This is a genomic window from Halalkalibacter oceani (genome assembly GCF_023715705.1).
Taxonomy (GTDB): domain Bacteria; phylum Bacillota; class Bacilli; order Bacillales; family Bacillaceae_D; genus Halalkalibacter; species Halalkalibacter oceani_A.
Genome location: NZ_JAMBOS010000002.1, coordinates 229892 through 287562, shown reverse-complemented (window position 1 = coordinate 287562; position 57671 = coordinate 229892). Strand labels below are relative to the sequence as shown.

At 48.2% G+C, this 57671-nt stretch carries 59 protein-coding genes and 2 other annotated features (2 of these 61 running past the window's edge); of the genes, 9 read left to right on the top strand and 50 right to left on the bottom strand.

What is annotated here, in order from left to right; genetic code table 11:
• Window positions 1–2786, bottom strand: the 5' portion of a protein-coding gene (locus tag M3212_RS03260) for a PD-(D/E)XK nuclease family protein (RefSeq protein WP_251192511.1). 94 nt of this gene lie to the left of the window's left edge; only the first 2786 of its 2880 coding nucleotides appear in the window; the start codon lies at window positions 2784–2786; the stop codon falls past the left edge of the window.
• Between the two features lie 292 nt (window positions 2787–3078).
• Window positions 3079–3450: a DUF1516 family protein gene (locus M3212_RS03255; protein ID WP_251192510.1), complete on the bottom strand. Its 372-nt coding sequence runs from the start codon at window positions 3448–3450 to the stop codon at window positions 3079–3081.
• 207 nt (window positions 3451–3657) lie between these two features.
• Between M3212_RS03255 and M3212_RS03250 the strand changes: the two genes are divergently transcribed.
• Entirely contained in the window at window positions 3658–5340 is a 1683-nt protein-coding gene (locus tag M3212_RS03250) for a methyl-accepting chemotaxis protein (RefSeq protein WP_251192509.1), read from the top strand.
• Window positions 5341–5518: 178 nt separating this feature from the next.
• On the opposite strand, the gene M3212_RS03245 is transcribed toward M3212_RS03250, so the two are convergent.
• The 12 genes from M3212_RS03245 to M3212_RS03190 all read right to left on the bottom strand — a co-directional run bounded on the left by M3212_RS03245 (window position 5519) and on the right by M3212_RS03190 (window position 16467).
• Window positions 5519–6088, bottom strand: coding sequence for a hypothetical protein (locus tag M3212_RS03245; protein ID WP_251192508.1), 570 nt, complete (start codon window positions 6086–6088; stop codon window positions 5519–5521).
• 148 nt (window positions 6089–6236) lie between these two features.
• On the bottom strand, window positions 6237–6881 hold the full coding sequence (gene phoU / locus M3212_RS03240; RefSeq protein WP_251192507.1) for a phosphate signaling complex protein PhoU: 645 nt from the start codon (window positions 6879–6881) through the stop codon (window positions 6237–6239).
• Window positions 6882–6899: 18 nt separating this feature from the next.
• The gene (gene pstB / locus M3212_RS03235; protein WP_251192506.1) at window positions 6900–7736 is read right to left on the bottom strand and encodes a phosphate ABC transporter ATP-binding protein PstB; all 837 of its coding nucleotides are present in this window, start codon (window positions 7734–7736) and stop codon (window positions 6900–6902) included.
• 18 nt (window positions 7737–7754) lie between these two features.
• A complete protein-coding gene (gene pstA / locus M3212_RS03230) occupies window positions 7755–8639 on the bottom strand; it encodes a phosphate ABC transporter permease PstA (RefSeq protein ID WP_251192505.1) in 885 nt (294 codons plus the stop codon).
• 1 nt (window position 8640) lies between these two features.
• Window positions 8641–9597: a phosphate ABC transporter permease subunit PstC gene (gene pstC, locus M3212_RS03225; protein ID WP_251192504.1), complete on the bottom strand. Its 957-nt coding sequence runs from the start codon at window positions 9595–9597 to the stop codon at window positions 8641–8643.
• A gap of 103 nt (window positions 9598–9700) precedes the next feature.
• On the bottom strand, window positions 9701–10723 hold the full coding sequence (locus M3212_RS03220; RefSeq protein ID WP_251192503.1) for a PstS family phosphate ABC transporter substrate-binding protein: 1023 nt from the start codon (window positions 10721–10723) through the stop codon (window positions 9701–9703).
• 254 nt (window positions 10724–10977) lie between these two features.
• Window positions 10978–11400 carry a universal stress protein gene (locus tag M3212_RS03215; protein ID WP_349774164.1) on the bottom strand — a complete coding sequence of 141 codons (423 nt, stop codon included), beginning with the start codon at window positions 11398–11400 and terminating at the stop codon, window positions 10978–10980.
• Between the two features lie 98 nt (window positions 11401–11498).
• Window positions 11499–12959, bottom strand: coding sequence for a SulP family inorganic anion transporter (locus M3212_RS03210; RefSeq protein WP_251192502.1), 1461 nt, complete (start codon window positions 12957–12959; stop codon window positions 11499–11501).
• Window positions 12960–13442: 483 nt separating this feature from the next.
• A complete protein-coding gene (arsC, locus tag M3212_RS03205) occupies window positions 13443–13865 on the bottom strand; it encodes an arsenate reductase (thioredoxin) (RefSeq protein ID WP_251192501.1) in 423 nt (140 codons plus the stop codon).
• 12 nt (window positions 13866–13877) lie between these two features.
• On the bottom strand, window positions 13878–15185 hold the full coding sequence (locus M3212_RS03200) for an arsenic transporter (protein WP_251192500.1): 1308 nt from the start codon (window positions 15183–15185) through the stop codon (window positions 13878–13880).
• Window positions 15186–15210: 25 nt separating this feature from the next.
• A complete protein-coding gene (locus tag M3212_RS03195; protein WP_251192499.1) occupies window positions 15211–15552 on the bottom strand; it encodes an ArsR/SmtB family transcription factor in 342 nt (113 codons plus the stop codon).
• 171 nt (window positions 15553–15723) lie between these two features.
• The gene (locus M3212_RS03190) at window positions 15724–16467 is read right to left on the bottom strand and encodes an MBL fold metallo-hydrolase (RefSeq protein WP_251192498.1); all 744 of its coding nucleotides are present in this window, start codon (window positions 16465–16467) and stop codon (window positions 15724–15726) included.
• A 170-nt stretch (window positions 16468–16637) separates the two neighbouring features.
• Here M3212_RS03190 and M3212_RS03185 point away from each other — a divergent pair, with 170 nt between their 5' ends.
• Window positions 16638–17438, top strand: a complete 801-nt coding sequence (locus M3212_RS03185; RefSeq protein WP_251192497.1) for an SDR family NAD(P)-dependent oxidoreductase — start codon at window positions 16638–16640, stop codon at window positions 17436–17438.
• A 133-nt stretch (window positions 17439–17571) separates the two neighbouring features.
• On the opposite strand, the gene M3212_RS03180 is transcribed toward M3212_RS03185, so the two are convergent.
• The 10 genes from M3212_RS03180 to M3212_RS03135 all read right to left on the bottom strand — a co-directional run bounded on the left by M3212_RS03180 (window position 17572) and on the right by M3212_RS03135 (window position 24497).
• Window positions 17572–18165 carry a dihydrofolate reductase family protein gene (locus M3212_RS03180; protein ID WP_251192496.1) on the bottom strand — a complete coding sequence of 198 codons (594 nt, stop codon included), beginning with the start codon at window positions 18163–18165 and terminating at the stop codon, window positions 17572–17574.
• Window positions 18162–18794, bottom strand: coding sequence for a dihydrofolate reductase family protein (locus M3212_RS03175; protein WP_251192495.1), 633 nt, complete (start codon window positions 18792–18794; stop codon window positions 18162–18164). The genes M3212_RS03180 and M3212_RS03175 overlap by 4 nt, the downstream gene beginning before the upstream one ends.
• A gap of 2 nt (window positions 18795–18796) precedes the next feature.
• Window positions 18797–19156, bottom strand: coding sequence for a nuclear transport factor 2 family protein (locus tag M3212_RS03170; RefSeq protein ID WP_251192494.1), 360 nt, complete (start codon window positions 19154–19156; stop codon window positions 18797–18799).
• 62 nt (window positions 19157–19218) lie between these two features.
• Window positions 19219–20016: an AraC family transcriptional regulator gene (locus M3212_RS03165; RefSeq protein WP_251192493.1), complete on the bottom strand. Its 798-nt coding sequence runs from the start codon at window positions 20014–20016 to the stop codon at window positions 19219–19221.
• A 135-nt stretch (window positions 20017–20151) separates the two neighbouring features.
• Window positions 20152–20430: a 50S ribosomal protein L27 gene (gene rpmA / locus M3212_RS03160; protein ID WP_251192492.1), complete on the bottom strand. Its 279-nt coding sequence runs from the start codon at window positions 20428–20430 to the stop codon at window positions 20152–20154.
• A 5-nt stretch (window positions 20431–20435) separates the two neighbouring features.
• On the bottom strand, window positions 20436–20777 hold the full coding sequence (locus tag M3212_RS03155; RefSeq protein ID WP_251192491.1) for a ribosomal-processing cysteine protease Prp: 342 nt from the start codon (window positions 20775–20777) through the stop codon (window positions 20436–20438).
• A 7-nt stretch (window positions 20778–20784) separates the two neighbouring features.
• Window positions 20785–21093, bottom strand: coding sequence for a 50S ribosomal protein L21 (gene rplU / locus M3212_RS03150; RefSeq protein WP_251192490.1), 309 nt, complete (start codon window positions 21091–21093; stop codon window positions 20785–20787).
• Window positions 21094–21105: 12 nt separating this feature from the next.
• Window positions 21106–21178, bottom strand: a sequence feature (ribosomal protein L21 leader region).
• Window positions 21179–21244: 66 nt separating this feature from the next.
• Entirely contained in the window at window positions 21245–22750 is a 1506-nt protein-coding gene (locus tag M3212_RS03145) for an Rne/Rng family ribonuclease (protein ID WP_251192489.1), read from the bottom strand.
• A gap of 84 nt (window positions 22751–22834) precedes the next feature.
• Window positions 22835–23734 carry a M50 family metallopeptidase gene (locus M3212_RS03140; RefSeq protein WP_251192488.1) on the bottom strand — a complete coding sequence of 300 codons (900 nt, stop codon included), beginning with the start codon at window positions 23732–23734 and terminating at the stop codon, window positions 22835–22837.
• Window positions 23703–24497 carry a M23 family metallopeptidase gene (locus tag M3212_RS03135; RefSeq protein ID WP_251192487.1) on the bottom strand — a complete coding sequence of 265 codons (795 nt, stop codon included), beginning with the start codon at window positions 24495–24497 and terminating at the stop codon, window positions 23703–23705. Before M3212_RS03135 ends, M3212_RS03140 begins: the two co-directional genes overlap by 32 nt.
• 125 nt (window positions 24498–24622) lie before the next feature.
• On the opposite strand from M3212_RS03135, the gene M3212_RS03130 reads away from it, so the two are divergent.
• Window positions 24623–25546 (top strand): aldo/keto reductase, encoded by a 924-nt coding sequence (locus M3212_RS03130; RefSeq protein ID WP_251192486.1) that lies wholly within the window; start codon window positions 24623–24625, stop codon window positions 25544–25546.
• Window positions 25547–25771: 225 nt separating this feature from the next.
• Here the strand turns inward: M3212_RS03130 and M3212_RS03125 are convergent, their stop codons facing one another.
• A complete protein-coding gene (locus tag M3212_RS03125; RefSeq protein ID WP_251192485.1) occupies window positions 25772–26290 on the bottom strand; it encodes a MogA/MoaB family molybdenum cofactor biosynthesis protein in 519 nt (172 codons plus the stop codon).
• Window positions 26291–26538: 248 nt separating this feature from the next.
• Between M3212_RS03125 and M3212_RS03120 the strand changes: the two genes are divergently transcribed.
• Window positions 26539–26904: a response regulator gene (locus M3212_RS03120; protein ID WP_251192484.1), complete on the top strand. Its 366-nt coding sequence runs from the start codon at window positions 26539–26541 to the stop codon at window positions 26902–26904.
• A gap of 63 nt (window positions 26905–26967) precedes the next feature.
• Here the strand turns inward: M3212_RS03120 and minD are convergent, their stop codons facing one another.
• The 13 genes from minD to M3212_RS03055 form a co-directional block, all read right to left on the bottom strand.
• Window positions 26968–27762 (bottom strand): septum site-determining protein MinD, encoded by a 795-nt coding sequence (minD, locus tag M3212_RS03115; RefSeq protein WP_251192483.1) that lies wholly within the window; start codon window positions 27760–27762, stop codon window positions 26968–26970.
• A 26-nt stretch (window positions 27763–27788) separates the two neighbouring features.
• Entirely contained in the window at window positions 27789–28478 is a 690-nt protein-coding gene (minC, locus tag M3212_RS03110) for a septum site-determining protein MinC (protein ID WP_251192482.1), read from the bottom strand.
• Between the two features lie 179 nt (window positions 28479–28657).
• Window positions 28658–29176, bottom strand: a complete 519-nt coding sequence (gene mreD, locus M3212_RS03105; protein WP_251192481.1) for a rod shape-determining protein MreD — start codon at window positions 29174–29176, stop codon at window positions 28658–28660.
• Window positions 29173–30048 carry a rod shape-determining protein MreC gene (gene mreC / locus M3212_RS03100; protein ID WP_251192480.1) on the bottom strand — a complete coding sequence of 292 codons (876 nt, stop codon included), beginning with the start codon at window positions 30046–30048 and terminating at the stop codon, window positions 29173–29175. The genes mreD and mreC overlap by 4 nt, the downstream gene beginning before the upstream one ends.
• A gap of 12 nt (window positions 30049–30060) precedes the next feature.
• A complete protein-coding gene (locus tag M3212_RS03095) occupies window positions 30061–31098 on the bottom strand; it encodes a rod shape-determining protein (RefSeq protein WP_251192479.1) in 1038 nt (345 codons plus the stop codon).
• A 187-nt stretch (window positions 31099–31285) separates the two neighbouring features.
• Window positions 31286–31978: a RadC family protein gene (gene radC, locus M3212_RS03090; RefSeq protein ID WP_251192478.1), complete on the bottom strand. Its 693-nt coding sequence runs from the start codon at window positions 31976–31978 to the stop codon at window positions 31286–31288.
• A gap of 148 nt (window positions 31979–32126) precedes the next feature.
• A complete protein-coding gene (locus tag M3212_RS03085) occupies window positions 32127–32705 on the bottom strand; it encodes a Maf family protein (protein WP_251192477.1) in 579 nt (192 codons plus the stop codon).
• A 277-nt stretch (window positions 32706–32982) separates the two neighbouring features.
• Window positions 32983–33999, bottom strand: a complete 1017-nt coding sequence (locus tag M3212_RS03080) for a hypothetical protein (protein ID WP_251192476.1) — start codon at window positions 33997–33999, stop codon at window positions 32983–32985.
• A gap of 152 nt (window positions 34000–34151) precedes the next feature.
• Window positions 34152–34919: a prepilin peptidase gene (locus tag M3212_RS03075; RefSeq protein ID WP_251192475.1), complete on the bottom strand. Its 768-nt coding sequence runs from the start codon at window positions 34917–34919 to the stop codon at window positions 34152–34154.
• Between the two features lie 281 nt (window positions 34920–35200).
• Window positions 35201–36523: a bifunctional folylpolyglutamate synthase/dihydrofolate synthase gene (locus M3212_RS03070; protein ID WP_251192474.1), complete on the bottom strand. Its 1323-nt coding sequence runs from the start codon at window positions 36521–36523 to the stop codon at window positions 35201–35203.
• A 144-nt stretch (window positions 36524–36667) separates the two neighbouring features.
• The gene (locus M3212_RS03065; protein WP_251192473.1) at window positions 36668–39310 is read right to left on the bottom strand and encodes a valine--tRNA ligase; all 2643 of its coding nucleotides are present in this window, start codon (window positions 39308–39310) and stop codon (window positions 36668–36670) included.
• 60 nt (window positions 39311–39370) lie between these two features.
• Window positions 39371–39609, bottom strand: a binding site (T-box leader).
• A gap of 159 nt (window positions 39610–39768) precedes the next feature.
• Window positions 39769–40485, bottom strand: a complete 717-nt coding sequence (locus M3212_RS03060) for a hypothetical protein (protein ID WP_251192472.1) — start codon at window positions 40483–40485, stop codon at window positions 39769–39771.
• Window positions 40472–41572, bottom strand: coding sequence for a molybdopterin-dependent oxidoreductase (locus tag M3212_RS03055; protein WP_251192471.1), 1101 nt, complete (start codon window positions 41570–41572; stop codon window positions 40472–40474). Before M3212_RS03055 ends, M3212_RS03060 begins: the two co-directional genes overlap by 14 nt.
• A gap of 132 nt (window positions 41573–41704) precedes the next feature.
• On the opposite strand from M3212_RS03055, the gene M3212_RS03050 reads away from it, so the two are divergent.
• Window positions 41705–41905: a hypothetical protein gene (locus M3212_RS03050; RefSeq protein WP_251192470.1), complete on the top strand. Its 201-nt coding sequence runs from the start codon at window positions 41705–41707 to the stop codon at window positions 41903–41905.
• A gap of 98 nt (window positions 41906–42003) precedes the next feature.
• Here M3212_RS03050 and ysxE read toward each other — a convergent pair whose 3' ends face one another.
• From ysxE to spoVID, 3 genes are read right to left on the bottom strand one after another with little or no spacing between them, the layout of a single operon-like run.
• The gene (gene ysxE / locus M3212_RS03045; protein WP_251192469.1) at window positions 42004–43017 is read right to left on the bottom strand and encodes a spore coat protein YsxE; all 1014 of its coding nucleotides are present in this window, start codon (window positions 43015–43017) and stop codon (window positions 42004–42006) included.
• Window positions 43014–43919: a hypothetical protein gene (locus tag M3212_RS03040; RefSeq protein ID WP_251192468.1), complete on the bottom strand. Its 906-nt coding sequence runs from the start codon at window positions 43917–43919 to the stop codon at window positions 43014–43016. The genes ysxE and M3212_RS03040 overlap by 4 nt, the downstream gene beginning before the upstream one ends.
• A gap of 14 nt (window positions 43920–43933) precedes the next feature.
• Window positions 43934–45178 carry a stage VI sporulation protein D gene (gene spoVID / locus M3212_RS03035; protein WP_251192467.1) on the bottom strand — a complete coding sequence of 415 codons (1245 nt, stop codon included), beginning with the start codon at window positions 45176–45178 and terminating at the stop codon, window positions 43934–43936.
• A 227-nt stretch (window positions 45179–45405) separates the two neighbouring features.
• Between spoVID and M3212_RS03030 the strand changes: the two genes are divergently transcribed.
• The 3 genes from M3212_RS03030 to M3212_RS03020 are packed head-to-tail and all read left to right on the top strand — an operon-like array spanning window position 45406 to window position 46815.
• Window positions 45406–45735 carry a PadR family transcriptional regulator gene (locus tag M3212_RS03030; RefSeq protein WP_251192466.1) on the top strand — a complete coding sequence of 110 codons (330 nt, stop codon included), beginning with the start codon at window positions 45406–45408 and terminating at the stop codon, window positions 45733–45735.
• Complete coding sequence (locus tag M3212_RS03025) at window positions 45732–46187, top strand: permease prefix domain 1-containing protein (RefSeq protein ID WP_251192465.1); 456 nt, start codon at window positions 45732–45734, stop codon at window positions 46185–46187. Before M3212_RS03030 ends, M3212_RS03025 begins: the two co-directional genes overlap by 4 nt.
• The gene (locus M3212_RS03020) at window positions 46180–46815 is read left to right on the top strand and encodes a hypothetical protein (protein WP_251192464.1); all 636 of its coding nucleotides are present in this window, start codon (window positions 46180–46182) and stop codon (window positions 46813–46815) included. Before M3212_RS03025 ends, M3212_RS03020 begins: the two co-directional genes overlap by 8 nt.
• 112 nt (window positions 46816–46927) lie before the next feature.
• On the opposite strand, the gene hemL is transcribed toward M3212_RS03020, so the two are convergent.
• The 6 genes from hemL to hemA form a co-directional block, all read right to left on the bottom strand.
• On the bottom strand, window positions 46928–48214 hold the full coding sequence (hemL, locus tag M3212_RS03015) for a glutamate-1-semialdehyde 2,1-aminomutase (protein ID WP_251192463.1): 1287 nt from the start codon (window positions 48212–48214) through the stop codon (window positions 46928–46930).
• Window positions 48215–48229: 15 nt separating this feature from the next.
• Entirely contained in the window at window positions 48230–49210 is a 981-nt protein-coding gene (gene hemB / locus M3212_RS03010) for a porphobilinogen synthase (RefSeq protein ID WP_251192462.1), read from the bottom strand.
• On the bottom strand, window positions 49203–49997 hold the full coding sequence (locus M3212_RS03005; RefSeq protein WP_251192461.1) for a uroporphyrinogen-III synthase: 795 nt from the start codon (window positions 49995–49997) through the stop codon (window positions 49203–49205). Before M3212_RS03005 ends, hemB begins: the two co-directional genes overlap by 8 nt.
• Window positions 49994–50929 (bottom strand): hydroxymethylbilane synthase, encoded by a 936-nt coding sequence (hemC, locus tag M3212_RS03000; RefSeq protein ID WP_251192460.1) that lies wholly within the window; start codon window positions 50927–50929, stop codon window positions 49994–49996. The genes M3212_RS03005 and hemC overlap by 4 nt, the downstream gene beginning before the upstream one ends.
• A gap of 141 nt (window positions 50930–51070) precedes the next feature.
• Entirely contained in the window at window positions 51071–51886 is an 816-nt protein-coding gene (locus M3212_RS02995) for a cytochrome C assembly family protein (RefSeq protein ID WP_251192459.1), read from the bottom strand.
• A 17-nt stretch (window positions 51887–51903) separates the two neighbouring features.
• Window positions 51904–53289 carry a glutamyl-tRNA reductase gene (gene hemA / locus M3212_RS02990; protein WP_251192458.1) on the bottom strand — a complete coding sequence of 462 codons (1386 nt, stop codon included), beginning with the start codon at window positions 53287–53289 and terminating at the stop codon, window positions 51904–51906.
• 313 nt (window positions 53290–53602) lie between these two features.
• Here hemA and M3212_RS02985 point away from each other — a divergent pair, with 313 nt between their 5' ends.
• Window positions 53603–54076 carry a LiaI-LiaF-like domain-containing protein gene (locus tag M3212_RS02985; RefSeq protein ID WP_251192457.1) on the top strand — a complete coding sequence of 158 codons (474 nt, stop codon included), beginning with the start codon at window positions 53603–53605 and terminating at the stop codon, window positions 54074–54076.
• A 104-nt stretch (window positions 54077–54180) separates the two neighbouring features.
• Here the strand turns inward: M3212_RS02985 and yihA are convergent, their stop codons facing one another.
• The 3 genes from yihA to lonB form a co-directional block, all read right to left on the bottom strand.
• Window positions 54181–54768 carry a ribosome biogenesis GTP-binding protein YihA/YsxC gene (yihA, locus tag M3212_RS02980; protein ID WP_251192456.1) on the bottom strand — a complete coding sequence of 196 codons (588 nt, stop codon included), beginning with the start codon at window positions 54766–54768 and terminating at the stop codon, window positions 54181–54183.
• Entirely contained in the window at window positions 54765–57092 is a 2328-nt protein-coding gene (gene lon, locus M3212_RS02975; protein WP_251192455.1) for an endopeptidase La, read from the bottom strand. Before lon ends, yihA begins: the two co-directional genes overlap by 4 nt.
• A gap of 141 nt (window positions 57093–57233) precedes the next feature.
• Window positions 57234–57671 carry the 3' portion of an ATP-dependent protease LonB gene (lonB, locus tag M3212_RS02970; protein ID WP_251192454.1) on the bottom strand. 1233 nt of this gene lie beyond the right edge of the window, so only the last 438 of its 1671 coding nucleotides appear in the window; the start codon falls outside the window, past its right edge — the gene reads right to left on this strand; it ends in the stop codon at window positions 57234–57236.

The window sequence follows — 57671 nt, the reverse complement described above, 5'->3', positions numbered from 1 at the left end:
GGAAACTCACTATGCATCCCTGTCCACAGCGCTTCAACCAGTTCCTTTATTTCATAGGTATCCAGATAGTGTGCTGTGCCAAAGCTTTCTTCACGATTTTTGCAAAAAGATGATACCGAATACGGCGAATTTTTTCCGACTACATCCTTTCGCCAAATTCCGTTGCCAGCCCGCTTTGCCGGCTCGCGCAATGAAATATAGCTTGCGCCGTCTGCCCGGAGCGGGCGCTTCGCCCGCCATTCAAGCTGTTCCCGGAGAGCATAAGCGTATAAAGGCAGCTGGAGCTTTAGCCCGGAACGGACTTCTGCGGCTGAGACACTCGCTTTTCCGGTCTTGTAATCGTAAATCACAATCGCTTCCTCGCTCCGGTCAACCCGGTCGACCTTTCCGGTCAGCATCAATTCTGTGCCATCCTTCACTTGAAGTGGCAGCCGGACAGTTGTCTCCATCGCCTCAATCGCCATCTCCCCGAGCGCTTCGTTATCCCAAAAATGCTTGCGTTCAGCCTGCCACCATTTGTCTAATCGCTTTTTCCACTGCTGTTTTGCCAGGGCAAGATCTAGACGCGATAGAGTTGGACTTTGTTCTTCCACGGCAAGCCACTTCTGCTCAAAACGTTCCTGAAGCAGCTCCGGGACACGCTCCAGCTGCTCAGCTCCTGCTTTCGCAAATGGTGTACCAATCAACGTAAGTTCGGTATAAACCTCCTCGATCAGTTCATGGATGAGCTGTCCAACGGCCAGCGGCGACACCTGCTCCTCGACCGCTTCCGCCTCCTTTACTTGAAAAACCCGTTCAAGCGCATAGCGGAAAGGACAGCGGGCATAGCTTTCCAGAGCAGTTACAGCAACTGTCGCTGCCTTCCGTTCAAGGGGAAGCGACTCTTTTCCGCTGGCGAGGCGCTCCAGCCTTGTCATGACCTCTCGCAATTGCTTTGGTTCATCCTCAATCCTGCAGCCCTGACCAAGGTGGAAGGCCAGCTTTTCATGTTGATCCCGCTCTGTATAGCTGTACTTTCCTTTCATCCGTGCTTCCCATGACCATTCCCGTTCCGCTCTGTGAACATCCTCGAGCAACGGGGAAGGCAGTAGCGGATGAAGCGGATCGATTCCTTTGACATAGGTAAAGGTAATCGATTCACAGATCGTATCGAGCTGCTGCAAATAAGCGAGCTGCTGTTGCCGCAGCTGTTTTTGCGTCGGCGGGCTAAAGCGAACCTGACTCTCCTGAAGATCGCGCTCCTGGACATAGCCGCTTAATTTCGACAATTGAGGGAAGATCCCTTCGTTCATGCCAACAACATAAAGCTTCTTTCCACGAAATAAGCCAATATCACGCCATGTATGAACCGCTAATCCGTGTTCCGCCCGGCGTTTCTCGGTAAACTGAAGCCGCGCACCAAGCTCCTGCAGCCAATCAGCAAAAAGGTCAAGTGACAGCACCAGCTCTCCGGCGAGTCCCCGTTCCTCAAGCAGCTCAGCTGTCGCCTCAAGCCGCTTACAAAGAAGCTCCCATGCGCGGTATTCACGGACAATTGCCTGCAACGTCTCAACCTCATTCTCCGCTTGCAGTCGCACTCTCCAGCTTGAAACAGCGGGCAGTTCGTGTAACCAGGCGAGCATTTGCCTTACATAGGAACTAAAGAGATCCTTTCTCTTCCATTTAAGAGCACAGACGGCCTGATAAAGCTCATTTTCCTCTTCTTTTAACAATGCTCCAGTTTGCAAAAAGCATTGTTTCTGCTTTGCATACTCAAGACCTGACTGCTGATAGAGTGCGAGAATATGCTCGACAAGCGGCAGCTGCTCCCATCTCGAACGGAAGGTGCCCGGCTGCCTGAGGCAGGCCACCAAAAAAGCATGAAGCGCCGACGCTGACAAAGGACGTTTCTTAGCCGTTTGCAGCGGAAGGCCGTACTCATCGGCGAGCCGCTCCAGCTCCTCCCTCCCGTGCTTTTCGTCGACGATCAGTACAGCGACATCCTCTAAGGAAGGCGCTGCGACTATTTCCTCTATCACACCGCGCCACTGTTCTTCCACTGTTGTCGCCGCCACAAGCTCCTTTTCAGCAGCGGGCGGAACTAAAGCAGACAGCTGGCGCAGATCTGTGAAGCCGATTGAGACTAGCTCCGCTGCCGTATGTTCGACAATCTGACTATGCTGATCGCCGGGCAAATATATATCGATCGGCACATCAGCCTTTTGCAACGCTTCAAGTAATAGCATTTGGAGCGGGCTAAAATCAAAGTACCCATCAATCGTGATCAAAGCGATATTCAGTGCCGTGCTTCTTTCCTCCAACAGCTGAATCGCCCGTAAAATGATATTTTCCGGATCGAGCAGCTTCCGTTCCTCTACTACCTTTTTTTCATATTGGCTAAAAAGGTTCCGGAGCGGTTCTAAAGACGATGGCAGTTGTTCAACCGTCAGCCCGAGCCGCTTTACTTGCCCGTATGTATCCGCATAGCCAAGCGCCCGGCCGCTGTCAACCTCACTCTGAATCGTTTCTTCCTCGCGGATAAACTGTTCAAAGAACAACGATCGTTCCTGCTCTGTTAGTGGAAAATACGCTTCTTTAGCCTGCATAAGCAAATAGCGGGCAATGTCATCAAATGTGATCACCGCCAGGCCGGGCTGCTGCTTTCGGGCTGTTTTAAGCCACATCGTTGAAGGCAGGACATAAAAAGCGGGACAGTTCTTTTTCTTCTGAATCGAAAAGGCGTGCCTGAGACGCTTTTGAGCAGCCACTTCCTTACTTGATGTACTATGGAGGCATTGCTCGTTCATTCAACCCCCTCCTTTCTCTCACAATAGCTGGCATTGTTTGTTTCTAGTTTACCATTTTGCCAGATTGATCGCTCTATCATTTCTAGTAAATAAGACCGCTATGCGGTTTTCTTACAGACAGCGTGCAGAGCCGTTACCATTTTTTCAGCCACCCAGGTAACGCGCGAAGCCGACGTCCTTCCTCGACTCAGCCCGTAAATTTTCATTTAAAAGGTGATCAACGAATGCGCCTTCACTAAAAAAAGCTGCCTCAAAACGCCTCGACTCAGGCTCTTTGAAACAGCTTTTTCGTTTAAAATGAAATAACTTCAAATCCAAGCAAAACGACGAGCAGTAAAGAAATCAAAAGGATGGCCCAATACAAGCCGCCTTTTTCCATCGTTCCTTTTTGTGTCCGGACCAAAATCATTTCCATCGCATAAATCATTACGATCGCAATAATTCCTTTGATGATAAATACAGCCGGAAATTCATACGCCATTAACACGCCGACGCCTGAAACAATCTGAATGACGTAAAACAACCGCAGGATCATATGGACAATCTTTCCGCCTTTGCGAATCCCGCCCTTTACCAAGAAATAACTGACGAAAAACAACAGGACTAAAATCGCCCATGAACCGATATGCGATTGATAAAAAATAGTAAAAAGTTGCTGTGACACGACTACTTCCTCCTTACCAACAATTGTTACCTTTATTCTAAATGAGTGAGCGGCAAATGTACAATCGGAACAAAAAGATAATCGGAGAAATTTAGCGATCCTTCACAGATTGTTTACATTCACTTAACGTTCGTCTGCTATTGTGTAACTAGACCTATTCCATTTGGCATACATGATCGATAACGTGATAAAGGGGTTCTGCTGTTCATGAAAAAATTGTATGTGTCATTGCTGCAAAAATTCAGCCTGCGGGCAAGACTGCTTGCGATTTTCGTCTCTCTGTTGTTCCTCTCTGTGACTACGACTGGTGTAAGCGCTTATTTGCAGGCGAAAGATGTCACGATGAATTCAATTGAAAACCGGCTGATGCGCGAAACTGAACTCATGGGTTATATCGCGACAAACCTCCAGTTCCTTTATATCAGTGATTATGATTACTTTATGCAGCAGCTTGAAACAAACATTCGTCAGCAAAGGACCAAGCTGGAGGAAGAAGGAATGACTGCTTATTTTTTAGCAATTCAGGACCATATGGCAACCCCTTTTCTTGCTCAGGATTTTCCTGACATCGTATTACCGGAGTCTTTTATCGACAAAATAGAAGAGATGGGAAACGGTTCCTTTCATGAATTTATTGATGGGGTGGAGTATACCGTCTCCTTCCAGGAGATGGCCGAGATTAACGGGATCTATGCACTGCTTGTCCCGACAGCTTCCTATATGGGTGCGATCCAACAGTTGGCGAATATGACGTATTCCATTATCGGCGCCAGCATTATCATCGCGACGATCCTACTGATGCTCTTTGTCAAAAGTTTGACAAAGCCACTGATGGTCATGCGCAACGCGATGAAAGAAGTACGCAATGGCAATTTTCAGCAGCAAATGAAGCTGAAAACAACATTACCGGAATTTATCTCCCTACATAAAAGCTATGATGCGATGATCAGTCAAATTAGCAGCCTATTGCAGGACATTAAGGAAATGACGAAGGAGCTTGATACACAGGGGCAGGAATTATCGAATTCCTCCGAGGAGGCGCTCACGACCAGTGAACAATTAATCGAAACGATCAATATCGTGAAAGAAGGTGCTGAGCAGACCGCCTCCAGCTCTGAGCTGAGCGTCATCAGCTTTAAAACAGTTAAAGAAAAAATCGAAACAATGATTGGCAATATGGACAAGGTCTACATGAGTTCGGCCGAAATGAACGACTCGGCGAAGCTTGGCGAAGGGCATATGACGCAGTTGATTGAAACGAATCACACTTTTGAAAAAGACTTCAATCATTTAACGAATACGATTAAGCATGTTAACACATACTCCGCCTCCATCGGAAATCTCGTCGGTCTGATCCAGGGGATTTCCGAGCAAACGAAACTGCTCGCCTTAAATGCGACAATTGAGGCGGCCCGCGCCGGTGAATCGGGGAAAGGCTTTGCCGTCGTCGCCAATGAAGTCCGCAAATTGGCCGAGCAGTCCACTCAGGCAACGGAGGAGATTACATCCTCGATAGCGAAAATGGAGAATGTCACCTATGAAGCGACGGAAGAATTTGAGCTAATGCTGGCGAAAACAAAGACCAATCTTGAAATCGCCAACCATTCAAAGACGGCGTTTGATGAACTGATGCAGGAGATTTCCAAGGTCAGTCAAAGGCTGCAGGACATGCAGGCTGAGCTGAAAACAGTAGAAACATTGCTGCCTGAGCTTGAGCAAACATCGCTCAGCTTCTCCTCCATCTCTCAGGAAACATCGGCCAGCGCCGAAGAAATGATTACAACAAGTCAATACCAAATGAACCATATGAAGCAAACACATGAAATCGGCTCAAAGCTTTCCCATCTATCACAATCTTTAAAAGCGTTGACCCAGCAGCTTCAGGCTTGAAAATAGCGCTTGAGCCAAAACAAGCTTTGTCTTGTTGGCAATCGCCACAATTACCAAAAGCCCGCTGTGAGAAACCCACTCACAACGGGCTTTTAAACGCTTATTGCAGAGAATTTTTTATTTCGTTTGACTAACGCCCACGGTCTTTGCGAGGAGATTTCCCTTCACCTCTCGTGCGTCATTCTTCACGCTGTTTTCTGCGGTTTTTTCTCCAAAGTAAACCGAGGACAACGAGTACACCCATCCCGCCAATTGCTCCGGTCCACCATTTGACTGGATCGCTCTGTCCGATCATCAATTCAACGTCATGTTCAGGCTGTGTCCCTTCACCAAGTTCTCGTAAATCTTCTTCCGCCGCAGCGAGAGAAGTCGTCCGGCTGCATATAATTGCTTCCAGCGGCGCAATGCTCGCATACCACGACGACTGGTTCGCATAAACAACGTATTCCTCGCCTACGATAAAGTCGATCCCGCAATCTCCCCCACCTAATCCTGTGGCAATGATGATTTCCGTCTCATTCACGCCCTTCCATGCCCGATCAACTGAAAAGTGAACAGCTTTAGCCTGAGAGCCATCGGCTCCCTTCTGCTCCTGCACGTCAAGCACTCTTCCGCTAAAAACAGCATCAGCCAGCTCCAGCGCTTCCTCCACTCCACGATTCTCTACGCACGAACAAGCGCTTGCTGACAGTGGAAATAAATTGTACATCAGCAAAACAAGCAGCCCGTACAAGCCAACCTTTTTCATAAACATTCCCCCTCCTTTTTTATGAAACGACGCGGCCACACGATTGGTTACATCAGGAAGATGAGGGGAAAACAAGTTCATGGTGGCTTGGCCATAGCTAAGAGCCATAGACAAAAGGGTAAAGAAGCAGCCTTTTGTCTATGGCTCTTTAATTCAAATCAAAATGTTTGCCGTTTACTTCATAGACGACCCATTCGGACAAATTCGTCGCGTAATCGGCAATTCGTTCGATATAGCGACCGACGAAGGCCAACTGCGTCACTTGATCGATTTCCACATCACTGCTATCAAGTTGAAACAGCTCGCGGATGATTTTTCCATATAAATCATCAACCTTGTCATCCTGCATTGCGACCTTTTGCGCCAACAGCATATCGGATGCTTCGTACGCCCTTAAAGCATCATGCATCATATCCTCCGCAATGGAAAACATCGTTTCAAGCTTTTCCTTAAAGGAAACGAGTCCCTGCTCTTTCATTCGCTGCGATTGCTTGGCGATATCGACAACTAAATCCGCGACTCTTTCCAGGTCACTTGAAACTTTTAAAGCGACGATGAGTTTACGCAGATCAGTCGCCACCGGCTGCTGCTTGGAAATCAGTAACGTCACTTTGTCGTGCATCCCGATTTCCAACTGATTAATGAGATGATCGTCCTCAATAATCCGATCCATAGCCGCATAGTTCATCGCCGCAAACGCCTGCCGCATACTATGGATTTGCTTTTCTACCTGACTGCCCATTGTAAGCAGCTCCTGCTTGACGTATTCAAGCTGTGAATGAAATGTACGCATGAATGGTTCACACTTTCTTTATCCGAAACGGCCTGTAATATAATTTTCCGTTCTTTTATCAGCCGGGTTGGAAAAAATAATATCTGTTTCATCAAACTCAACGACTTCCCCGTTCAGGAAAAAGGCCGTTTTATCAGAAATACGGGCAGCCTGCTGCATGTTATGTGTCACGATGATAATGGAGTAGTCCTGCTTCAGCTCTTGAATTAGTTCTTCTACTTTCAGCGTAGATTTCGGGTCAAGCGCGGAAGTTGGCTCATCCATTAAAATGACATCTGGCTCAATTGCCAGACAGCGGGCGATACAGAGACGCTGCTGCTGTCCGCCGGATAGGCCGTAGGCATTTTCGTTCAGTCTGTCCTTGACTTCATCCCAAATCGCCGCGCCGCGTAAGCTCCGCTCAACGATCTGATCTAAAATTTTCTTGTTGCGAATCCCGTGGATTCTTGGTCCGTAGGCGACATTATCATAAATTGATTTTGGAAAAGGATTCGGCTTTTGAAAGACCATCCCGACCCGTGTTCGTAAATCCTCGACCTTATACGACTTATCAAGAATATTTTTGCCGCGGTAGCGAATATCCCCAGAAATTCTTACGCTTGGCACGAGCTGGACCATTCGGTTCAACGTCTTGATATAGGTGGATTTTCCGCAACCTGATGGGCCGATAATCGCCGTTACTTCCTTCTCACAAATCGATAGATTAATATTTTTCAACGCTAGATCTTTGCCATACCACAAATTTAAGTTTTCTGTATCATAGACGACGTTCGATTGTTGCGTTTTTTGCTCGACCTGGTCATTTCCCTTTTGAAATTCAATTTCTTTTTTTTCCTTTACTGATACCATCCCCATGTTTATTACCCCCTGTTATTAATAGCGTCTTTGAAACTTATTGCGAATAATAATCGCAGTCGAGTTCAGAAGAAAGAGCACCAAGAGCAAGACAACAATCGTAGCGGCCGCCAAATTGGCATATTCAGCCACTAAAGCCGAATCAATCGTCCAATAATAAATTTGTACTGGCAGCACGGTAAAGCGATCCATTAATCCACCCGGAAACGGAATGAGCAAAGCCGGAATCCCGATGACAATTAATGGCGCCGTTTCTCCAATTGCCCGCGAAAGCGACAGGATCGCCCCAGTTAAAATCCCCGGCAATGCGGCAGGCAAAATAATATTTTTAATCGTTTGCCACTTTGTCGCTCCCATACCGAATGATGCTTCGCTCAGATGATTTGGCACAGCCCGGATTGCTTCCTGGCTTGCGACAACGACAATCGGCAGGACGAGCAGGGACATCGTCAGCCCCCCGGCCAGGATAACACCGCCTAAGTCCATCAATCTCACAAAGATGGTCAAGCCGAGAATCCCGAATACAATTGAAGGGACGCCGGCAAGGTTGGAAATGTTCGTTTGCAAGAAAGAATGCACCCGGCCTTTTTTCGCATACGCTTCTAAATAGATCGCCGTTCCGACACCGAGCAGCATCGTTACCGGAGCAACGACAAGCATTAACCACAGCGTTCCAAGAATCGCGCCCATAATCCCGGCCTTACTCGGATCAGTTGACAGACGCCCAGTCAAAAAGCCACTGTTAATCCATGACAATCCATCCGCTGCGACACGATAAATCAAAATAGCAAGGACGATAAGACCGAAAACCGTTGCCAATAAAAAGAATGATTTTGCCGCAGTATTGATAACAAGACGTGTATTCATTCTCTGCTGAACTTGTTCAAGATTAATATATTTCATCTTAGTACTCCTCCCTGAAGCGGCGGGAGATATACCTTGCAAGCAAATTCATTAAAAAGGTGAAGACAAATAGCGTCATCGCCACCGCATATAAGCTGTAATATATCGTAGAGCCGGCCGGAGCATCGCCGCCGGTTACTTCAACAATGTATGCAGTCATCGTCTGCATAGATTGAGTAATGTCAAACGTAAAATTCTTCGAGCTTCCACTCGCAATCGTCACGATCATCGTTTCCCCAATTGCCCGTGAAATCCCGAGAACAAATGAAGCAATAATTCCGGATATCGCTGCCGGAATAACCACTTTTCCAGTTACTTCAAGCTTTGTCGCTCCAAGTGCTAAAGCTCCCTCCCGCATTGCATTCGGTACGGAACTCATCGCATCCTCGGATAGAGACGCAACCATCGGAATAATCATAATTCCCATCACAATCCCTGGACTTAAGATGTTCGTCGGCTCAAGACCGGGAATAATCGCCCGCAGGATAGGCGTTACAAACGTAAAGGCAAAGAATCCATAGACGATAGTCGGAATTCCTGCTAGTACTTCAAGTAAAGGTTTAAAGGTTTTTCTTACTTTTTCAGTCGCATATTCACTCAAATAAATAGCTGTCATTAATCCAATCGGAATCGCGATACACATCGCAATTACGGAAGAAATCATCGTTCCCATAATCAAAGGCAACACGCCAAATTCGGGATTTTGGCTTAACGGTCTTAAAACAGTTCCAGTGAAAAATTCAACAACTGACACTCTGCGGAAAAACTCGAACGTTTCTGTGAGGAGGGTGAACAAAATGCCGATTGTTGTCAAAACAGAGATGGTGGCAATTAAAAGCAGCAGCTTCGGCATAAGCTTTTCCATCAGCTGGCTTATACTTCTCGACTGCTTCTTTTCTTCGATCAATTCCCTCACATTAACAGCGTTCCCCTTTTTCATACCGCTGCTTGCTTCCATTGTTAAGAGCACCCTTTCTGGTGTTACACCCGCTACTTTTACATGTAATAAGATGAGAACCTGCTAACAGCTCTCATCCTATTACGATTAATTTTCTTGTTTATTATAAGCTTTCAAGAAACTCCATATAGGATTGAACTTCGTCTTCTGGAAGCGGAGCAAATCCTGTAGGACCGGCAAATTCATTAATGTTCTGAACTACAAACTTAGCGAAATCCAGTACTTGAGGCTTTTCTTTAGCATGATTTACATTCAAATATGTGAATACAGGACGTGTGAATGGAGCATAGTCGCCATCTTCAGCGATTGTGTCAAGAGATGGTTCAACAGGTCCTTCACCAAAATCAACGCTAACAGCCTGTAATGAATCCTGGTTGTTTACATAGTATCCGAAGCCGAAGAACGCGATTGCGTTACGATCCTCAGCAACAAGGTTTACAAGAGTTGAATATTCTTGTTGCAAGTTCACACCATCTACTAAGTCAGCTTCATCAAGAACCTCATCATAGAAGAATTCATACGTACCATGGTTTTCGTTCGGTCCCATTGGATTGATCTCTTCATCAGGGAAGCTCGGATCAAGATCAGACCACTTCGTTACGCCACTATCAGCTTTGAAAATGCTGATTAATTGCTCGTCTGTTAATTCAGTTGCCCAATCGTTTTCAGGATTAACAACGAATGTTAAGCCATCAAGCGCTACTTTAAATTCCTGCACTTCGAAACCAACTGCTTCTGCTTCTGCCAACTCTTCTTCTTTAATTTCACGAGAGGCATCGTTGAAATCTGTTCCATTTTCAACTAGAAATCTACCAAAACCAGCACTCGTACCGGCACGACTTACTTCAACAGATACATTTTGCTGTTCGTTTGTCATATATTCCTCAGCAAGTGCAGCCATTAAAGGATAAACAGTACCTGAACCGTCGATGACAACACTGCCTTCTAATTCAGCTGTTTCTCCTGCTGCTTCCTCTTCAGCGCCTTCGTCACCTGCAGGCTCAGCTGTTTCTTCAGAACCAGGATCTTCTCCCTGTGCTGGCTCCTCTGAACCGCCTCCACACGCTGCGACAATGACCATTAAGGCCGCCATGATTAGGAACAATAATAATTTTTTTGAATTCAATGAATTGTCCTCCCTTTTCTATCGATAAGTGGTATGTCGAGAAGCTTTTCCCTCTCACAATTGCTAGTATAGTAGCCCAATATTAAGAACGTTTAATCGTCATGTAAAGGTTTTGTAAATGACTGTCGCATGAACACGGTTTCTGTCGCGATGAATCATTTTCAACTCGCTTTTTGCTTCAAATAAAAAAAGACCGGACCCTTATCATAACGATAAAAGTCGCGGTCCATATTACTCATTGGTATTATTCAATTCTATTTTACAATTAGCACAGGCATATTTGCTCTTTTCACCACTTTATGACTGACACTTCCGAGGACCATCGTTTGCAACCGGTTTAAGCCGCGGCTGCCAACTACAAGACAGTCATACTTCCCATCATTGGCAAATTTGACGATCGCCGGGCCTGGCTCCCCATGGATAACACGTGTGTTATAGGCGACTCCTGTCCGTTCAATTAATTCCGTAACCGGGGCAAGCTTTTCTTTCCGCTTCTTGTCAACTTCATCCTTGCTGTTCGCGGCTACCACATCCGTCTTCGCTGTCGTATCATCTACAACATACAGAATGATCATCTCCGCTGAAAACGTCTTTGCTAAATCGGCCGCGTATTCAACAGCGCGGCAAGAATGATCCGATCCGTCAGCCGGAACTAAAATCCGCTTGAACATTCGCATGATCCCCTCCCCTTCCTTCCATCGTAATGATTTGGTAAAGAATTGTAAAGAAAAACCAGGCCATCCGCAGAGTATTTATGCCGACGGCCTGGTTCAGCCTAGTGTCCGGAAGACTTGGACAGCCCTCCGATCCGTTTTTTCAGTTGTTCACTCTCTGCATTTAAGCCGACAAATTCAACTGGAATGCCCGCCCGAGCATATTTTTGTTCGATTTTATCTAACGCACCTACCGCCGAGTCATCCCATAAATGAGCGCTACTCAGGTCAATTTCAACAAGCCTGGCCGGAGCTTTATAGTCAAACTTGTTAACAAAATCCGTTACCGAGGCAAAGAAAATCTGCCCGCTTACTTTATAAACCTGTTTATCTAAGTGGTTGATGTACGTCTGCTCGAGCTCGACTTTTGAAATTTTCGCAGCAAAGAACATCATGCTGAGCAATACACCCGCAAAGACCCCGATCGCCAAATTATGCGTAATCACTACGGTCATGACTGTAACGACCATAACAAAGGCATCCGTTCGCGGCAACTTATGAAGGTGACGGACCGAGTTCCAATCGAAAGTACTTAAGGAAACCATGAACATCACACCAACCAAGGCCGCCATCGGAATTTGTACGACAAGACCGCCAAGAGCGATAATCAGGAACATCAAAAACGCTCCGGCCACAAGAGCCGACAGTCTGCCGCGCCCGCCTGACTTGACATTGATTACGGATTGTCCAATCATCGCACACCCGGCCATTCCGCCAAAAAATCCGGTCACAATATTGGCGATTCCCTGGCCGCGGCTTTCTTTATTTTTATCACTTTCCGTTCCGGTCATATCATCAACGATATTCGCCGTCAACAATGATTCAAGCAGCCCGACAACCGCCAAGGCTAGGGAATAAGGAAAAATAATCGCTAACGTTTCAAAAGTCAGCGGAATCTCTGGAATTAAAAAGAACGGTAATTCCCGCGTTAACGCCCCCATATCGCCAACAGTGCGTATATCAAGGTTCATGACAATCACAAAGGCGGTAATTGCGATGATTGCCGCCAGTGCTGACGGGATCGCTTTCGTAATTCTGGGCAGCCCGTAAATAATAACAAGAGTGGCGGCGACAAGGGTATACATGACCCAGTTAGCACCCTCAAATTGCTCGAGCTGCGCCATAAATATCAAAATCGCCAGCGCATTGACAAAACCGACCATCACCGAGCGCGGGACAAATTTCATTAACCGGGCAAGCTTACAAACACCGAAAATGATTTGCAGCACCCCGGTTAAAATCGTTGCTGCCAAAAGATACTGCAGCCCGTGATCAGCGACGAGGGTGACCATGACGAGCGCCATTGCTCCAGTTGCTGCGGAAATCATACCCGGGCGCCCACCAACAAAGGCAATCACCACAGCAATACAAAAGGAGGCATACAATCCGACCATCGGATCGACACCAGCGATAATTGAAAAGGCAATCGCTTCAGGGATTAAGGCAAGAGCGACGACAATTCCGGCCAAAACATCGCCCTTCACATTCCCAAACCACTCTTCTTTTATAGATTGAACGGTCAATTAAGCACCTCTTTCCTATGAAGCTGCTGAAAAAGTACGATTTTCACTTTTTTCAGCAGCTTTTTCGTAATGAGCGTAGCCGTTGCCTGATTTTGAAAGTCTTGCTACAAGTGGGTTTGTCGAAGCAAGACGCGCAACGTGCGGAGCCATACTCTTCTTCGAATTACGAAAAAGGACGTTTTTCAGTGGCCTCTTTCCTATTCAGTTTATTTAATCGACTTTTGACTCTCACAAAAGTCGGGGGCCGTTATTAACAGATGATATTCTATCATCATCGAGCCTAAAGTCAAATCCTTATGTAAGCGTGTCTCATTCCCTTTATTCGCTTGAATACTTCTCCTTTCTACCTATTTCTTCGAATCATAACCCTTTCACTTTTATCGTTCACTCCCATCCGAAAAGTTCTCACAAAGAGCGCTTGAAGTAAAACTAGCTTAGGACCGGGAAAGGTTAAAAACAACCTCCCGACCCTAAGCTGCACTGTTAACTTGTCTGCTCTTCTTTAAACTGTTTGATGCGGGTGCCGATCTGATCGCGCACCCGTCTGAAGACTTCCCATTTCTCCTCTTCTGTTCCTTCAGCCTGAGCCGGGTCATCAAATCCCCAATGCTCCCGTTTTTTATTTGGCGGCGTCGCCGGGCAAATGTCATTGGCGTGTCCGCATAATGTGATGACCAGATCCGCTTTTTGCAGCAGCTCCCGATCAATCGTATCGGACGTTTGTCCGCTAATATCAATTCCGACTTCCTTCATCGCCGCTACCGCTTTTGGATTTACTCCGTGAGCTTCAATGCCGGCACTGTACACGTCGAATTCATTGCCAAGATAAGCCTTGCCCCAGCCTTCAGCGATCTGGCTCCGGCATGAGTTGCCTGTACAGAGAAAATAAATGATTGGTTTTGACATCGTGATCCCTCCCTATCCTAAAATGGTCAGCCAGAGATACAAGCCGCATAATGTAATAAATAAAGTTGGAATCGTCAAAATGATCCCGACTTTGAAATAATAGCCCCACGAAATCTTAACTCCCTTTTTCGCCAGCACATGGAGCCATAACAGCGTCGCCAGCGAACCGATCGGCGTGATTTTCGGCCCTAGATCGGAGCCGATGACATTGGCGTAAATCAGCGCCTCGCGCATCAGCCCGGCTGTATTCGTCTCGGCAATCGCCAGCGCGTTGATCATCACCGTTGGCATATTGTTCATAACGGAGGAAAGCAGCGCCGCCAGAAAGCCCATCGTCAGCGTCCCGACAAACAGCCCTTCATCGGCCGCCGACTGAATAAATGCCGCCAGCATATCGGTTAAGCCAACATTGCGCAAACTGTAGACGACGACATACATCCCGATCGAGAAGACAACGATTGCCCATGGTGCTCCTTTTATGATACCAGCGGCTTGCAGCTCCGGATTCTCCCGACTGACAACGCGAAAGATAGCATAAAAGATCAAGGCAATCGGCATCGCGATAAAGGACACCGGTACGTTAATAAATTCGCTGGCAAAATAACCGATCAACAGCAAGGCGAGGATATACCAGGAAAGCGTGAAAAGTCTCTTATCTTTAATCGCTTCCACCGGCTTCTTCAGTTCATCCACTTGAAAGTGGCTAGGAATATCTTTACGGAAATAAAGATACAGAACGAGCATACTCGCCGCTAACGCAAATAAGTTCGGTACGACCATCCGTGTCGCATACTCAATGAAACCAATGCCAAAGAAATCGGCCGAGACGATGTTGACGAGATTACTGACAAGTAAAGGCAATGAAGTCGTGTCAGCGATAAAGCCGCTCGCCATGACAAACGGAAGGACCATCGCTTCTTTAAAGCGCAATGCCCTAACCATTGCCAAAACGATCGGCGTTAAAATGAGCGCCGCCCCGTCATTAGCAAAAAGCGCGGCGACAATCGCTCCCAATACAGAAACATACAAAAACATTTTCAGCCCATTCCCCTTGGCAAATCGCGCCATATGCAGGGCTGCCCATTCAAAAAATCCAATTTCATCAAGAAGCAATGAAATGATAATAATCGCGACAAATGTCAATGTCGCGTTCCAGACAATTCCTGTGACTGTTGCTACATCCTGCAAATCAACAACGCCGGCAAGCAATGCCAGACAGGCCCCGATCGTTGCCGACCAGCCAATCGAAAGACCCTTTGGCTGCCAGATGACAAGCACAAGCGTCACTAGGAAGATGGCGACTGCGACCCATACTTCCATTCTCCCACTCCTTTAGTAAAGCTATTTATTTACAGCAGACGCGCAAGCCCCGCTTCGCTAAATCAAGCAGCCTGCTTTCCTGTTCTGGCAGGTGGCGGACGACGCTTTTGACAAGCGGATACAATGGGTGCGCTTGATTAATTCGATAAAAAATCCACTGACCTCTTCGCTCTTCTTCGACGAGTCCGGCATCGCGGAGCTTGCGCACATGCTGGCTGACGGCAGGCTGGCTCATGCCGAACAGTTCGACAAATTCACACACACAGCATTCATCCTTCATTAAACAGGCGACAATCGTTAGTCTCGTTTTATCTCCTAACAGCTTAAAAACCTTTGCCGCAGCTTCCATTTCAACCGAAGCACCCATTATGTTCCTCCCCGCCTTTCCTATCCTTATTTTTTGTTTATTATATAACTATATACTTATATAATCAATTGCTTATTTAATGACATGAAAACAAGAGTCAGGGATAAAGAGTTATACCTTTTCTCCCTGACTCGGCTTCCGCCTCCGCTATCAGCCTTTCTCTTGATCAGCTTACTCTCCTGCAAGGACGCATTGCCATCCCGTTTCCGCGGTTGCCACAGCGCCTAGATAATCGCGTTGAACTTCGCGAATCAGCTGCTGATGCTCCCCGTGATGTGGCAGGTGACTAAGAAGAACTTGACTCGGTTGTGCCCGTGCTGCGAGCTTGCCGACACAGCTGCTCGTCATATGGCCGAATTGCGTCACTCGCTCTCCTGCATAGCCGCTGCATTCGGCAATCAGCAAATCAGCCCCCGCTGAAAAATCAGCCAGCTGATCGAAATAGCTTGTATCGGCTGTATATACGAGCGTTGCTCCGTCTGCGACTGTGATTTTCATCGCGTAGCACGGAACCGGATGGTGTGTCCGCAAAAACTGAACCATAAACGGTCCGATCGTTGCTTGTTCTTCTTCCTTATATTCAATCCCGGTTGTGACATGCTGAAATGTCAGGCCGGCAAACTGTTCCTCGTTCAGACGATGGCCGTAAATCGGAAGCTGCTTGTCCGGATTCTCGGCAGCTTTTATAATGCTCGCGTATTGCAATGGACCGAGGTCGGCTTTATGGTCATGATGATAATGAGAGAGAATGACCGCGTCAAGCTCTTCCACCGTGCAATACGCCTGAAGCTTAGCAAGCACACCACTGCCACAGTCAATCAGCAGTTTATATTGGCCGTACTCAAGCAAATACCCTGACGTCGCCTCGTCTTTTTCGGGAAAACCGTGCCAATAGCCAATTACCGTTACGTTCATGAGCCTCACCTCCTGCTTCTATCATCGTAAAAGAACATCGTAACCGAGTCAAATGGACAGCTATGTTTAGTGTTTACTCTGCTTTTAAATAGAAAATACAATGAGGGATTCCCCAGCTCACATAATGGGTATAGAATAACGGTAGCGTTTACTTTAAGGAGGTGGAGGCCATGACGATTTTTTCCAATGACGCTCTTGCTGAGCAACACGCCTTAGTTACCGGCGCAACAGGAGGAATAGGAGCGGAAACGGCAAAAGTGCTGGCTGGTATGGGAGCTGCCGTCACGATAACAGGAAGGCAGCAGCAGAAGCTGCATGCGCTCAAACAGGAGATCGAGCGGCAGAGGCCGGACGCTTCGATCTTTGTCCATGCTGCCGATCTGAAGAATGCCGAAGAGCGGGATGAGCTTTGTGCAGCAGCCAAGGACGAGCTGGGACCGATTTCGATTCTCGTCAATTCGGCCGGTGTCTCAGGCGGGTCGGTTGTGGAGCGGCTCACTCAGGACGAGATGGAGCGGATCATGGAGATCAACTATACGTCGACTGTTTTGCTGACCCAGCAAGTGTATCAGCAGATGAAAGAGAAAGGGCAGGGCGCCATTATTAATGTTGCTTCATTATCCGGCTTACGAGGTACATACGGAAATACAGCCTATGCTGCTTCAAAATTTGCCCTGATCGGCTTTACCCATTCCTTCGCCCTTGAAGCAATTGAACATCATGTTCGGGTCAATGCCGTTTGTCCGGGCTATGTCGAAACAGAAATGGCGCTTGAAGCAATCAGGCGGAAAGCAGCCCTCACTGGAATGTCTTTTGAGCAACAAATGACGAAAGCACAGGAAAGCATTCCTTCAGGCCACTTTACCAGACCGCAGGATGTGGCAAACACGATTGCCTTTCTCGCTTCATCAGCGGCTGACAATATGATCGGCGAATCGATTAAAATCTCCGGCGGCAGCGTACTGCGTTAAAAGGGAGCTGAAAGAGGCTGGGATAAAAGGTTATGATTTTTCACCTTTTGCCCAGCCTTAAGCATTGTGCGGACCTATTGCCAATAGCCAACAGGTCTGTCCAAGCTCATATAAGTGATCAGAGCGCGCAGGCTCAAACGCCGGTCTCCGCCGCTTTCCTGGCATAGCGCAAAAGAACGACACCACAGCCGAATTGGCGTGTTTCCAGCAAGCGCAGCCCGCGCTGTGTCAATAGTTCCGGGAACATCCGCTTCCCGCCTCCAAGCACAACCGGATGAATATAGAGACGGTACTCATCGACTAAGTCATGCTCGATAAACGAAGCGGCGATGCCCGCCCCGCCAAGGTCCATATCCCGGCCATCTTCGGCTTTTAACGCGCGAATCGCTTCCGGCAAATTGCCACGAATAAGCCGCGCATTTTCCCCGACCCTTTCCAACGTAGTAGAAAAAACAATTTTTTCTGATTGATTCCAAATACGGGCATACTCTTTTTCAACAGCAGCTGCTTCTGGACGGTCTCCGGCGTTCGTCCAATACCCGGCCATATTCTCATACATGCGCCGCCCGTAAAGATGAGTATCAATTTCCTGCTCAAAGTCATTGAAATGCTGATGCAGCTCTTCATCCGGCACCGACCAGTCAATCGCTCCATCGCGCGCTTCCATATACCCGTCAAGCGAGACCATCATTGAATAAATCACCTTTCTGTTGCGCTTTTGACTCATTGTAGGACCCCTTTGCTCTGTTTGACGCGAAAGCTGGCATGGATTACCGCACCACTTGTCGTTTGGCTTGTCAGCTCCAGGTCCGGCAAGTGACTTCCTCCATGTTCGAACAGCCGCACTCCGTCACCGAGCAGCACCGGAACAATGTGCAAATGCAGTTCATCAAGAAAGCCGGCGGCAAGACATTGCTGTATGACATCCGCTCCCCCGCCAACCGAAATCTCCTTTTCTCCCGCTGCCGCTTTAGCTGCCTGATAAGCGGCAGCCAAACCGTCCGTCCAGAAGATAAAGGTAGTGCCGCCCTCCATTTCCAGTGATGGGCGCGGCTCATGAGTCAGCACGAAAACCGGAACGTGAAAGGGGGGTCGGCTCCCCCAATAGCGCACACCGTGGTCGTACATTTTCCGCCCGATGATCACCGCCCCCGTCCGGTCAATCAGCGTCTGTAAATGAATCGATTCGTGACCTTCCTTTCCTCCGTCCAGACCGTGACGCTCCCGCCAGCTGCCAAGCTGATAGACCCATTCATGGAGCACGCGTCCACCCGCTCCAAGCGTCTGTTCTTCGGAGCTGTTTGGTCCGGTGATGAATCCGTCAAGCGAGATCGACAAATCGGCAAATGCAGCCATCGCTATTTCACCTCGCCACGATCAACAACATAGGTCGTTAGCGCTTTCACTTTTCCGTCTTCCAAATCGTACAGATCACAAACAGAAAAAGCATGTTTGACCCCTTGCTCAACCTCCATCTCCATTGTGCCTTCCACGACGGCAATCTGCTGATCGGCGACAACCCGCAGCAACTGATGCTCCTCCAGCGGTTGCGCCATCATTTGCGAGACTCCATCAAGCAACGCCTGCTTCCCTTTCACCGTCGGTTCGCCAACCACAGTCCATTCGATATCCTCCGTTACATGTTCAGCAATCCACGAAAGATTACCAGAAGTAAAAGCTTCGTCAAACTCCCGGATAAAGGTTTCAAATTTCGTCATGACCACCACTCCTTATCAGCAATTTGTCTTTCATTATAAATGGAGTTGCTCGTCACCATTTCTTATATTTTGCGAAAAAGCTGCTCGTTGAGAAATTTCTTCATTAAAACAGGCAGAGAGATTAAAATCGGCGGTTCGCCGATCCGGCGGCGGTGCAACGACAATGCCTGGCAGAGCACCCGTTCCCGACCAGAGATGATAATCGGATGCGGGGAGCGGCAGCGCAGCGTCTCGTGCGGGATCAGAATGCTTTGAGCAGTCGTTCCCCACTCTACCGACGTAGCCAATAAAAAATATGTACCCGGCTCGACACCGGAAAATGAAAACTCTCCCGGGGAGGCAAGCAATGTCCCATAGGCGGGCATGCCTTCCGGAATTGGCTTTGTAAACAGTCCGACTAGAATGACACCAGAGATCGGGTAAGCCGAGTGGATACTGCCTTCCACGACAGCGCCGCTGTGCTGAACAGGGAATGCCGCCTCCCACTCCCCGACGTCCTGCAAGCGGCCAATTAGCTGCTCAGTAAGCTCCTCGGAGCGCCGGAATAATGCAGGCGTCATCCCAACCCGTTCGGTAAACCGTGTCGTAAATGTCCCTAAACTTTGCTGCCCGATTTCCATCCCGATATCCCGGATCGTCAAATTTGTTGTCAGCAGCAATTCCTTTGCATGCTGGAGTCGGAGGGAAGCAATGTAATAGTGCGGGGAAAGGCCCGTCCTTTCTTTGAACAGCCGTGAAAAATGATAGGGGCTGTACGCCGCTTCGCTTGCAAGCTGTTCCAAGGAAAGTGGAGCATCAAGGTGGCTCTGAATATAGTCGAGCACCTGATCAACCGCCTTCTCTTTTGTCCAGTCTCTCATCTCATTCCCCTTTCTAACAGCAGTCAGATTCCAAATATTCAGAAAACAGAAGCGGTAAAAAGGGAAAACAGCTTCTCTTTCTGCATAAAGAGGGTGCCCTAAAAGACTTCGCTTTTTAGGACACCCTCTTCCTTATTATGCAGGGTAAACGCTCACTTGCTTGCGATCACGACCGACGCGCTCATATTTCACAACACCGTCAACCTTCGCAAATAGTGTATCGTCTCCACCCTTACCGACATTCACACCAGGGTAAACACGAGTACCGCGTTGGCGAACAAGAATTGAACCGCCTGTTACCGCTTGACCGTCAGCACGCTTAGCACCAAGGCGCTTTGAACGTGAGTCACGACCGTTCTTCGTACTACCTACCCCTTTTTTCGATGCGAAAAATTGTAGATTCATTTTCAACATGGAATTCACCTCCCATATTTATCATCAATTTCAATATGCTCACTGTATTCTTCAGCGATCGATCGGAGCGATACGAGCATCGCTTCGAACAGAAGCTGGACTTTCTCAAATGTCGCGCGTTCCACGTCCATCGGAACGGTACAGCGGAGAAAGCCGCCATTCTCCCCCATTTCAATCTCAGGGTCGACCTGACAAAGGGAGATGACCGCATTCACGGCTCCAATCGAAACGGCTGAAGCGCCAGCGCAAACGAGATCGTACCCATACGGACCGGAGTCTGCATGTCCACTCATCGTAAAAGAAACGATCTCTGCGTTATCATTGCGTTTTACTTTTACCGTAATCATCTGACACTTAGGCGTTAATCTTTTCGATTACCACTTTAGTGTACGGCTGACGGTGACCTTGCTTACGACGGTAGTTCTTCTTTGCTTTCATTTTCCAAACGATGATTTTCTTTTGACGGCCATGCTTTTCAACCTTAGCCGTTACAGTAGCGCCCTCTACAAAAGGAGCACCGACCTTCACCTCATCGCCACCAACAAAAAGAACGTTATCGAAGCTCACTGTTTCTCCAGCTTCAGCATCCAATTTCTCGATGTAAACTTCCTGGCCTTCTTGAACTTTGATTTGCTTTCCACCAGTTTCAATAATTGCGTACATACTTGCACCTCCTCATATACTCAGACTCGCCATCAAAGGTAGGAAAAATCCGTTTGCGACCTTCTCTGAGCGGTTGTAGTCGTTTGGGTGCGACCAAATAACTAACAAGCGCTATTTTAGCACAAATAAAGCAGCTCTGTCAACGGCTGCTTTATGCTTCCGCCTTCAATCGTTCAAGCTGGGCCGAAGCCTCAGTCAGCGTGCCGATAAAGCGGATCGCAAAGTTTTCTTCGGCCATTTTCCGGTTTGGAAAGACAAGAATCCGAAAGCCAAGCGCCTCTTCCAGCCTTTTTAAATGCTCTGATTTCGCCCCGAATAAAACGGTCGCGACATGAGAAGGGAGCTCAAGCACGAGCGCTTCCTCCACCATTCCGCGATACTCCCAAAGCTGGCGTTCAATCTTAAACGCCTGTGCCTCATCTGAAAGCACTGCTCCTTTGCCGCTGCACGTCGGACATGCCTTTGATAGGCTTGCTTGCAGGTTCTGCCTGATTTTTTTTCTCGTCATTTCCACCAGACCAAGGCCGGTCAGGCCGTGAATGCTCGTTTTCGTCCGGTCACGCTTGAGCGCCTGTTCAAAGGTTTCCAGGACATATTTCTGGTCATCCTCACGCTTCATATCGATGAAGTCAATGATAATGATCCCGGAAATATCACGGAGGCGCAGCTGTTTGGCAATTTCCTTCGCCGCCTCGGCATTCGTTTTGCGAATCGTGTCATGGAGATTTGTCTTACCGGTGAATTTACCGGTATTGACATCAATCACCGTCAGCGCCTCCGTTTGATCGATCATTAAATAAGCGCCGTTTTTCAGCCAGATCTGCCGTTTCATCGCCCGTTCCAGTTCCTTTTCAATCCCGAATGCGGTAAAGATGTTCTCCTTCTCACGGTATAAGCGGAGCATCGTTTCTGATTGACCATAAGGAGCGAGCAGCCCCTTGAGCTGACGGTATTCCTCCAGGTGGTCAACAACGATTTCGCTGACCGTGGCAAAAGAAAAGTCGCGCATGATCCGCTCAATTAAGCCGGTATCCTGATGGATAAGCGCAGGCGCTTTGCGATGCTTTTCCTCTTCCCACAGCTTCTGCCAGCGCGCGCGCATAAATTGGAGCTCGCTTGCGATTACGTCCGCGGACTGTCCTTCACACGAAGTACGAATAATCAGCCCTTCCTCTCCTTCAAGCAAGGATTCCCCGACCTGCCGCAGGCGCTCCCTTTCTTCCTCGGAGGAAAAGCGGCGCGACACCCCAACATAGCCTCCCTGCGGCATGTAAACGATAAATTTGCCCGGAAATGAGACGACTCCCGTCAAGCGCGGCCCTTTTGTCCCAAACCCTTCCTTTGTCACCTGGACGAGAATCTCTTCGCCTTCCTTCACAAATTCGGAAATACTTCTGCGCTTTTTCTCGGCCTCATCCTCCGTTGATAAATGAAAAGAAAGCAAATCATCGCGGTACAGAAAGCCGTTCTTGTCACGTCCAATATCGATGAATGCCGCCTGCATCCCCGGCAGCACATTGACCACCTTTCCACGGTAAACACTGCTCACCACACGGTTATGTACGGGACGTTCAATCATCAGCTCGACCACTTCGCCGTTCTCCACAATCGCCGCCCGCCGTTCTCTCGTCGCCATATTGAAGTAGATCTTTTTCACTGCTCGTAACCCCTTTTGTTCATGAACATTCTACCCTCTATTGTACCTTATTCTTGTCCCGGCTGCTCGACAATTATCCTGCTCTTATTTTCTGTCGTCCTGGACAAAGGCAAATGAAGAAAGAGGGGCATGGGGGTTTTTCATTTGAAAAAAAGCTTGCAGAAGCTCGGCTTCCGTTACATCTGCGATAGTCGCGCGCCGCGTACGGTAAATACGAAAATCGTGCTGGTAGCCCCTCCGCAATTGCTTGACTGCCTCCCGTACGGCAAGTGAATCCTTGACGCGGATCACGGAATGACGCCGGAACCCATTTTCATTTGAACGAGTCATGAGAAATCGTATGAAATGATAATGACGCTGCTTCCACTCAAGATAATTGGCCAGTAATAAAAAGGAAATCACGACCCATAAATTTAAATGAAACGGAAAATAGACCGCACTAAGTAGCACGAGCAGGACGAGCGCCCCGAGTGAAAACTGGCGCGCGCGCAGCAACGCTTTCTGATAAGGAAAGACAGCCGTAAGCCAAAGATGGAGCAGCCGCCCTCCATCGAGCGGAAGCACAGGCAGCAGATTAAAGCCGAGGATCATCAGATTGTGCCAGACAAACAGCTGGTGATCGTCCGCACTCCAGAAAGGTAGTCCGATGCAGGCAAACGAGGCGAGCATCAGCCAAAGATGCTGCAAAGGCCCGGCGATGATCACGATCGCTTCTTCATAAATGGGACGATTTCCGCCATGATCCACTTCTGCCACACCGCCAAAGGGGAGCAGCTCTATTTTATAAATCCGCCATTTAAAAGCGATAGCAGCCACGGCATGACCAAGCTCATGAATAAACACAATCAGGAAAACCATCAGCACTTCACGAAAGTATCCAGTCGCAACCCCGATTCCGAGCACAAGCCAAAACAAAGGGTTGATTTTGACTTTGATCAGCAAATCGCGCATGTTATTCAAAGGAAAGGACATCTGTTGGATCAATATAATGTTCGTCCTTTTTTAACGCGAAATAAAAAATTCCTTTTTGCGCTTCTGCTTCTTCGTTAATTGAAACGGTGCCGATCTTCGCCCCTGCCTGGATATGGTCATACATCTTCACACTGATGTCGTCAAGCATCCCGTAAAGTGATTCTGTCCCATCATAATGCTGAACGACCACCGTTTTTCCAAGGTTCTCCTCCTCACGTTCCCCGACGGAAATCACATATCCGCCTTTCACGGCTTCGACCTCAGCCTCAACTCCTGTTTCAATCAAAATCCCGCTGCCGTTTTGCTGAAAATCTTCGCGGATCGTCCCCGCTGCCGGCAAAGCATAGACCATTTCAACCTGCTCCTCCGGATCTCCCTGAGCCATCTCCTGATTGACCGGAACGAGGGCAAGGGGCCTTCCGAACTGGTTTTCATACCAGTTGGCAATTGCTGCAAATTGCAGCTCCTGTTCATAGGCGTTAGTAATAAAGGTCTTCATTCCATTCAGCTGTGGAGAAGTGGACTTAAACAGAATCGCGATCATAAGCGCCAAGCAAACCGCCGTCATAATACGAAAGACAAGAAAATCACCCGGCCTTCCGCGCTGCTCCCGGTCCCCCTTCTCCTGATGGACATATACGTCAAAATCTTCTCTCGACTCCTCATGCCGGTTCATCAGCAACGGAACCGCTCTCTCCCGTCCTTTTCGACTGCTGTCAATCTGCCGTCGCTTCTTTTCCAATTCTCTGCGCACCTTGTTTAACCGATTGGACATGTCCTCCCCCCTCTTTTTGCCAAGCTCTTTACTAAACTATATGACTTGTCCGTTTTTGATATGCCATAATAGATAGTGTGAGACCGATTAGACTGGAAAATACGAAAACAGAGAGGATGGTTGTGATGAACAAACGCCGCATTGGCAACTCGGAGCTTATCGTTAGTGAAATTGGTTTAGGATGCATGAGCATCGGCACAAACAAAAGAGAGGCTGCAGCGGTTATTGACGCCGCGCTCGCGGAAGGGATCAATTATCTCGATACAGCTGATCTATACGACCAGGGAATGAACGAGACGATCATCGGGGAAGTGATCAAGCCGAAGCGAGGCGAAATCATTCTGGCGACGAAAGCAGGGAATCGTTTTGAGCCCGGAAAAGAAGGCTGGAGCTGGGACCCTTCGAAAAAGCATATCAAAGCCGCGTTAAAACAAAGCCTTACACGCCTTCAGACCGATTATATCGATTTATTTCAACTGCATGGCGGAACAATTGAAGATGACATCGATGAAACAATTGAAGCGTTTGAGGAGTTAAAACAGGAGGGAGTCATTCGTTACTATGGTATTTCTTCTATTCGGCCTAATGTGATTCGCGAGTATGTCAAACGCTCTTCCATCGTCAGTGTGATGATGCAGTACAGCCTGCTCGACAGACGCCCCGAGTCTCTATTTCCTTTATTAGAGGAGCATACCATCAGCGTGCTGGCAAGGGGGCCACTCGCGAAAGGACTGCTCACAAACCGGCCATTGGCGAAAGCTTCGGCAGCGATCAGGGAAAATGGCTATCTCGATTATAGCTATGAAGAATTAGAAACATTAAGGAATAAACTGTCAGAAAACATGACCGGCGAAAAAGACATCCATGCGATGGCGCTTGGCTATTGCTTAGCTTCCCCAGTCGTCGCCTCCGTCGTCGCCGGAGCCAGCAAGCCCGAGCAAATAATTGCGAGCTGCAAAGCGGTACAGCATGCCGGGCTGACGCAGGAAGACATCAACACATTACAGCAGCTCACGAAGCCCAGCAAGTATACCCAGCATCAAAACTAAGCAATGCCTCCACGATCTTTTAAAGCCCGTTGTGAGTGGGTTTCTCACAACGGGCTTGTGGCGTGTGAAGCCATTGCCAGGAGGTCCAAAGCTAGTTTTTTCTCAAGCTCTTTAAGCAGCGATTGTTACTATCGCTAAGCCGGTTTTGTCTCAAGTCGATGCGAAGCTCCATCAAGCGGCTTCCTTCATGGCGAACGTTAATCGAGCCAAGGTCCCCCTGTTGCCTTACATCCTCATTTGATCCTGAAGAATCTCCTCAATGACGTGACATAGCTCCGGGATGATAATCCGCTCCATCGCCAGCTTCACTGCTCCCGTCGCGCCCGGCATTGAAAAAATCGCTTTGCCGTCACGAACACCGGCGATGGCTCTGCTTAAAATCGCCGCCGTCCCGACGTCTTCTTTAAAGCTTAAATAGCGGAAAATCTCGCCAAATCCCGGCATTTCTTTATCCAAACTGTCCCGCACTGCCTCGTGGGTTGTATCGCGCAAGGCAATACCCGTCCCGCCCGTAATTAATATCGCGTCGATATCGGCACGGCTTGCGGCGATTTTTAACCAATGCTGAATTTGGCTGTATTCATCCTTGACAATTTGGTATTCGGTCACCATATGTCCATTCTCTTCTAAAAGCTTCCGAATCAGCGTGCCGCTTTCATCATTCTCATACGTTCTTGTACCTGAAACTGTCAAAATCATACAACGGACGTTTTTACTGGCCTCTTCAATATGTTCCTTTTTCATGTTCTTCTCCACCTTTTCAACATCGTTTCCATACTTGCTTATGTAAACTTCCAGCGTATTCAAATAGCCCTATCTCATCCATTACCTTTCTATGCCTCTGTTAAACCATTTATTCTCCTTTCTCCTCACTCTTTCATCCGATAGTCCTAGTATTTGATTTGTTCTCTTGATCTTTAGGTCTTGCAAACTTCTCAAACTACTTTTACTATTAAGAAAGAAGAGTTATAAAGAGAAAAGGGGAACAACGTATGGGGTCATTTTTAGTCGCCTTACTTGAGGACGAGCCAAGTCATGCTACATTAATGGAATATCATCTGACTCAGCTGGGTGCAGAGGTGCTGCACTATCCAGAGGCGGATTCTTTTTTAGAAATAGAAACAAGAATCTCCTTCCACCTGATTATTGTCAGTGATCAACTGCAAAATGAAAGCACGCTGGCTTTTATTACTGCATTGGAACAACAGACGACAACACCGATCCTTGTCTTGACGACCGGGCGTCAACAGCGTGTTCATAGTGAAAAGAATATTACTTATCTGGATAAGCCTTTCTCCATTCATGAATTCCGCCAGACCGTTGAAACCTCTGTCAAACAAACACTTACCATTATATGAAAGAATCAGGCCCAAAGCATTGCGCTTTGGGCCTGATTCTTTCCGCTATCGTTTCAAGTCGCCTTATCTTACACTAAAAAACTGCTTAATCTTCGCGAAGACGCCCTTATTTTCTTCGAGTGACATTAACGGCACCGTTTCTCCTAAAATTCGTCTGGCAATATTGCGATAGGCGATAGACGCCTTGCTCGTCGTTAATAGCGCAATAGGCTCTCCTTTATTGGCCTGCTTGATAACCTCTTCGTCATCGACGACGATCCCAAGCAAATCAATCGCCAAAATCGATGTAATCTCATCGACGTCCAACATTTCTCCATTTTTCATCATATGACCGCGAATCCGGTTCACGATCAGCTTGGGCGATTCGATATCCCTTTGCTCCAGCAGGCCGATGATCCGGTCCGCATCCCGCACAGCTGGGACTTCCGGCGTCGTGACGACAATCGCCTTATCGGCACCTTCAATCGCATTTTTAAAGCCTTGTTCGATCCCGGCTGGACAATCAATGAGCACATAGTCGTATTCCTGTTTTAATTCATCAATAATGCTCTTCATCTGCTCCGGTTCCACAGCCGATTTATCCTGCGTCTGTGCAGCCGGGAGCAGGTATAAGCAGTCAAAACGCTTATCTTTTATTAAAGCCTGTTTCAGCTTACAGCGTCCTTCGGTCACATCGACGAGGTCGTAGATGATTCGATTTTCCAGCCCCATTACAACATCAAGATTGCGAAGACCAATGTCTGTATCCACTAAGCAAACTTTCTTCCCCGACAGCGCAAGAGCGGTGCCGATATTAGCTGATGTCGTCGTTTTTCCTACGCCACCTTTTCCACTTGTAATGACGATTGCCTCACCCACATTGAAGACCCCTTTCTATCACTTTCTTAATCTAGCACTTGCTTTTCGTTTTGAATATCGACAGGATGCGTATGAAGAAGCTGCTGCACTCGCCCAAGCTGGACTCTTGCATGCTCGTCCAAAAAGGCACTTGTCATAATCTCTTCTTCCTTATCGGAAGAATCCGTCTCGAATTGTCGAATCCCCTCGGCAATTCTGAGCTGTGACGGAGCCATCACCGAAGCTGCAATGACCGCTGACTCATCACCTTGAAAGCCGGCATGAGCGATCCCGCGCAACGCCCCGACAATATAAATGCTTCCCGTCGCCATGATGGTGCCACCGGGATTAACATCGCCGATCAGCAGGACATCGCCACGTATTTTCAAGACTTGACCTGAGCGGATAATCCGCGTGAGTGTCACGACCTGCTCCTGCTGGCGAAGAAGCTCGGCTTCTTCCGTTGAAAGCACCTCGGATTCAAATTCCTCGACAATCAAATTGCGGCCTTCGGTAATCAGCTGCGACAGCTCCTCTTTTTCGGCGGAATTAAGATAGCGATGACCTACATTGACTTTTACAAGCGTATTTCGCCCTTCACTATCCTGATAATGCTTGGATGAGAGCTTCTCACGTAATTCCGATAGCAATGACTCGTAAGAGCAATGGTCATCCAGCTGGAAGATGAGCCCTTCCTTTGTTCCTTTTATCGTTACATGTTGCTTTTTTTGCGTCATTCGTGTTTCACCTCAGCCTGACTCACTTTGATACAGCAATCGATCTTGATGGTTATCCAATGAACGCCTTTTTAGCACTGCTGGCATCGACACTTTGAAAAAACAAAGACTATACATTCATAATTCAACAGTCCGGCAAACAAACCCTCTTTTTCTCGGCAATGTCCTCGCTTCTCCGATTACCGCGCGCGAAGATTGGCCTGCTTTTTCACATGTTCAAACAGTTTACGCGCCGGATAATAGATTAAAATCGCAAACGCGCTGTTTAAAATCACACTTGGAAAAAGACGCTCGATCGCAAAAGACGCCGCCGGTAGATCAGTTAAGCCGATCAACAAATAAAGACCGTACTGATAATACTCAAAAAACACAATCGCACACAAAATGAGCATCAGCTGGATCAAAAGTGAGTCTTGAATCCGCTTCGAGAAAAAAATGAAAAAATAACCGATAAAAGCGAGTCCGAACGCATATACGCCAAGCAGTTGTGTGTAGACAATGTCATAACAAAAGCCAAAGGCGAGCCCGTAAAGCAGACTGCTTTGCCGTCCAAAATGGAGCCCGATTAAGACAACCATCACGATCAGAAACCGGGGAACGAGAACGGAATCGGTATGAGTCGGGGTCACAAGCTGAAATAAGGTCCCTTCGATAATCAGCAGAACAAAGACAAGGCTTGGAATGTAAAACCGGCTCACGATTCCTCCTCCTCAAGCAATGAAGAATCCAGGGTCGTGCTCGTTCGCTCGATCACATAAACATAATCCAACCCGTAAAAATCAGCTGTCGGTTCGATATACGCGTTTAAGGTAAGCCCGTACTCATCCGGTTCAACCGCAACGATCTCCCCAATCAGTAAGCCGCTTGGGTAGACCCCGCCTTTTCCTGATGTTGTCACCATAAGTCCCGGTTCAATATCCGCTTCGATATCGAGCTTTCGTAAAATAAGCAGGCCTGTTTCTTCATCATAGCCTTCAATAAAGCCGTACTCAGGCTCGTCCATCGAAACCATCGCCGAAACGCGGTTAGTCCGGTCATTATCTGAAAGCAGTTGCACGACGGAGGAAAACTCACTGACCTGCTTCACCTTACCGACAAGCCCGCCACGTGAATCGACAATTCCCATATTCGGCTCGACCCCGTGCTCCGATCCTTTGTTAATCCCCATATATTCCGACCAGCGATCCGGGTTGCGGTGAATGACGACCGCAGTGCGAATCATATAATCATGTAAACTCTCTTCAAGATCAAGCATTTCTTTCAAATTTTCATTTTCATTCCGTAATAAATTCCGCTCAACAGAAATTTGTGCGTATTCCTCAAGCCGTGATTTTAGCAGCTTGTTTTCCTCATACACATGATGAATATCCCGAACATTTTCAAAGAAACCCGCAACAGCGTATGCGGGTTTCATAAAAATCGTTTGCACCCATCCAACAGCATCGCGTACAACTTGCTCTGGACCTGTCACCCGTTCACGGTCTGTGAGGGAGTAGCCAATGAGCGCCACTAAAATAATAATGCTGACGAGCAGAATAATTAACTTTTTGTTTGAAAAGAAGGATGGCATGCTGACACCTACTTACAATTTTCTATCTGAACGGGACGTGATCCCCGCTTTAGACCGGAATAGATGAAGGTTCTCAAGCGCACGACCTGTTCCAATCGCGACGCAATCAAGCGGGTTCTCGGCGACCAGGACCGGCATATTCGTTTCATCGCTTAACACGCGATCCAAATTGCGCAGCAAAGCGCCTCCCCCTGTTAGGACGATACCGCGATCCATAATGTCTGCCGCCAGCTCAGGCGGAGACTGCTCCAGCGTATTTTTCACCGCTTCAATAATCGTTGTGACCGTGTCTTCCAACGAGCCGGCAATTTCTTCCGCCGTGACCGTAATCGTCTTCGGTAGCCCTGTCACAAGATCGCGCCCGCGAATGTCCATATCATCAACACCGTCCGGCGCTCCGGCCGAACCGATTTCAAGCTTTAACGCCTCAGCCGTCCGTTCCCCAATCATCAGATTATACGTCTTTTTCACATAGGAAATGATCGCATCATCCATTTCATCCCCGGCGACGCGAATCGACTGGCTCGTCACGATCCCGCCAAGCGAGATAATCGCTACCTCCGTCGTTCCACCGCCGATGTCGACAACCATGCTGCCCGTTGGCTCCCATACAGGGAGATCAGCGCCAATGGCCGCCGCAAACGGCTCCTCAAGCGTATAGGCCTCTTTCGCCCCAGCCTGTTTCGTTGCATCCTCAACGGCCCGCTTTTCCACCGCCGTAATGCCCGATGGTACACAAACCATCACCGACGGCTTCGTAAAGATCGAGCGACTTTTTTGAGCCTGCCGAATGAAATATTTCAGCATCGTCGCCGTTGTATCAAAGTCGGCAATAACACCGTCCTTCATTGGCCGAACCGCCACGATATTCCCCGGTGTACGTCCGATCATATTTTTCGCGTCATTTCCGACGGCTTCAATTGAACCTGTATCCGTCCGCAAGGCAACCACTGATGGCTCACGTACAACGATGCCCTTTCCTTTCACATATACGAGTGTATTCGCCGTCCCTAGATCAATACCAATATCTTTTGAGAACCCACCAAACATCTATGTATCTCCCTTCATGCTTAACCGAAATCATAACCTTTATTATATCGAAGAATGTTAGAAAAACATAGCCTAACTTTTTAGTTCCCTAACCTTCCCGTCCCGACTCCCGTTTCCCGCCTTCGTAAGCGTACCACTTTTGCCAGGAACCGAGCCATCCGCACTTCGCCCGAGGACCATTGGCCGATTAGTTCAGATGCCCTTGCTCCTTCAGGCTGATAAACCTTCTATCTCCAATAATAACATGATCCAGCACTTCAATTCCTAATACTTTTCCTGCTTCATGTAGCCGTTTTGTGACATCGATATCCTCACGGCTGGGCGTCGGATCTCCGGATGGATGATTATGGAGGCAGACGATCGACGCAGCTGAACGGCGCAACGCTTCTTTAAAAACCTCACGGGGATGGACAATGCTGGCGTTTAAGCTGCCTATAAAAACCGTCTTGCGGTGCAGAACTTGATTCTTCGTATTTAAATACAAACAATCAAAATGTTCCTGAACAAGGAAGCGCATATCTTCCATAACAAAGTTGGCGACATCCTCCGGCGAGCGAATCATGTAGCGTTCATCCGGCTGAAGGCTGTGAAGCCGCCGGCCCAGCTCGACAGCTGCCACTAATTCCACGGCCTTCGCCTGGCCGATTCCTTTCACGAGACAGAGCTCTTCAATTGCGGCCTCCTTTAACATCGAAATGCCGTCAAAGGCCGTAAGAAGACGCTGAGCCAAATGCAGAACCGATTCCTGCTTCGTTCCAGTCCGAAGCAGGATCGCGAGAATTTCCTGATTGGATAAAGCTCGCGCTCCTTCTGTCAAAAGTCGTTCACGTGGACGTTCGCGGACAGGGACATCACGGATGAGGAGTGATTGTTGGGGCAATGACAGACGCTCCTTTCTAATCTGTACGAATATGGGGATTTTCATGTGCAGAAATACAAAATGGTACAATCAAAAAGCGGTGGTTAAAACAACAGTGCAAGTGACAGCGTACTCACATCTTCCGCTGCCTCCTGCCAGCACTATTCCATTATATGTGAGCGGAAGGAACAATGCCCAATTTCTTTAATTCTCTGATCGTTCGCGCGAGCGGCAGTCCGACCACGGTGTAATAATCGCCTTTAATCTGCTTCACCAAAAAGGCGCCAAAGCCCTGGATTCCATACGCTCCGGCTTTATCGAGCGACTCTCCGCTCCGGACATACATCGCGATTTCTTCTTCACTAAGCGGATAAAACTCGACCTCGGTTTTTTCAAAAAAAGTAATCGTGTCCGTCTGGGAATATAGGGTCACTCCGGTATAGACAGCATGTGTCTGGCCTGACAACAGTGCAAGCATTTCACAAGCCTCATGTTCATTTTTCGGCTTTCCGAGAATCGTATCCTGAAACGCAACGACAGTGTCAGACCCAAGAACCACTGCATTCCGGTGCTGCTTCCAGACATCCTCCGCCTTCTGAAAAGCAAGCCGACTGACGGCTTCCTCGGGCGACAGAGCCTGATCAATATGCTCAGTAATCGTGCTTGGGACAACGCTGAAAGAAAGATGGACCTGTTGGAGTAATTCTTTTCGTCTTGGGGAGCCAGAGGCTAAGATTAACGAGTGCATGAAGGGATTCACCTCTACAATTATGTTTCTTTTTATTGTACAGGCTTTCTTTAAGAATACCAAATCTTCACAGCCGGCTCAATAGACTTTGGCGCAGAAATAAACAGAATCCGCCAGAAAGAAAGCGGAGACTTATCCCATTGTCCACCGCCAAAAAAACCTTTCGGCGGACAGGCAAAACGACGAGGCTGGGACAAAAGGTTGTTTTTTTACCTTTTGCCCAGCCCCTAACGTCACTATTCACCTTTTTGGACATTTCAGAAAACGGATCCGTCGTCTAGGACAGCGCCGCAATTAGCTGCTCATATGCCAGCAATGCTTCCAACAACGCCTGCTGGGTTCCCCATAGCGCAGCAGTATCCTCCGTCTCAGCATAAAGTTTCAACTGATCCTTTCCTTTCACCAAAGCGTCACCAAGCGCGAGCGCGGAAGGATGAGCTTCTTCAGAAAGTTGGGAAAATACTTGATCCCGTTCCGCGAGCAATGCATCGAGAGTTTGTTCAAGTCCGGTTACTTTTTCAGCTGTCGTCAATGTTCCACCGGTCAAGCCATCGACAGAAAGGCGCAATAGCTCTTTATACTGTTCCATCGCACGACCAAACCAGCTTGCTACCTCTTCCGCCTGTCCGGTAACCGCCTGTCCCTCAATGCGGTATGACTTCACATACGTATCTTGTCCATATTCCTGATAAAGAGTACTGATTCGTCCCGCCTCTGCCCGATCCCCGCCAAGGCCGATGAACATATAAAATGGGTCGGTATGCTCAGTCAACAAGGCCGCTAGTCCTCTCTCCTGAAGAATCTCCACACTCTCCATTCCTTTTTCCGCCGCCTCGAACGCACCGCCCTGTACGACCTCGACTGTCAGGACCGGCAGTCCGGATTCCGTCCCGGAAAATGCCGGAATAGCGTCAGCGCTTGTGCTGCTTGCCTCAGTTCCTTCAGCCGGATCTCCGGTAAAGAGCGTCAGCACGACCAGTCCCATGCCGATTCCAATAACGAGGGCCGAGCAAATCGCCGCCAACAGCGTCATCGACAAATGTGGCTTGGCGCTGTTGTAAAGAGCTTTTTTCTTTCGTTTAAATGGAAGGCCCGGGCTTCTCTCACGATTTCCGTCATCCCAGTATGGTTGCTCGTTCCGTTTACGTTCAGCCTGTCTCTTCTTAAAATCAAGCACATTATTAGGCCGGGGAATTAAGCTGCTGTCATCATCCTGCTTTTCGTAAGCGACTTCTTTCACCTTCTGCTCTTTCCCATTTAAACGAACTGAAATCGAATGCTTCTCCCGCTCCATATCTAGCACCTCTCTCACTCGTTAGTCTTTACTTTATTCTATTAAAAATCACTAGCTAATAGAACTAGAAGTTTGTCAAGATTTTAATCCGGCTCAATCTGATGATTTTCACCCTGTCCTTTTCATGATGAATCATTCGCCCGGCGCTTCGTTCAGACGATTCTTCTCACATACCATTCTACTAAAGACACCCCGAAAAAATAAGCCGTTATTGTTCCCAAGACGATAAATGGGGCAAAGGGAACCGGCTTCCGCCGTTCTACCTTCCCTATTACTAGAGCGGCACCTCCTAGTAATGCCCCATACAAACAGGAAAGGAAGAAAGCGAGTAAGGTGTTTTGCCAGCCGAGGATCAGGCCAAGGACGCCAAATAGCTTCACATCACCACCACCCATTCCTCCGCAGCTGACGGTTGCGATCGCATAAAGCAAAGCGAAGCCGGCAGCTGCGCCAAGAAAGGCATCCCACCACGGCTCTGATGGAAGAAAACAAAGGCGAATCAGCAAAATCAACGCCGCGAAAAACAGCAGCACGCGATCTGGAATCAGCATATAGCGTATATCACTGACAAAAATAATCGCCAGTAAGGATACGAGGACAAATGAAAGAAGTGTTTCCTCCGTCCAGCGGTGAACGTAAAAGGAAACGGCAAATAGCAGCCCAGTGCCGAGCTCTACAGCGGGATATAGCAGGGAAATCTTTGTCTGACACTCCCGGCAGCGCCCCCGCAAAAATAAATAGGAGAAGAGAGGAACCAGTTCCCAGGCTTCAAGACGATGCTTACAGACCGGGCAATGCGAACGCGGGCTAATTATTGATTCTCCTACCGGAACCCGTAAACCGACAACATTATAAAAAGAGCCAAGCACACAGCCTGCAAAAAACAAATAGAGCATCACCAGGCGCTCTACCTCGATCATGTTCTTCCTCCTTCTTGTTTTTTTCTTGTAAAGTGATTGGATGATAGAAAGAAATTGATGGGAGCGGAGAAGATAAGAGGTGACGATTGCCGTACATGAAAAAGAGGCTATGAAGGGAATCTACTTGTTATCACAATAAAATGAATAGTAGGAAAAGTCAAATTATAAAGGTGTTTTTCCTTTTTCTCAGTCTTAAAGCCCGTCGTGCATTCGTGTCACAACGGGCTTAAGAATTCACTCTCACTCGAAGCCGATTTTATCGTACATCTGGCTTCTTCAAATTAACAACGTTCTTCTTCAGCCGGAAAGCCCGTCTCCTTCCAGGCTGCTCTGACTGCCGATATGAAGTAAAGTGAACCGCAAATTAGCAGCAGTTCATCCGCTGCCAGCAGCCTCAGCTCGTCAGCGACAGCCTGCCGCCACTTTTCATTATAGCGCTTTGGCGTTACCTCGGCCTGCTCATATAATGATTTCGCTGCCGCCGCCCGAAAGAAGTCAAAACTCGTAAAGGTAAACGCTGCATCCAGTCCGGCAAATGGGCTGAGCAGGCTTTTCATATCCTTTTCCTTCGTCGCAGCGAGCAGCACCTTATAGCGTTTTTGCGGGTAATGCTGCTTCAGCGTCTCGGCAAGCGATTCAAATCCTTCTTTATTATGAGCACCGTCTACAATCACAAGCGGATTGTCCGAGAGCCGTTCAAAGCGGCCATTCCATTTCGCCTGTGCCAGCCCCTCCTTCAACGCCTGTTCGCTGATTGAGTAATCAAACTGATCGCTTAATTTCTGCAAAGCGGCGATGGCCACAGCGGCATTGCTCCGCTGATGAGCACCGGCCATCTGGATCTTCACTTCCATACTCGTGCTGTTTTTCCGTTGAAAAAGAAAACACTGCTCCTCTTCTTTGACGGACAGCAGCTCTTCCGTAAATGTCAAACCGAGCTGCTCATATTCACTTTGCCGTTCATCCGCCGTTCTTTTGATAATTGCCTGTGCCTCCGGCTGGCTTACTCCGGAAATAACGGGACAGTGTTGTTTAATGATTCCCGCCTTTTCATATGTAATTTCCGCTAATGATTCACCAAGAATATGCATATGGTCATAGCCAATTGAGGTGATGATGGAGAGCAGTGGCGTCACAACGTTGGTAGAATCCAGCCTGCCGCCCAGGCCAACCTCAAGCAGAACAATATCCGGTTTTGCGATCCGGGCAAAATAGTCAAACGCCAGAGCGGTAATCACTTCAAATTCAGTCGGGCTGCCGAGATCCGTTTCGGCCAGCTCATCCACAAGGGGCCGAAGCTTGTTCGCGCAGGCGACGAGCTGGCTGCCCGCGATCGGCTGTCCATTCACAGATACCCGTTCTTCAAAGCATTCGAGATAAGGAGAGGTAAACGTCCCTACGTTGTAGTGCGCCCTTTCTAATACATGACGCATAAAACTGACGGTTGAACCTTTTCCATTCGTACCGCCAATATGGACAACCGCCAACTCCCGTTCCGGGTGGTCAAGCCGCTGAAGCAGCCACTCCATCCGCTTCAGTCCCGGCTTAATACCGAACGGAAGCAGGCTGTGAATCCACTCAATCACTTCATCTGCCGTTTGCAAATCTATCCCTCCTGATGACGACTTTTCATTCCAAAATGAAAGCCGGTGTGCTGCTAAGCGAAAAAAGCAGCGGGTTCATACCGGACACCGCTAGCCGTGCTAGCTCGTAAACAAGTGCCCGGACATGTTTCGCTGCTTCGTCCATTATCCTTCTAATTCCGCAATCCGCATCTTAACCGTATCGCGCTTCGCCTGATAATCAGCCTGCTTCGCTTTCTCTTCTTCAATGACATGAGCAGGGGCCTTCGCAATAAACCCTTGATTGGCAAGCTTTTTGTCAACACGTTCTACTTCCTTGTCGAGCTTTGCCAATTCTTTTTTCAACCGGTCGATTTCAGCATCAAGGTCAAGCAATCCGGCAAGTGGTAGAAACAGCTCAACGCCGCTAAGCACCTGTGACATCGATTTCTCCGGTGCAGTCACATCTGTGCCAATCACGAGAGCATTCGGGTTACAGAATTTCTCCAAATAGCTGCGACCGCGCTCAAGGCGGGCAAGAACTTGTTCGTCCTTGGCATGAATGAGCAGTTCAATCTGCTTGCTCATCGGTACATTCAGCTCCGCGCGGGTATTTCTGACGGAACGAATAATTGAGGTCAGCAGCTCCATATCAGCCTGCGCATCTTCAAAAACAAATGAATCCTCTTTCACCGGCCATGGCGCCACTGTGATCGATTCGCCCTGATGCGGCAAGTGCTGCCATATTTCCTCGGTAATAAATGGCATCATCGGGTGCAAAAGTCGCATCGTCTGATCAAGAACGTAGGCCAAAACGGAACGCGTCGTTTTCTTGGCCGCTTCATCTTCCCCATACAACGGCAGCTTAGCCATCTCGATGTACCAGTCGCACAGATCATCCCAAATGAAATTGTAGAGCAGACGTCCCACTTCTCCAAACTCATAGCTGTCAATTAAGCGGGTGACGTCTTCAATGGTTTGCTGCAAACGGGTCAAAATCCATTTATCGGCAATCGACTTCTCACCGCTCAAATCGATCTCGTCATACGTCAAGCCTTCCATATTCATTAAGGCAAAGCGCGAGGCATTCCAAATTTTATTCCCGAAATTCCAAGTTGATTCGACTTTTTCCCAATAAAAGCGCAAATCATTTCCCGGGGAACTTCCGGTTGATAGGAAGAAGCGTAAGGAATCGGCCCCGTATTTGTCGATCACATCCATCGGATCGACACCGTTGCCTAATGATTTACTCATTTTCCGCCCTTCGGAATCGCGGACAAGACCGTGAATCAACACATCGTCAAATGGACGCTTCCCGGTAAACTCCAAGCCTTGGAAAATCATTCTTGAGACCCAGAAGAAGATAATATCGTAGCCGGTTACGAGTACATTCGTCGAGTAAAACCGATCAAAGTCCGGCGCCTTCTCTTCAGGCCAGCCCATTGTTGAAAACGGCCAGAGAGCAGAGCTGAACCATGTATCCAGCACATCTTCATCCTGCTTCCAGTTCTCCAGATCAGCCGGTGCCTCATGTCCGACATATACTTCGCCAGTCTCCTTATGGTACCAGGCCGGAATCCGGTGCCCCCACCATAATTGGCGCGAAATACACCAGTCGCGGATATTTTCCATCCAATGCAAGTATGTCTTTTCAAACCGTTCCGGCACAAAATTAACCTTGTCGTCAGACGCCTGCAGCTCAACCGCCGCCTTGGCGAGCGGCTCCATCCGCACGAACCATTGCGTCGATAAATACGGTTCAACGACTGCCCCACTCCGCTCAGAATGACCAACGGAATGGAGATGATCCTCAATTTTGAACAGGACACCATCCTCCTGCAAATCCTTGACGATTTGCTTGCGGCACTCAAAACGGTCCATTCCTTTGTACTTCCCGGCCTTCTCATTCATCGTCCCGTCTTCATTCATCACCAGAATCCGTTCTAGCTGATGACGGTTGCCGATTTCAAAGTCATTCGGATCGTGGGCCGGTGTGATTTTTACCGCTCCTGAACCAAATTCCATATCCACATAATCATCAGCGACAATCGGAATCTCCCGCCCTGTAATCGGCAGCGTCACCGTTTTGCCGATCAAATGCTTATAACGCTCATCCTCGGGATGGACGGCTACCGCCGTATCACCGAGCATCGTTTCAGGCCGCGTCGTGGCGATCTCGATTTCCCCGCTGCCGTCAGTCAACGGATATTTCATGTGATAGAATGCACCCTGAACATCTTTATAAATCACTTCAATATCGGAAAGAGCTGTCTTCGTCTGCGGATCCCAGTTGATAATATATTCGCCGCGGTAAATCAGCCCTTTTTGATAAAGGGAGACGAAAACTTCGCGCACCGCCTTGGATAGCCCTTCATCCAATGTGAAACGTTCGCGGGAATAATCAAGGGAAAGTCCGAGCTTCGACCATTGGTTGCGAATGAAGGACGCATATTCTTCCTTCCACTCCCACGATTTTTCGATAAAGCGCTCACGGCCAAGATCATAGCGGCTGAGTCCTTCTTCCTTGAGCTTGCCTTCTACTTTCGCCTGCGTTGCAATCCCGGCATGGTCCATTCCAGGCAGCCATAATGTATCATACCCCTGCATCCGCTTCACTCGGGCGAGAATATCCTGCAATGTCGTATCCCAAGCGTGGCCGAGATGAAGCTTTCCTGTCACATTTGGTGGCGGGATGACGATGGAATATGGTTTCTTCGCTTCATCGCCTGTCGCTTCAAAAAACTTCCCTTCCAGCCAATAGGAATACCATTTTGCTTCTGTTTCCTGTGGATTGTACTTCGTTGGCATTGTCATGTCCTGGTTACTCATTTTTACATGTAGCCTCCCTGTATTAGCATTGTGGCCGCCCAATACAAAAACCCCCTCCATCCAAAGGACGAAGAGAGTTGACTCGCGGTACCACCTTTGTTTGCAGAATGAATACTCTGCACACTTATCCTGATAACGGTCAGTATCCGGCTTGCTTACTCCGAGCATTTTCAAGAAAATGTCTTTCACCAAGCAGCTCCTAGGCGACCTTCGATTCGTAAATCTTAAGAAATCTCCCAGCAAATGATTTCTCTCTCTGAAAAGCATCCGAACCTACTCTTCCTATTCAACGCCAGCGTTATAATTGTGATTATATTTTAGCTTGAATGCCTGCCATCCGTCAATAAGTGGCTGAAGAGACCTGGACAAAAGTCTATCGAATACATGACAGCCGGTCACCTGCACCTGCTAAAAAATGCAATCGCTCTTCTTCCAAGCATCGACGAAAAAATTACTTTTTATTCGAGCTGTTCGCTGTCATATGCTTCGGCCGGCACCGGTGGAGGCTGCTCGTCTACTTTTTCCAAGCTAAGCTCAAAACCGATTTGCTGCGGATAACCGCTGAATGGACCTAAATAATCCGGCCTGATCGGCTTTGCTGCAAATTCCATCAGCAGCTGATCATCGGCCACTGTTAGAGTGAGCGTTGTCTCCTCCTGGCGCTCTAACGAATAGCCACGAAAATCGGACTCGTCAAATTCAGTAAATACCGCCTGATAAACAGTGCGGCCATCCTCACTTTCCCTCCGTACTTCCTCGGCTTCGAGCAGCATATCCCTCATCCACTGAAAAGGATGGTCGAGCGGGGAAAATTCAGCGACGAAGCGGTCAGAGGTCGTCCCTTGAACCCACTTATCCCCGCTCTGAACAAAGAGGCGATCCCCTTCAAAATGAGCATCAAAGGTGAAAAAGGAATCATTTGAAACGGCGGCAGTCACCTCGAAAAAGCTCCTCTCTTTTGACCAGATGCCCCGTTCTTCCGTTGCTGCTGCGCCGTCCTTTTCATAGGAGGAAGCGACTTGATAAACAGCCTGCTCCCACTCTTCTGATTGAGCATTCCAATCACGCCATATCGCGTCCATCTTCGTCGGCATCAGGAAATAGGCAGCACCTGAACCGACAAGCAGCGCCATAATCGGAATGAGAATTTTTTTAACTGGTCTATAAATAGCCATTTAAGTCATAGCCTCCGCTTTGCTGCCAATAGCCTATTTCGCGCTTCTCCGTAAATTCGAGACGGTTGATCCATTTGACTGATTTGTAGCCGTACATCTCAGGATGATAAAGACGGCAAGGAAAACCCATCGCATGCTTCAGCGGTTCCCCGTCAAGCTCGTATACTAAAAGCGCCTCCTCATCAAGCAGCTGCGTTGTTAAAAAAGAGTCAAAATACATTTCATCGCCAGAATAAGCCGTCACATAATCGCTTTGCGCTTCGATCCCCAGCTGTGTCATCAAGTCCTTCACTTTAATCCCTTTCATTTCAACATGGCGCACGCTCCAGCCGGTCACACAGTGGAAATCATCAACAATTGTCGTCGCCGGAAAACGTGGCAAATCATAATAGGTGATCGTCTCACTTTTATTCGTCAGTCCATCAATCGTTAACGACCACTCCCCCGGCTCATAACGCGGGTAATCATTGGTAACATTATAAATCCGGAAGTAGCCGCGGCGCTTGTTTTCGCTGTCTACGGCAGATAAAACCGGCGTCAGCCATTTCAGCCAGCTTCCGATCATCAAAAACAGCACGGTCAATCCGCTCAGCTTTAAAAAATCACGGCGTTCGAACTTATTCTCGGCAATTGCCGGTGGAAGGGCGACATGCTTTGTCCACCAGTCAGGCCACGGAACTTTCCAAGAAAACAGATGACCTACGGAATGGACGAGCAGCCACGGAAGATACAGAAAGGTCGTCCAATCATGGATCACGACCGCCCCGTTACGCAGCGTGACGGGAAAAGAAGCCTGCCAGTACATGACCGCTCCCGAGGTCGCCCACAGGAAAAAGAAAATCGCGTGTAGCCAGAAATTAAACCTGCTGGCGCGCGGCTTTTTCAGAAGATAACGCCCCACGCGGATAATCGAATAGCAGACAACCGCGATATACAGCACGGCGATAACGATATGGACGGATACGAGCGGCACGCCGAGCTGGTTAAACCACGTTCGGGTCGTTGTCATATAAAGACAAAGTCCGGTTACAAGAAGAAGAACAAGCAAAATTCCATGAATCAAATGGACTCTGTTTAGCCATTTCATCTCTGCCACCTCATTTTCAGAAAAGCGCTTCAATTTTTTTTAGTATACACGATTTCTGAGGAGCTGGGAACGAATATGCGATTGCCGCATAATCTAATAGAGACAAACGGTTTTAGGAGGGAGGCCATCTTTATGGGACGACGGTTTCGTCATTTCCCGCCACCACCCCGCCCTCGTTTATGGTGGAAAATCAGGGCGATATGCTTGCAGATCTTCGTACCGCTTATTTGTTTCCAGCTTATTCGAACGTTTTTTTTGCCAACGACATTTGATGTGATTCTATTGACTTTAATGATTGTCTTTTATTGTTCACTGCGCCTCGATTTATTTTAAGAGGAGTTGTCCAAAGCTATGCTTTAAGACAACTCCTCTTTCATTCTCTCATACAGCGAGCAGGAAAGAACTCCATCTCCCTGCTCTCTTTCACTTCCTTATTGGGAAGCTTCCTGTTCAATCACAATCAGTTTCTGTGTCAGCCGCTGAACTTTGCGCATCGCGGTTAATCGCTTCTCTAGCCGTCTGACATGCTCAAATTCACTCATGCTGCCGCGATTTGACACATAGGCTTCCACCGCAAAGGCCGCCGGTTCGGGAAAATTTAAATAGGCGCATGTTAAGTGCTTCTCTTCATCAAGAAGCGGAAGATGACGCTCATATCGGATAAACCAGCGCTGCACTTCTTCCTCCGACCAGTACGCGTTCGGAAAGCTGTAGCGGCAAAAGCTGGCCAAATCGCGTGCCGGAGTATCAATGCTCGCCCGTTCAAAATTGAGCAGCAGGGCCTCATTGTCAGGAGAAAAAAGGGCGTGAGAACGTTGTAGCCGTCCATGACAGAGCACAGTACGGTATTTTTCCTTTTCGAGGCAAATCTGATACCATTTTTGCAAATGATCCGTGGCCGCCTCTGCCATTTTATCGAGCATATAGGCATGGGTTAAAAAAGTAAGCTCAAAGGGAGACAGATACGTTTTGTTCTCGGCCTGATCGGCAAAGCGCTGCAATTCCAGCCGCCTCATTTCCCACCTTTGCACAAGCTGCTGCACGGATTGCTCGACCTGTTCCTTTTGAAAGGGCTCCGTTTTAACCGTCAGCCGGTGAATGACTCCGAGCTGATCGGCAAGCTTTTCTTCCCTCGATTCTCTGGCCGTATATTCAATCGCTTCAAACCACGGCATTAAATAATACGTATGAGAGCCTGTCATTACGGTATACTCCCCATACTTTGTCGGCAAAATCGGCACCGCCTGCTTATAGCCCAGCTTTGACAGCTTGCGCAACGCATGAATAAACTCATCCGCCTGATGGGCCGACATTGTCGTTTCCTTTAAAGCAAATTCACCGCGGTTCGTTGAAATCCGTTTTATTTTACCGAGATCCTCAACCTGCTGTGGATATAGATCATAATAAAAAAGAACAGATGCGTATGGCGATGGTTCATACCTCATGACGTCACCACCCTCCTTCTGCTGTCAATGGCGGAGCTGAGCAGAGCAACCAACTCCTTACTGCGCTCCCACCTTACAACGAGCTGATTGATGTCACGCGAAATCGCCGCGTCCGTCGGGTTGGTCTCAAGCAGCGCAACGAGAGCATCAAGCTCATAAGGCTTCAACAGCTCCGCCAGCAATAACATCGCCTGCTCATCTGAAACAGAGGACTGCATACCGTCCCACAGCTCGAGGCAGGCGTCCTTTCCGTAATGCTCGAGCCAGTTCTCGAAAAATGACCGAACGGCAGCGTACCCTCTCTCCGGCCGCTCCATCGTTCCCTGCCAGATCATCACCTGATATACCTGCCTCACCTGCTTGCTGAAGCAGATTGGGTCAAGTAACGGAAGGCGCTCCTCAGCCAGCTTGCTTTCAAGCGCCGTCGCCTTTTTCATCCGAACCGTAGCTTCCCTCACTAATGACGAAACAAAGACGTGCTGTTCCCGCGGAAGAAACTGAAGCGACTCCCGCAGCTCCGTAAACAACGGCTCCCGATTTTCGACCGGTTCCACTTTGGTTTCTGTTTCAAGTCCATAAGCGATCATGGTTCCAAGCATTAAGCCAATTTTTTCAGCTACTTCCCTGCTGGGGACGGAACCGGTCACTTCATCATGCACCGTCAACCAGCCATCCTTCCACTCTATGGCGGGCTCCTTATTCGTTGCCCGAATCATCCGATCTGCTAAAATGAATGGCGTGACACGACAATGATCACGCCATTCAATATGCCAGTCGAGTAGTTCTTTATCAGACCAGAACCGCAGTCTTTTCCGCCCCTGCTCTGTCTCTACCAACGCTTCATTGACCAACCGGACATCCTGCCAGGCAAATCGCTCTTTAAGCCAATCCAGCAATTCCATGTAGGTACTCCTTTTTACGATTCTGAGGAAACCGGAATATAAAGTATTTGACCTTCCTCGACCTGCTCGTTTTGCAGCCGGTTGATGCGGACGAGCTGATTGGTTGAGACCTCATAACGGTCAGCAATCGTTTCAAGTGACTCGTTCTCCTGAATAATGCACATTTTTAGCTTAATGAACCGTTCTTCCTTCTTCGCCATCATTTTCGTTAAGTAGAGCGCGTTTTCCTCGCGTGGTGACGGCGGTTCGCTTTCTGCCTCTTCTTCGTCAACAGGCGGCTCCTCCTCGCTCACCGGCTCTTCCTCGACCGTCTTTTGCGCTGCGAGCGTAATTTTCGTTTCCGGTTCATGACGGACCAGAGCAGGCTCCTCTTCCTTGCTTTCCTCTTCTGTCCCGGCAACGACCGGCTCTGTTTGCTGCGGCTCGCTTGGACTCACCTCTTCTTCGCTTGCTTGTGCCGCCTTAAGCACAGCCGGCTCTTTGGTTTCCAGCTGCTCCGGCTCCTCGCTGCTGCTTAATTGGGCGACCGCCTCTTCCTGCTGCTCTTCGACTTCCGGCTTCACCGGCGCTTTCGCACTCGGCACAGGCTGCGGTGACTGGGGCACGCTTGGTGTTACGAGTGTGTTTTTCTGGACTGCCGGCTTGGACGGACCGATCTTTTGCGCAAGAGGCTGTACCTGTGGTTGTTCCTTTCTTTGCTCTGGTGCGGTTGAACCCGGCGTCACCGGCTGTCTTTTCGCTTCAAAAGCGAAAGCTGTCGGGACCGCTTTTTCGGCTACTTTCGGCTTTGGCTCTTCTACCGGAGGCCGTGTATCCTGCAAGTTCGTCATTCCGCTGATGCTAATGTCAGCCGTTAGCTGAATGCAGCTCTTTTCAGGCAGGTCATAATCGAAGGATTCTACCTGGACGTAGACATCATCCAAATCATGAATTCGGCTGACCGGAATTGTCACATCAATCGGAAAAAAATGCTTAATCGAAGCTTTGCCATTGTCATTCGTCACGACCTCACCCGCAGAACGAAAAGAAACCTGCCGCTCTAAAGAACGTTCCACATTAATTTCTTCATCCTTGACCGCCGGTTCATATTCACCGATTAACCGCAATCCACCGCGAATATAAACGTGATCAGCTCGCTCCTCAATCACGATTTCCGGCTCAAGTGACATTCCGAGAATTTCTTCAATTTCCTGCCCTTTATTTAACCAAACTGATTCCTCAATCGAAAATGAAAGCTTAGATGAATGCTCCTGTGTCATCATTCATTCCTCCTTCTCCTTCTCACGAAATAACGTTCGTCTCTGCCGTATTCTAGTCAGTACAATAACACTCTATGACAAGTTCTATCACGATATTCTTGAATTCTGAAATTACCCTTTCTATAGTTGGCAATAATTCATGCAAAAGAAAGTAAATATTACTTTGACAGATAGAGTAAAGACACCTATAATTACTCTGTGAGATAGAATAATTAAGGAGGAGCGAAGTGATTAGAAGTGATATCATCCGAGGCCATCTTGATTCCATCATTTTGCGGCTCATTTGGGAAAAGGATCGTTATGGCTACGAAATTTCAAAAGAAATAAGTTTGCGAACCAATCAAAAGTTTCAAATCAAGGAGGCGACTCTGTACGCGGTGTTTCAGCGCCTGGAAAAAAAAGAGCTGATTCAATCCTATACCGGCTCTGAGACACATGGACGCAAGCGAAAGTATTACCGGATTACCTCGCTTGGAACAGCCTACTTAAAAGAAACGGTAAAAGAATGGCGGCAAACAAAGGAAGTAATTAATATCTTTATGGAGGGATTAGAGTGAAGTCAATTCGTGAGCATGTCGATCATTTGTTCCATCGTATTCCGGACAGTCCAGAGAAAGAAAAAGTCAAACAGGAGATTATAGAAAACCTTGAAGAAAAAGTCTTTGACTTAATCGCCCAAGGAAAAAGTGAGGAAGATGCTATTAATAAAGCGATCGTCGAGTTTGGCGATATTGAGGAGATACGACAGGAGCTCGGGTCTGAGCGTCATGTCATCGACCACGTTGATGAAGGCGACACTTTGTATCGTTCGATTCAAATGGCAAAATTAAATCTTGGTTATTCACTCTGCGGCAGCGCTTTATTAATTGGGCTTTTTCTCTTTATTAACTTTTATTATACACCGCATGTCATCTGGTTTGTTTATCCTACGTTCGGCATTCTGTGGTGGCCGCTATCGATGTTCTATCAGCTATTACGAAAAAAAAGTCAGGTGTTTGATGATGAGTAACTATACGTTCCCGTTTTTACTGGCAGGAAGTTTCATGACGGTTCTCTTTCTATTTAGTGTCAATCTTGCAACAACCCCCGGAGAATGGTGGTTCCTCTTTCCCACTGTCGTCGTCCTGCTCTTGCCCTTCTTCTTTCATTCTAGACAAAAAGGGTACTATCCCATTTATACTTGGACAGCCAGTTTAACGATCATGATTTACTTATTTGTGGAGAATATGACGACTTCCCCCCATCATCCTTGGTTTCTGTACGTCAGCTACGTGTTCGTTCTATGGATTCTTTCTGCGCATTTTGAGCGGCATCTAAAGAAGCTGTCCTTTGCTTGTCTGATCAGTCTTCTTACAATTGGGTATTACACCCTCTTAAATGTAGTGATTTCACCACATTTTCCATGGGCAATCTTTCCAGCATTTGTGATTCTTTGGTGGCCACTTGCCCTTTATTGTTCACAGCAAAACCGCTTTTTTCTCTTCTCGGTTTTAGCAACCATCCTGACGGCGCTATTCTTCATCCTGCTAAACGCTGTAACCACACCCGAGACGATATGGGCGATCTATCCCATTTTCGCTATGCTCTGGTGGCCGCTAAGCATGTATTTTTACTCTTATAAAGTCATTAAGTTGTAGTGAATCGTGTTGATACCGCAGGACGAAAACCGCTAATCCAAAACGCCGAAGAAGGAGCGCGATCCGCTCCCCCCTCGGCGTTTAAAGATATCATAGTGATATGCCCCTGCTTTTATTTCAGCTTTGAAAATACGTGTTCCGCAGCGGCGATCGTTTGATCAATGTCCGCTTCTGTATGCTTTGTTGACAGGAACATTCCTTCAAATTGTGACGGTGGAAGTGAAATGCCCTGCTCAAGCATTCCCTGGAAATAGCGGGTAAACATCTCTAGATTAGATGTCTGTGCTTTTTCGAAGTTTGTCACCGCTTCGTTTGTGAAGAAAAAGCCGACCATCGAACCGGCCCGATTAATATGATGTGGAATCCCGTACGTTTCCGCCGCCGCAGCTAAGCCTTGCTCCAGACGCTTCGCTAATTCATCAAAGCGCGTGTAATCCGCCTCCGTCAGCTGAGCGAGCGTCTCATAGCCGGCGCACATCGCCAGCGGATTGCCTGACAGCGTACCTGCCTGATAAATCGGGCCACTCGGGGCAATCTGCTCCATAATGTCACGTCTGCCACCATAGGCCCCAACCGGCAGACCGCCGCCGATCACTTTCCCTAAGCACGTCAAATCAGGCGTTACGGCGAATGTGCCCTGCGCGCAATGATAGCCGACACGGAAGCCGGTCATCACTTCATCAAAAATAAGTAAGCTGCCGTGCTCCTCTGTAATGGCGCGCAGCTCCTCAAGGAAACCAGGATGTGGCGGTACGACACCCATGTTGCCGGCCACTGGCTCAACGATCACGCCGGCAATATCCGAGCCGAATTTCTCGAAAGCAAAGCGGACACTCTCTAAATCGTTATACGGCACAGTGAGCGTATTTTCTGCGACTGAAGCCGGCACACCCGGACTGTCCGGCAGCCCGAGCGTCGCGACACCCGAACCGGCTTTGATCAGCAGCGAGTCGCCATGACCATGGTAACAGCCGATAAATTTTAAAATTTTGTTCCGGCCGGTAAACCCTCTAGCCAGGCGCAACGCACTCATCGTCGCTTCCGTCCCGGAATTGACCATCCGCACCACTTCGATTGACGGAACCCGTTCGATCACGAGTTCAGCGAGCTTTGTTTCCAGCTCGCTCGGCGCGCCGAAGCTTGTTCCTTTTTCTGCTGTTTCTTTTAAAGCGGCAACGACTCGTTCATCCGCATGACCTAAAATGAGCGGTCCCCAGGAAAGGACATAGTCAATATACTCATTTCCGTCAATATCATAGATTTTGGAGCCGGTTCCTCTCTCCATAAACACAGGCTCCATGTTCACTGATTTAAAAGCTCGTACCGGACTGTTCACTCCACCTGGCATTAACGGCTTCGCCTGTTCGAATGCCTGCTTTGATTTTTCAAATGAGCGCACTTGCATCAGCCTCCTTTATGAATTGGAAATCCAGCGTGCAACATCTTTCGCATGATAAGTCAAAATAAGATCAGCACCTGCGCGCTTCATACTGATCATTTTCTCTAATACGATTGCTTTCTCGTCAATCCACCCGTTTTGACTGGCTGCCTTCACCATCGAATATTCCCCGCTGACGTTATAGGCTACAATCGGCATACCGGAAAAATCCTTTACTTCCCGAATAATATCCAAATATGAAAGGGCCGGCTTGACAATTAGCATATCAGCGCCTTCTTCCATATCAGACTCCGCCTCGCGTAATGCCTCCAGCCGATTGGCCGGGTCCATTTGATATGTTTTGCGGTCACCGAACTTCGGCGAGCTGTGAGCCGCATCGCGGAATGGTCCATAAAAGGCTGACGAATATTTCACCGCATAGGACATGATCGGAATATCTTCAAAACCGGCTTCATCAAGTCCTTGACGGATCGCGGTCACGAATCCATCCATCATATTCGAAGGGGCGATAATATCAGCACCAGCTTCGGCTTGGGAAACAGCTGTTTTCGCCAATAGATTTAAGGAAGGATCATTCAACACATGACCGTCTTCGATGACGCCGCAGTGCCCGTGATCGGTATATTGGCAAAGACATGTGTCAGCAATAATGGTCAAGTCCGGATAGTGTTGTTTAATTTGGCGAATCGCTTTTTGCACGATTCCGTGATCATGATAAGCGGAGGTTCCAACATCATCCTTATGATTTGGCACACCGAACAGCATCACTGCCGGGATTCCAAGCGATACGACTTCGTCGATTTCAGCATCGACAAGATCAAGCGACAGCTGAAACACACCCGGCATGGAAGCGACTTCATTCTTTTCATTCGTTCCTTCCGTGACAAAAAGCGGATAGATTAAGTCACTCGCATGAATCTTCGTCTCCTGAACCATCTTTCGAATCGAGTTCGTTTTCCGTAAACGGCGATGACGTCTAAATTGTAAATCAGTCATATTCCTTCTCTCCCTTCGTATGTAACACAAGTTGTTCCACCATGGCTTCTATCGTATATTGGGCAGGCATGAGATCAACAGATAACCGGCATTGCCGCGCCGTCCTGGCCGAAATTGGACCGATACAGACTATTTTCGCCGTCGGATTCACCCCTTCAGCTTCCAGCTCTTTCAGCAGCTTCGCATAATGAGAGACTGTCGAAGAGCTCGTGAACGTCGCATAATCGACAGGCGTACGCTTGAGTGCAGCACGCAGCTCCGCCTTCGCTTCCGGCGGGCACACCGTCTCATAAACGATCAGCTCCTCCACCTGAACACCAAGCTCCGTCAGCTCCTTTGGCAACAGGCTTCTCCCAAGATTGCCGCGTACGAGCAGAAGGCGATTTCCTTTTTTTACCTTCGTACTCAACGCCTCGAGCAACCCTTCGGCGACAAAGCTTTCCGGAATCAGATCAGCCCGCAGCCCGTAGCGGATAAGTGCCTCTTCGGTTTTCGTGCCGACGGCCGCAATTCGGACTGGCAAGGATTGACCCGTCAACGGAAGCTCGCGCAGCCGCTCGATAAAAAAACGGACGCCGTTGGCACTCGTAAAAACGAGCCATTCATAGCTGTCCAGTGCGTTGAGCATCGCTTCGCTTCGTGCATCGTCAACTGGAGCCTGAAAGGCGATCAACGGCACTTCAACCGCTGTTCCTCCATACCTTCTAATAAGGGAGGAAAGAGCCTCAGCTTGTTCCTTCGCCCGGGTAACGAGAATTCTTTTTCCAGCGAGGGGAAGCTCCGTCATTGCTGATCCAGCTCTTTTTTCACTTTATCAAGAATCTCCTTCGCTCCTTGTTCCAGTAAGCGTTTTGCCGCTTCCTCACCGATGGCCTGCGGATCGTTTCCATTGACCGTTTCCTTTAAAAGGACATCGCCTTCCGGAGAACCGACAAGGGCTGTCAGTGACAAACTTTGATCTGCTTCAATGACAGCGTAACCAGCGATCGGAACCTGGCAGCCCCCCTCCATCCGATGGAGGAACGTCCGCTCGGCAGTCACCGTTCTGGCCGTCGTATCGTCATTAATATGGGCGAGAAGCTCGATCAGGTCCTCATCATCCGCGCGGCATTCGAGTCCGAGCGCGCCCTGTCCGACAGCCGGAACACATAGCTCAGGTTCTAAATACTGCGTAATCAGCTCCTCGGAAAACCGCAGTCTTTTCAACCCGGCAGCTGCTAAAATAATCGCATCAAACCCTTCCTCACGAAGCTTGCGCAGCCTCGTTTCCACATTTCCGCGGATCCACTTCACTTCCAAATCAGGACGCGCGGCAAGAAGTTGAGCTGAACGCCGAAGACTGCTTGTCCCGATAACTGCCCCAGGCTGTAAATCGTTCAGCAGAACATGGTCATTGGAAATCAGTACATCACGCGGGTCCTCGCGCTCTGTAATCGCCCCTAAGGTAAATTGATCCTGCAAAACAGACGGCACGTCCTTCATACTGTGTACGGCAAGATCAATCTCTTTATTGGCTAAAGCCTGTTCAATTTCCTTAACAAACAGTCCTTTGCCGCCCACCTTCGACAGCGTCACGTCCAATATCTTATCGCCTTTTGTGACAATTTCTTTCACTTCAAATTCATAGGGCAGCTCAAGTTTGTTTAATTGAGCGATGACCCAATCTGTTTGGGTAAGAGCAAGATTGCTTCGTCTTGACCCAATAACAATTTTTCGCATACGCGTTCTTCATTCCTTTCAATCTTCTGTTCTCTCTATTCTAACCTGATCTATCTCAATTCAACAGGAAATAAGAAAATTGCAATACATCTTTTCGTAGAAGCGATGTACGGAGCCGACACTATCCGCGAATCAGCCCGCTTAATACCATAAATGAAAATTTGAATACTGCCCCGAGAGGAAGTAATTAATCAACAGGACGAGAAAGCCGGCGACCCCCAGCAACGCCATATTATACCCCCGCATAAATTTGACGACGCGCAAGTAAAGATAAACGCCATAAATCCCGAGGACAAGTACGGAGCTGATCACCTTCGAATCGAGAAGAGGAACATACGTCTGTTGTGTCGACGCCCAAACGAAGCCGAGAATCAGTCCGATAAACAAAAGCGGCCAGCCGATGATAATCGCGCGGTAAGAAAGCGTATCAAGCGTCGTTAAACCGCCGAAACGAAATAGCCGCTGGCCCCATGCCTTCCGCTTCAGCATTTGATGCTGGAGCACATACATAATTTGGCATGCAAATGAAAGAGTAAAGGCCGCATAGGATAACAGGATGATCGAAATATGGATGACGAGCAGCTCTGAAGCGAGCAGCACCTTCATCGACTGCGGAATGTCACCGTCAGGGGTAAACAGGCTGAAGGCCATCATGCTAAATCCGATCACATTGGCAAAAAACACAAGGAAATCAACGCGGAAAAACCAGTTGATCACCAGCGAAAGGGTCACGACAAGCCAGGCGTAAAAAAACAGCCCTTCAAATGGAGTCAAAAGCGGGACACGATTTAACTCCAAGGCTCTGATGATAAAAAAAGAGGTCTGTAATACCCAGACAATAGAAAGCAACCAGAAAGCCAATCGATTGACTTTCCGGTTGTGTTGTAAAAAATCGATAAAATAGCCAAGTACGCTGAAGCTATATAAGACAATCGTAACAGGATAAATCCAGTTCATGTTGAGTCCCTTCTCTCTTAAGAGCGGACAACAGCAGCTTTATGTTGTGGTCTCGATGCCGTTACGTATTCTTGCTTGTGCGCCTCCCACTTTTTCTCTACTTCTTCAATTCGAGCATTTTCCTGTTGAGCCGTCAATTCCTCTTCAAGTCCGAAGATTTGCGTAAATAAATCGAGCGCTTCATCAGCATCCGGCTGCGCAGCAAGTTCTTTTACTTTCGTAACTGGATCACGCAAAAGCTGGTTCACAATGCTCTTTGTATGTTTTCTCAGGATTTTCTTTTCCCGCTCCGTTAAATCAGGCAGTTTACGCTCAATGCTTTCCATTGTTTCAGCCTGTACCGCCAACGCTTTCGTCCGGAGAGCGGTAATGATCGGAACAACTCCTAACGTATTTACCCACTGTGTAAATTCGACGATTTCCTCTTCCACCATCAGCTCGATTTTCTCCGCTTCCCGTTTCCGTTCAGCAAGATTCGCTTCGACGATGTTTTGCAGGTCATCAATGTCATAAAGATAAACGTCATCAAAATCGGCCAATGCCGGATCAAGATCGCGCGGCACCGCAATATCAACCATGAAAAGCGGACGGCCTTTCCGCTTTTTCATCGCTTTGCCCATCATATCCTTTGTGACGACAAAATCTCTTGCCCCGGTCGAACTGATCAAGACATCGGCTTCTGCCAGCGTCAATTGAAGCTCTTCAAAAGGACGCGCTTGTCCGAGGAACTTCATGGCCAGTTCAGCTGCCCTCGCTTCCGTCCGGTTAATGACTGTGATTTTCGTCGCACCATTGGCGTGGAGGTGCTTCGCTGTCAGCTCACTCATCTTCCCTGCGCCGAGGATCACGACATGCTTGCCGGCAAAATTGTTGAAAATGTTCTTGCCAAGCTCAACAGCCGCATAGCTGACAGAAACTGCATGCTGACCGATTTCCGTATTGGAATGAGCCCGCTTCGCAAGCGTGATCGCCTGCTTGAACATCTGGTTAAAAATTGTACCCGTTGCCTGCTCCTCCTGGGCCATTAGAAAGCTTTCACGCACCTGACCAAGGATTTGGGTTTCACCGAGAATCATCGAATCCAAACCACACGTAACGCGGAATAAATGTTCAATCGCCTGCTGATCTTCGCGGATCGTTACATACGGCAGAAATTCTTCCTTTTCCATTTCAAACCATTCAGCAAGAAAGGTTTTGGTGTAATGACGACCGGTGTGCAGCTGATCCGCGACAACATACACCTCGGTCCGATTACAGGTCGATATAATGGTGCATTCAAGAATGCTCTTCATATGACGCAGCTTCGCCAGCGCTTGAGGGAGCTCCGCTTCCTGAAACGCAAACTTTTCTCTCATTTCGACAGGAGCCGTTTTATAGTTAAACCCTACAACCAGTATGTGCATCCTGACGTTCACCCCCATAATAAAAATGCCTAAGAAAAACGCCAGAGGTGTCTTTCTTATCCTTTACCCGTCCTCTATCTTATCTTTTCTACCCTTTTTCCTTAAGGGCGAATCCGATTCGCTTTTTAACTGTCTACATTATAACATGTCTAATGTAGCACTTCCAAAAAAATTGTGAACAGATCATGAAGGCTATGCTATCATGATCATATTGCAAGCTTCATCCAGCATTATTACACAATCTCTACTATAACTATCATAACCGTGTAATGCAATAAGTATGTCTTATGCTTTCATGAAAGGACGGATTTTTATGAAACAGGGGCGGATTTTCCCAAGCTTTTTACTAATTGGTATTGGATGTTATTTTTTGCTGCAGCAGCTGTCTATTCCGTTTGCCACTCAGCTGTTGACCTGGCCTTCGATCCTCGTTGTGATCGGACTCGCTTTTCTGGCCCAGGGCTACTGGGGACGGGAAAGCTCAATGGTCTTTCCCGGCAGCCTTCTCACCGGACTTGGCCTTCACTTTCACGGCTTGCAGCTACTTCCTTCTTGGCCGGATCACTGGGGAATGTATCCGTTCATTATCAGCCTTGCCTTTTTTCTTTCCTATCAAAAGACGAAGCGTGACGGGCTGATTCCCGCGATCATCCTGCTGATGATTGCCATTATCAGCTTTACCTCCTTCAACCCGTTCGCTTGGCTTCTCCATACGTTCGCGTTTCTTGGCGGCATTTGGCCGTTTATCCTCATCGCGCTCGGTATCATTCTTCTCATAAAAAAGTAAAGAGTAACCTAAACAGAAAACCAGCCATCCGCATGAACTGGAAATGGCTGGTTTTTCGTTTACAGAAGTGCTAATAAGGCTTCACGCCGTATTCTTTTAATCTATTATCGGGACGCGTAATAGAGAATCTTTTTCCACAGTTCTTCTTTTCCCTGGGCTGTTTCTGCCGAGAACAGCATAATTGGATCGTTTTCTTCCTTTTGTAAATCCTTAGAGATGACGTTAAGATGCTTTTGCCATTTTCCTTTTGGAATTTTATCAGCCTTTGTCGCGACAATGATGACCGGCATATCAAAATGTTTCAGCCAGTTGTACATCATTTTATCATCCGCTGATGGCGGGTGACGCAAATCAACAATTTGAACGACCGCTTTGAGTTGCGGACGATTTTGTAAATAGGTTTCGATCATTCTTCCCCAAGCCTCACGCTCGGTTTTCGGCACTTTGGCGAAACCGTATCCAGGTACATCGACAAAATAAAGCTGCTCATTCACCTCATAAAAGTTCAGCGTCTGCGTTTTTCCCGGCCTCTGGGACGTACGGGCAAGTCCCTTTCGATTGATCATCTTATTAATAAAAGACGATTTCCCGACATTGGAGCGGCCCGATAACGCGATCTCGGGAAGATGCGTATCAGGATATTGCTCCGGCTTGACTGCGACTTTTGCTAATTCCGCCTTCGTTACTTTCATTGCTTTTCTCCTAACGCATGAGAGAGTACCTCATCCAAATGTGAGACGAGGATGTATTCCAAGTCCGCCCGTACACTTTCCGGTACCTCTTCTAAATCTTTTTCATTATCCTTTGGAATGATGATCGTTTTCAGACCGGCGCGGTGAGCACTCATCGACTTCTCTTTCAAACCGCCGATTGGCAAAACGCGACCACGCAGTGTCATTTCTCCCGTCATGCCAACTTCTTTTTTAACAGGGCGGCCTGTTAACGCGGAGATCAGCGCCGTTGCCATTGTAATCCCGGCTGACGGCCCGTCCTTTGGCGTCGCTCCTTCTGGAACGTGAATATGAATATCGCTGTTTTCATTAAAACTTGGGTCAATTTCTAGCTCTTCAGACCGGGAACGAATATAGCTGAACGCCGCCTGAGCCGACTCCTTCATCACATCGCCAAGCTTTCCGGTGAGCGTCAGCTTTCCTTTTCCGGGAGATATCGAAACCTCAATTGACAGCGTATCGCCACCGGCAGTCGTATAGGCCAGTCCGGTCGCAGCCCCGACCTGGTCCTCCACTTCAGCAAGACCATAGCGGAAGCGCGGCTTGCCAAGCATCTGTTCCACGGCTCTTTCCGTCAGAACAACCCGCTTCTTTTCACCCGAAACAATGATCTTGGCGGCCTTTCGACAGGCCGAAGCCAATTGTCTTTCTAAGCTGCGCACTCCTGCTTCGCGCGTATAGTAACGTACGATTTTCTGCAATGCTGTATCCTTTACTTGCAGCATCCCTTTTGAGAGACCATGATCCTTTTTCTGCTTCGGCAATAAATAATTCTTCGCAATTTGAATCTTTTCCACTTCCGTGTAGCCGGCAATTGGAATAATCTCCATCCGGTCGAGCAGCGGTCCCGGAATCGTGTTAATATTATTGGCCGTTGTGACAAACATCACCTTCGATAAATCATAAGGTTCTTCAATATAATGATCGCTAAAGCTGTTGTTCTGTTCCGGGTCGAGTACCTCCAGCAGGGCGGCAGATGGATCACCGCGAAAATCATTGGCCATTTTATCGATCTCATCAAGCAGAAATACAGGATTAATCGAACCTGCTTTTTTCATCCCTTGTATAATTCGGCCGGGCATCGCTCCGACATACGTGCGGCGATGACCTCTAATTTCGGCTTCATCGCGAACGCCGCCTAAAGAAATTCGGACAAAATGACGGTTCAGTGAACGGGCAATCGAGCGGGCCAGCGATGTTTTCCCGACTCCAGGCGGTCCCGCCAGGCAGAGGATCGGCCCTTTTAGTTCCCGTGTTAATTGCTGAACAGCCAAATATTCCAGCACGCGCTCCTTGACCTTTTCCAGCCCGTAATGATCCTCGTTCAAAATTTCTTCAGCGCGAATGACATCAAGCTGATCTTCCGTTTCCGTCGTCCACGGCAATTGAACAAGCCAGTCCAAATAATTTCTCAGAACGGAGCTTTCCGCAGAATTCGGCGGCATCTTCTCGTAACGGTCAAGCTCTTTTAACGCTTTTTCTTCGACAGACGGCGGCATTTCGGCTTTTTCGATGCGCTCGCGCAGGCTTGCCACTTCTCCAGTGCGTCCTTCTTTATCACCAAGCTCTTTCTGGATCGCCTTCATCTGTTCGCGCAAATAATATTCCTTTTGCGTTTTTTCCATCGACTTCTTGACGCGCTGGCCAATTTTCTTTTCTAATCCGAGCACTTCCTGCTCATTGTTCAGAATATCGATCAACGTCATCATCCGCTTTTCAACAGACGTCGTATCAAGCAGCTCCTGTTTCTGAGCCAGTTTCAACGGAAGATTCGCGCCGATCACGTCGGCGAACTGGCTTGGATCAGTCATATCTTTGACGATTGTCAATGTATCGGCTGATATTTTTTTGGAAACTTTCGTATATTGTTCAAACATCTTAAGAAGATTGCGCATCGTTGCTTCCAGCTGCGGAGTCATCTGACTATCCTCGTCCTCAAGCAGGAGGGCTTCTACCTGAAGATACTCCTCTTCATCTATAAATTGTTCAATTCGGGCCCGCTTTAACCCTTCAACATGGATTCGGACCGTTCCATTCGGAAGCTTCAACAAGCTCTTTACTTTCGCTATAGTTCCTACTTTATAAATATCCTCTTTCGTAGGATCATCTATAGAAATTTCCTTTTGAGTAGCAAGTAAAATCTGATGATCATGTTCCATGACCTGCTCTAACGCTTGAACGGACTTTGCTCGACCGACATCTAAATGCAGCACCATTGCCGGAAAGACAAGTAATCCGCGTAACGGTAGAAGCGGAATTTGTCGTTTTGTCGCTGTATCGACCATCCGCATACACCTCCATACATCCTATTTCCAATCTAGCATTCACAAGGAACAGCGTACTTTCTTCCCACTGTTCCTTGAAACCTTTTGGGGAAGATTCTAATCTTTTTCAATTTTATCTTATCCCCCAACCTTTGTCTAATCTTATACTGGTGCTATGGATGTATTCATTTCAATTCCGGCAGGGACTACTTCCTGATCTGCTTCGGCTTCTTCCATTGCCAGCTCAAGAACCTCGTCAAGATGCTCAACAGCGACGATCTCAATTCCTGTGACTTCCTGGAGAAGCGCCTGCTCATTTTCCTTAGGAATGATCACGGTTTGCGCGCCTGCCAGCTTTGCGGCTTCCACCTTCGCCACAACGCCGCCGACCGGCTTCACCTTTCCATGAATGCCAAGCTCCCCGGTCATCGCCACCGTATTTTTAATCTTCTCCCCCTGAATCGCCGAATAAATCCCTGTCGCGATCGCGATTCCGGCTGATGGTCCATCAACCGGTCCTCCCCCCGGGAAATTGACATGAATATCATAATCCTGAGTAGGAATACCCATTCTCCGCAATACGGTCACGACGTTTTCCAC

Bases quoted from the DNA above. Each gene is read 5' to 3' on its own strand.
- M3212_RS03250 (WP_251192509.1), top strand. From the start codon at position 3,658: ATGAAAAAATTGTATGTGTCATTGCTGCAAAAATTCAGCCTGCGGGCA.
- M3212_RS03245 (WP_251192508.1), bottom strand. From the start codon at position 6,088: ATGAAAAAGGTTGGCTTGTACGGGCTGCTTGTTTTGCTGATGTACAAT.
- phoU (WP_251192507.1), bottom strand. From the start codon at position 6,881: ATGCGTACATTTCATTCACAGCTTGAATACGTCAAGCAGGAGCTGCTT.
- pstB (WP_251192506.1), bottom strand. From the start codon at position 7,736: ATGGGGATGGTATCAGTAAAGGAAAAAAAAGAAATTGAATTTCAAAAG.
- pstA (WP_251192505.1), bottom strand. From the start codon at position 8,639: ATGAAATATATTAATCTTGAACAAGTTCAGCAGAGAATGAATACACGT.
- pstC (WP_251192504.1), bottom strand. From the start codon at position 9,597: ATGGAAGCAAGCAGCGGTATGAAAAAGGGGAACGCTGTTAATGTGAGG.
- M3212_RS03215 (WP_349774164.1), bottom strand. From the start codon at position 11,400: ATGCGAATGTTCAAGCGGATTTTAGTTCCGGCTGACGGATCGGATCAT.
- arsC (WP_251192501.1), bottom strand. From the start codon at position 13,865: ATGTCAAAACCAATCATTTATTTTCTCTGTACAGGCAACTCATGCCGG.
- M3212_RS03200 (WP_251192500.1), bottom strand. From the start codon at position 15,185: ATGGAAGTATGGGTCGCAGTCGCCATCTTCCTAGTGACGCTTGTGCTT.
- M3212_RS03195 (WP_251192499.1), bottom strand. From the start codon at position 15,552: ATGGGTGCTTCGGTTGAAATGGAAGCTGCGGCAAAGGTTTTTAAGCTG.
- M3212_RS03190 (WP_251192498.1), bottom strand. From the start codon at position 16,467: ATGAACGTAACGGTAATTGGCTATTGGCACGGTTTTCCCGAAAAAGAC.
- M3212_RS03185 (WP_251192497.1), top strand. From the start codon at position 16,638: ATGACGATTTTTTCCAATGACGCTCTTGCTGAGCAACACGCCTTAGTT.
- M3212_RS03180 (WP_251192496.1), bottom strand. From the start codon at position 18,165: ATGAGTCAAAAGCGCAACAGAAAGGTGATTTATTCAATGATGGTCTCG.
- M3212_RS03175 (WP_251192495.1), bottom strand. From the start codon at position 18,794: ATGGCTGCATTTGCCGATTTGTCGATCTCGCTTGACGGATTCATCACC.
- M3212_RS03170 (WP_251192494.1), bottom strand. From the start codon at position 19,156: ATGACGAAATTTGAAACCTTTATCCGGGAGTTTGACGAAGCTTTTACT.
- M3212_RS03165 (WP_251192493.1), bottom strand. From the start codon at position 20,016: ATGAGAGACTGGACAAAAGAGAAGGCGGTTGATCAGGTGCTCGACTAT.
- rpmA (WP_251192492.1), bottom strand. From the start codon at position 20,430: ATGTTGAAAATGAATCTACAATTTTTCGCATCGAAAAAAGGGGTAGGT.
- M3212_RS03155 (WP_251192491.1), bottom strand. From the start codon at position 20,777: ATGATTACGGTAAAAGTAAAACGCAATGATAACGCAGAGATCGTTTCT.
- rplU (WP_251192490.1), bottom strand. From the start codon at position 21,093: ATGTACGCAATTATTGAAACTGGTGGAAAGCAAATCAAAGTTCAAGAA.
- M3212_RS03135 (WP_251192487.1), bottom strand. From the start codon at position 24,497: ATGTCCAATCGGTTAAACAAGGTGCGCAGAGAATTGGAAAAGAAGCGA.
- M3212_RS03130 (WP_251192486.1), top strand. From the start codon at position 24,623: ATGAACAAACGCCGCATTGGCAACTCGGAGCTTATCGTTAGTGAAATT.
- M3212_RS03125 (WP_251192485.1), bottom strand. From the start codon at position 26,290: ATGAAAAAGGAACATATTGAAGAGGCCAGTAAAAACGTCCGTTGTATG.
- M3212_RS03120 (WP_251192484.1), top strand. From the start codon at position 26,539: ATGGGGTCATTTTTAGTCGCCTTACTTGAGGACGAGCCAAGTCATGCT.
- minC (WP_251192482.1), bottom strand. From the start codon at position 28,478: ATGACGCAAAAAAAGCAACATGTAACGATAAAAGGAACAAAGGAAGGG.
- mreC (WP_251192480.1), bottom strand. From the start codon at position 30,048: ATGCCATCCTTCTTTTCAAACAAAAAGTTAATTATTCTGCTCGTCAGC.
- M3212_RS03095 (WP_251192479.1), bottom strand. From the start codon at position 31,098: ATGTTTGGTGGGTTCTCAAAAGATATTGGTATTGATCTAGGGACGGCG.
- M3212_RS03085 (WP_251192477.1), bottom strand. From the start codon at position 32,705: ATGCACTCGTTAATCTTAGCCTCTGGCTCCCCAAGACGAAAAGAATTA.
- M3212_RS03080 (WP_251192476.1), bottom strand. From the start codon at position 33,999: ATGGAGCGGGAGAAGCATTCGATTTCAGTTCGTTTAAATGGGAAAGAG.
- M3212_RS03075 (WP_251192475.1), bottom strand. From the start codon at position 34,919: ATGATCGAGGTAGAGCGCCTGGTGATGCTCTATTTGTTTTTTGCAGGC.
- M3212_RS03065 (WP_251192473.1), bottom strand. From the start codon at position 39,310: ATGAGTAACCAGGACATGACAATGCCAACGAAGTACAATCCACAGGAA.
- M3212_RS03060 (WP_251192472.1), bottom strand. From the start codon at position 40,485: ATGGCTATTTATAGACCAGTTAAAAAAATTCTCATTCCGATTATGGCG.
- M3212_RS03055 (WP_251192471.1), bottom strand. From the start codon at position 41,572: ATGAAATGGCTAAACAGAGTCCATTTGATTCATGGAATTTTGCTTGTT.
- M3212_RS03050 (WP_251192470.1), top strand. From the start codon at position 41,705: ATGGGACGACGGTTTCGTCATTTCCCGCCACCACCCCGCCCTCGTTTA.
- ysxE (WP_251192469.1), bottom strand. From the start codon at position 43,017: ATGAGGTATGAACCATCGCCATACGCATCTGTTCTTTTTTATTATGAT.
- M3212_RS03040 (WP_251192468.1), bottom strand. From the start codon at position 43,919: ATGGAATTGCTGGATTGGCTTAAAGAGCGATTTGCCTGGCAGGATGTC.
- spoVID (WP_251192467.1), bottom strand. From the start codon at position 45,178: ATGACACAGGAGCATTCATCTAAGCTTTCATTTTCGATTGAGGAATCA.
- M3212_RS03020 (WP_251192464.1), top strand. From the start codon at position 46,180: ATGAGTAACTATACGTTCCCGTTTTTACTGGCAGGAAGTTTCATGACG.
- hemB (WP_251192462.1), bottom strand. From the start codon at position 49,210: ATGACTGATTTACAATTTAGACGTCATCGCCGTTTACGGAAAACGAAC.
- M3212_RS03005 (WP_251192461.1), bottom strand. From the start codon at position 49,997: ATGACGGAGCTTCCCCTCGCTGGAAAAAGAATTCTCGTTACCCGGGCG.
- hemC (WP_251192460.1), bottom strand. From the start codon at position 50,929: ATGCGAAAAATTGTTATTGGGTCAAGACGAAGCAATCTTGCTCTTACC.
- M3212_RS02995 (WP_251192459.1), bottom strand. From the start codon at position 51,886: ATGAACTGGATTTATCCTGTTACGATTGTCTTATATAGCTTCAGCGTA.
- hemA (WP_251192458.1), bottom strand. From the start codon at position 53,289: ATGCACATACTGGTTGTAGGGTTTAACTATAAAACGGCTCCTGTCGAA.
- M3212_RS02985 (WP_251192457.1), top strand. From the start codon at position 53,603: ATGAAACAGGGGCGGATTTTCCCAAGCTTTTTACTAATTGGTATTGGA.
- yihA (WP_251192456.1), bottom strand. From the start codon at position 54,768: ATGAAAGTAACGAAGGCGGAATTAGCAAAAGTCGCAGTCAAGCCGGAG.
- lon (WP_251192455.1), bottom strand. From the start codon at position 57,092: ATGGTCGATACAGCGACAAAACGACAAATTCCGCTTCTACCGTTACGC.